We start from the raw sequence: 57,671 nt of genomic DNA, 5'->3' as shown, positions 1-57,671 counted from the left end.
CACGCGCGCCACACCATTCGGTCTGTTCGCCGGGGTCGCGGCCGCGAACAGAGGGGCCGGCCCCAAGCTGCGGGTGGGCAACGGGCACCAGGCAACGACCAGGCCCGAAGCGGCACGGATCACGGCTCTCATCGACCGGTTCGAGGGACACAGCACACTGCAGCCCCGCTTGAAGCTGCTCACCTCCGGCCTCGTTGCCGAACGTGATGGGCATGTGGTGATCGAGCACCGCCCATGCGCCGCCCGCGACGGCGCTTCCGAGCAGGTGCGGATCCGCTTGACCAGACCCGTCCGCGAAGCGCTGAAGGCCGCGCGGGCCCCGGTCCTGTGGAGCGACCTCAGCGCGAAGCTGACCGCGGGCTTCCCCACAGCGCCGCCCGCCGCGATCGAGAAACTCCTCTCGGGGCTGGTGAGACAGCGATTCCTGATCACCAGTCTCCGCCCGGCAATGACGGTCACCGACCCGCTCGTCTTCCTCAGAGATCACGCACGGCATCTCCCACGCGTTGAGGCAGCGGTGTTGCGTGAGATCCCCAAGCCGGGGTTCGACCTGAGGGTGGACTGGGACCTGGTGGTCCCGGAGACCGTGGTTCAGGAAACGGCAACGGCAGCCAAGGCGCTCACTCGTCTCGCGCCCCGTGCGGCTCTCAGCGGATGGACTGAATGGCACAGCCGCTTTCTTGAGCGGTACGGCCCCAGGGCGGTCGTCCCCGTCCTGGATGCCATCGACGTACTCGGGTACCCGTCCGGTTACCTCGGCTCCACCACCGTGCCGGCGCCCTCGCCGTTGACCGACCGCGACAGTCGCCTCATCAAGCTCGCCCACACAGCAGGGATACGGCGCTGCCTCGAAGTCGAGCTCGACGATGCCGCGATCGAGGAACTGGCCACCACGGATCCCGGCCGCCCGGTGCAACCGAGCACCGAAGTGACCGTCCGCATTCACGCTGCGAGCGTTCCAGCATTGGCGCGGGGCGAGTTCACCCTGCACGTAGTCGGAGTGGCACGCTCGGCCGGAGCGACCACCGGTCGCTTCCTGGACGTACTGCACGCCGAGGACCGCCGCCGCATGACCGAGGTGTACGCCTCACTGCCCGCCGTACACGAGAACGCGCTCGTCGCACAGATCAACTCCACCCCACTGTCCGCGCGCGCTGAGAACGTCGCACGCGCCCCGCAGGCAACGGAACTCGCGATCTCGCTCGGCGACTACCCGGCCCCGGACACGAGTCTGATCTCCGTGACGGACCTGGCGGTGACCGCCGACGCCCAACGATTGCACCTGGTCTCGCTCTCCCGTCGCCGCCCGGTGCACACGCTGCTGTTGAATGCGGTGGATCTGAGCCATCACACCCATCCGCTGGCACGCTTCCTGGCCGAGGCGCCAGTCGCGCTGGCGGTCCCCTGCACCGGGTTCGTGTGGGGCACCGCCGCCTCCAACCTGCCGTTTCTCCCCGCGCTGCGCTACGGACGCACGATCCTGTCCCCGGCTCGCTGGCTCCTGACCAGCACCGACCTGCCCGGCGCGCCGGCGTCGTGGCCGCAGTGGGACCAAGCCCTCGCCCGGTGGCGACGTGACGCTCATCTGCCCGAGCGGGTGTATCTGAGCGATGCCGACCAGCGCATGGCATTGGACTTGGCGGAGCCCTCACACCGGGCCCTGCTGCGCACGCACCTGGACCGCGACGGAGCGGTCACGCTGCACCCCGCGCCGCAGCACGGGGGTCTGGGATGGACCGGCGGCCGCGCTCACGAGATCGTCATTCCCCTGGCCGCCACAGACCAGGCCCTCGCCCCCGTCCCGGGGCCGGGCCACGTCGTCGGCCGTGAGCACGGCCATCTACCCGGCTGCGACAACCGCATCTTCCTCCAACTCCACGGGCACCGTGACCGGCAGGACCCTTTGCTGGTCCGGCACCTGCCGGCTCTTCTGGAAGAGCTGGGCGCACCCCAGTGGTGGTTCGTTCGCTACCGATCCCCTCAAGACCACCTCCGCGTCCGCCTGGCCTGCGCACCCGGAACACTCGGCTCGGCCATTGAGCACCTCGGGGGATGGACCCGCAGGCTTCGGAACAGCGGCCTGATCACCCACGCAAGCCTGGAGACGTACCTCCCAGAGACCGCGCGCTTCGGCGGCCCTGCGGCGATGGACGCGGCCGAGGAGTTCTTCGCCGCCGACAGCGCCGCTGCCCTGGCCCAACTCGTTGCTCAGAGCGAGAGGCAAGCGCCCAGTCCCGATGCGCTGACTGCGGCGAGCATGGTGGACATCGCCTCCGGTCTACTGGGGGACGCCGAGGCGATGCACTGGCTGATCAAGCACGCTCGCACGAACCCGCCCGCGCCACCCCGCGATGTCTACCGCCAGGCCGTCAACCTGGTGAGCGCCGATGCTCCGGGCCTGGACGCGAGCGTCAGAGCACGTTGGTCCGCACGCCGCAACGCGCTGGCCACCTACGGCCGTGTCATCACGGATGCTGGGACACGCCCACAGGATTTGCTCGCGGACCTGCTGCATCTGCACCACGTCCGGATGTGCGGGCCGGAGCCGGCACGAGAGCGCCTCCACCTGCACCTGGCCAGAGCCGCCGCCCTGAGCTGGAAGGCTCGGGCAAGGAGGACACCATGACCGCGACAGCCCTCACCTCCGCCGCGCTGTCGGCCGCCGACCAACTGGCCCACGCACTGACCGACCCCCACTTCGCGTGGCGCGGCAGCCGGCCGGACGGCGGCCGCGCCTGGCCGCAGTCTCTGGCCGGCGGAGCCTCGGGCATCGCCCTGCTGCACATCGAACGCGCCCGGACCGGCCGCGGGAGCTGGAACACCGCCCACACCTGGCTGACTGCGGCCGTGCACGGCGACGTGAGCGCGGCGGCCAACGCGAACCTGTTCTTCGGCGCTCCGGCCCTGGCCTTCATCACACACCGCGCGGCCAGCGCATCCAGCCGGTATCTGCGGCTCCTGGACCACCTGGATCGAGCGACCCTCACCCTCACGCGGACCCGCCTGGCCAAGGCACACCTGCGCATCGACCGCGCCGAGCGGCCCCCCATGGAAGAGTTCGACTTGATCCAGGGTCTGTCCGGGCTGGCTGCCTACCATCTGAGCCGCCACCCGCACCACGAGATCACCCGCGACGCCCTTGCCTATCTGGTCCGCCTGACCGAGCCCTTACCCGGTCAGGCCGGGCTGCCACCGTGGTGGACGACCGTGGCACCTACCGGAGCACCCAGCGCCGACTACCCGCACGGGCACGGGAACTTCGGGCTCGCCCACGGCATGGGAGCCGCTCTGTCCGTGCTCTCCCTGGCCCTGCTGCGCGGTCTGGCACTTCCTGGGATGGTCCGCGCCGTCGAACGGATCTGTGCCTGGACCGACCAGTGGCGCCAGGGTGAGAAGACCGGCTCCTGGTGGCCGGGCCTCATCACCCTGGAACAGGCGGCCGGCGGACGCGTCCATCCCGACCTGCACCCCCGGCCCTCCTGGTGCTACGGCGTCAGCGGCACGGCCCGCGCCCAGCAACTGGCCGGACTCGCTCTCCGCACCCCGGCGCGCGTACAGGCAGCCGAGAACGCGATCCTCGCGGCCCTGCGCGACCCCATCCAGCTGGACAGGCTCCCCGAGATCGGGCTGTGCCACGGCATGGCCGGTCTGCTGCACGCCGCATGGCGGATGGCCACCGAGACGGGCAACACCGAGATCACCGCGGAACTGCCCCATTTGGCCGACCGCTTGATCATTGCAATCCATCGAGGTGACCACGCCCCGGAACTGCTCGACGGAGCTGCCGGAGCGGCCCTTGCTCTGCACACCCTCGGCGTGGGCAGCGCCCCCACGCCGCACTGGGACACCTTCCTCGCCGTGGCATGAACGCCCTGGAGACCCCCATGGACTCACCCACCTGGCACCAGGCCAACATCGCATTTCCCGACTGGGAGCGCGCCGAGACGACCGCCCTGGCCCAGCTCGCCCCGCTCCTGCGCACCGCGGAGGACCAAGGCCCGGTGATCGCGTGGTTCCTCATCCGCAAACGCCCGTGCTGGCGCGTGCGCTACCTGTCTGCCACGGACGTACGACACCACATGGGCCGGTACTTGAACGCACTCGTCGCAGGCGGCTACGCCACAGGGTGGACGGAGGTCGTCTACGAACCCGAGGTACACGCCTTCGGCGGCGCCGAAGCCATGGCATCCGCCCACCGCCTCTTCCACCGCGACAGCCGCAGCCTGATCGTCCACCTCCGAGGCGACGCCGGCAGGCTCCGGCGCGAGACATCCCTCCTGCTGTGCAGCCTGCTGATGCGCTCCGCCGGACTGGACTGGTACGAGCAGGGCGACGTCTGGGCACGCGTCGGCACCCACCGAGCGCTGTCTCCCGGCACTGGGCGGGACGCCCGCTGCCAACTGCGCGCTGCCGTGTACCGGCTGATCTCCGTACACGGTGAGGACCTGATGCGCACGGGGGAATCACTGGCCCACGTTGCCGGATGGGCCCGCGCCTACACCGATGCCGGAAGGGAGTTCGCTCACCTCAGCAATTCCGGACAGCTTCACCGCGGCCTGCGTGATGTCCTGGCACACCACGTGCTGTTCGCCTGGAACCGGATGGGCCTGCCCTACACCACGCAGGCGGCACTCGCCGACGCCGCGAAAACCGCCGTCTTCGGCCCCGACCCCACCACGGAGAGGAGCACCGCGGGTGGTCTGGAAACCCCCTGACGTCGTGGCCCGGCGCTTCCCACTCATCGCTCGACCCCGCCCCGCCTGCCTCCCTCTGCACCGGCGTGTGCACGCGCTCGTCGAACTCGCCGATACCGCGGCGAAGCGGGGCGACCCGAGCGTGGCTTCCACCGTCATCAACCAAGCCGCGCTCATCGCCTCCGATGTCGGCCTTCCCGCCCTCGCACGCGAGATGTGCCGCCGGCACGCCGCTACCTACCTGCGCACCGCTCCCCTTACCGCCGGGTCCGCGATCCGCGCCCTCGAACCCGTGGTGAACCTCGCCCGCCTCCACCTGCGCGCCGGAAGAGCAGATGACGGCCGCCAACACCTCCTGACGCTGTTCGACGCCATCACCACTGGGCGCCCCGCCCGGGTCGAGGACGTTGCCGTACCCGCTGATCTGGTACAGCAGGCCGACGACCGCGAAGAGGTCCGTGTCTGGCTGTGGAGCATCCTCCTCGCCGACGGCACGCGCGCACTGGCCACAGCCGGCCGCTGGACCGAAGCCCTCGCCCATGTCCAGGCGCGCCGCGGCATAGGACAGCGCATGCTCGACGGCCGCCAAGTGGCCGTCCTCGCCGCCTTGGTCGCACTCGATCCGGCGCACGCCGGGGACCTTCTTGGCGACACCGCTCCGGGCGAACCATGGGAACAGGCCGTGACCGCGTGTCTGACCGCACTGTGTCATCGCTCTACCGGGCAGCTGGTCGACCGGTATGCCCATGGGTTGGCGGACATCTAGGTCGATCTGGAGCCCACACCAGACACTGCTGCCTTCGATGCCCGGTTGGGTCTGACGATCCTGGACATCATCGGGAGCGACAGCGAAGCCGTCGCGCGCCGCGTCGTCAAGGAACTGCACCGCCGTGCCACGAAACTGAACGACGGAAACGCCGCGCGGGAACACTTGGCCCACTCCTTGTTCACCGCGTTCGCGACGGGCGGGCAGCAGAAGAACTGCCAAGACATAGTGAACGCCTGCGCCCTCGGAGCCGGCAAGCTCCCTGACGGACTGCGCGGCCAACTCACCACGGCGCTCCGTACGAGCCACCGCACGATCCGGGATGCTCTGCCCGTACAGCATCACGCCTCGCGTCGAGACTGACCGCACCCTCACAGCACGGACGGCTCCCCTTCCGGTATGCCTCGGCCACGACAACCGTGTGCGCGAACCACTCCAGTACCGCGCAGATCTCCTCGCTGTGCTCGGCGAAGATCTCCAGAGGGAACGACGGGCGCAGGTCCAGCTTCGCCGCGGCCAGGTCGATCCCCTTGATCTCATTGAACCGGGTCAGCAGCGCCCGCCGCAGCGGTTCGTCGTCGAACGGCGGGCGTCGCTTCAGATCCTGGAAGACGACCTCGGCCGTGCCGGAGACCGGATAGACGGCGATCGGCCAGCGCGCAGCACCAAGCCCCGCGCTCCTCTCCTGCCGAAGGCTCGTTCAGCACCTCCGCGACCATCTGGACCGGGCGGAGCGTGGCTCCCGGTCGTCAAACGGCCACCACGTGTACATCCGTCGGCGCGAGGACCGTCAGGTAGGCCCGGATGTCCCCCGGGTCGGTGGTAAAGATCACCGCGCTGCCGTGCCGGGCGGCTGCCAGGGCCACCCAGGCGTCCACCGTGTCCGGCCGCTTCTTCGCCGGCAGGGCCGCCCTGCCCAGGGAGGTGCCGATGCGCCGCCAGTCCGCGAGATCCGGGCCCGTCGCACAGGCCAAGCACTCCGGACGGCCGGCCTTCGTCTCGCGCATGGGCGGCTCGGACGTGCGGGCCTGAGGAACCGTGCAGTCCTTCAGGACGCCGGACAGGGCGTGCACCAACGCCGGTTGGGGGCGCCACACCTGGGCGAGGACCGGGCCGAGCACCAGTGCCCGGTGCGGGACCGTGCGCAGCCCCTCGTGCAGGGCCACCGCCTTGGCTTTGCGGTCGGCGAGCGCGATGAGCATGCCGGTGTCGTAGACCGGCACCCGTGCGCTCACGCGGCATGTCCCGGACGGCGGCCCTTCCGGTCCTGGCCGCGGACGAGGCCCAGGGCCTCCTCGACTTCGAGGCGTTCCTGCTCCGTCAGTTCCGCGGCCGGTTCCCGGGCGGGTTCGGCGGGCAGTCCGTCCGCCGCTCGCTCCGCCCGGGAGATGACTGCGTCCACCTCGGCGAACTGTTCCTCTATGGCGTCGCTCTCGGCCATCTGGCGCGTGGCGGCATGCACCAGGTACGCCGAGACGTCGATGCCCGCCCGCTCCGCGTGCTGCCTGATGCGTTCGGCCTGGTCCTGGTCCAAGCTGATACTGATCCGCGTCTTTGCCACGAAGGCATCGTAATACGCGTATGACAGCGATGCGAGTGCTGTGGGACGGATTGATCCAGATCCCTCTCGCGAGAGAGGGGGCGGCACTTGATTACGGCGTCCGGAGCGTCAGAGCCCAAGCTCATGCCCGCACACCGAGCTGATTGCGAGGCGTGAGGCATCGGAAACGAAAAATTACCGGTCGAGTCACACGACTCGACCGGTAATTCCCACTGGTGTCCGAGGGGGGACTTGAACCCCCACGCCCGATAAAGGGCACTAGCACCTCAAGCTAGCGCGTCTGCCATTCCGCCACCCGGACAAGGTGAGCGCCTCGGTTTCCCGCGGCGACGAGACCAACGATACCAGGGGTTCCGGGTGTGTTTCACCTTCGTATGCCCAGCGGGCGGAGGGCCAGCGGAGGGCCCTCACGCCTGCGGTGACCTGTCGCTATGACGGGGAGTGACCGGTCCCGGACCTGCGGTCGGGGCCACTGGGCCGGCCGGTCGCGGTGTGCCCTGCCCGTCACTCTGTGCGAGGACCGGACGCTCTGGTGCGCGGTCGCGCGTCCCCCTTCGCCGTTGACGGGTCTCGGGGTGGGCGGCAGGTGCGCCGGTCGGCAACCCGGACCCTTGGCCGGCCGCCGGCCCGCAGTCGCGCGGCCTTGGCCCGGCCCGCCGCCGGGGGTTCCCCGAGGGGGCCGACGGGGGCCTCCTGGGGTGGATGTCCGGGGTGTCCCGGTGCCGGTGGGGAAGCCGGCCGTCGAGCATGAGGATCAGCCATCAGCCCCGTCTTCTGAACGGAGACGCCCATGTCCTCAACACCGCCTCGCCGCCGCATCCTCCGCACGGCCGCCGCGGCCGCCGTGGCCGGTCTGGCCGCGCCGCCGCTGCTCGGCGCCGCCGGGTCCGCCCGGGCCGACGCCGGCCCGGCCCTCGGCCTCGGCGTCGGCTCCGGTCCGAGCTCCGTACCCGGCCACGACGGCGGGGGCGCTCAGGTCATCCGGGAGCGGCGGACCGGGGAGCGGATCGTCGATCTGACCCTCCGCTCCCCCGCCCTGGGCGGCACCGCCGACGTGCGGCTGCTCGTCCCCGACGGCTGGGACGAGCGCGGCCCCCGGGACCGCTGGCCCGTGCTGTGGCTGCTGCCCGGCGGCAACGCGGAGCATCTGGCCTTCACCGACGAGTACGGCCTCCAGCACGAGCCCTCCGTGCGGAAGGTGCTGGTGGTGATGCCGTCGATGCCGTTCTACGGCTTCTACACGGACTGGTGGAACGGCGGCACCGGCGGCCCTCCGGCCGTGGAGTCCTTCCATCTGCGGGAGCTGCGGCCGCTGCTGGAGCGGGACTACGGGGCGGGTGTGCGCCGTGCCGTGGCCGGGGAGTCGCAGGGCGGGTACGGGGCGTTGAAGTACGCGGCGCGCCACCCGGGGGTGTTCCGCGCCGCGGCCAGTTGGAGCGGGTTTCTGCATCCGCTGATGTATCCGGACGCGGTCGTGTGCGGGTCGGAGTACCTGGGTGTCGAGTGGCGGCGGATCTGGGGCGACCCGGTGCGGCAGCGGCACATCTGGGAGGCCAACGACCCGTACTACCTGGCCCCGCGGCTCAGGGGCGTCCGGGTGCACATCGCCTCCGGTGACGGGACCCCGGGCCGTCTCGACCCGCCGGACGTCGAACCGGACGAGGATATCCCCGGATTCGAGGAGCTGGCGCGGCTCTTCCCCCGGGAGGTGATCTCCCTGACGGAGTCGATCATGGGCGACGAGTCCCGGGCGGTGGCGTACCGGCTCCAGCAGGAGGGGGTGCGGATCAGCACGCACTTCTTCCGCGGTACGCACGCCCCGGCCTACTGGGAGCGGGAGCTGTACGCCACGCTGCCGATGCTGCTCGGGGCGCTGCGGGACCGGTGAGCGCGAACCGCGCCCGGGCGGGGCTGCCTCCGTTTCCCAGCCCGGCGGCACCGCCCCGTCCGCCACCGGTTCCCGCCGCGTCCGGATCCCCCGCCCCGGTCCCCCCGCGTCCGGTGTTCCGCCACCCGTGTTCCGTCTCCGGTGGGGCGCTGGTCCGTGCTGCGACCGCTCCGCGGTCCGGTGCCCCGTGGCCGGGTCCGCCCCCGCCCCGTCACGGCCGGGCGCAAGCCGTGCCGCCCCGGCTCCGGGCTCCTGATCCGGCCGCGGTGGACGGCGGGGGCGGGGGCGGGGGCGGGGCGCCGCCGTCAGCAGTCCGGCTTCGCGCGCAGGGAGCGCAGGTGGGCCGCCGAGCGGCGGGCGAAGGAGAGGGAGTCGGCCGGGTTGTCGTGTTCGGCGATCCAGTGGTGCGAGCGGCTGCCGTGGCGGTGGCGGGCGAGGCGTTCCACGCCGCCGATGAAGCGCTGGTAGTCGATGTCGCCGTCGCCGACGTCCGTCATGCGGTAGCCGTCGCGGGTGGACGGGTCGTGTTCGCCGTCCTTGACGTGGAAGAGCGGGTAGCGGTGCGGCTGCTTCAGGACGTAGTCGATCGGGTCGAACGGCGCCGGCTTGCCGTCCGGGCGGACGCTGAAGCGGAACTGGGCGCAGTAGGCCCAGTAGATGTCCATTTCGAGGGAGACCAGGTGCGGGTCCGTCTCGGCGAGCAGCACATCGTAGAGGCGGACGTCGGGGCGGTCGCTCGCGAAGGAGAACTCCTCCGCGTGGTTGTGCTGGTAGAAGGTGATGCCGCGCTCCTTGGCCGCGGCGCCGTAGGTGTTGAAGTCCTCGGCGGCCCGCTTCCAGGCGTCGACCGTGTCGCCGTAGCGGAACGGCCCGCTGGCCGTGCCGATGTGCTTCAGGCCCAGCTCCGCGGCGTCGTCCAGGACTTGGCCGAGGCTGGTGGCGAAGGTGTAGGCGGTGGGGTCGTCGGAGTAGTAGCCGACGTGGCTGCCGACGGCCCGCAGGCCGCTGTCGCGGACCAGGCGGCGGAGCTCGGGGAGGGTGATCGGGCCGGCGGTGCCCTGGGTGTAGCCGGCGAATTCGATCTCGTCGTAGCCGTACTTCTCCAACTCCGCGAAGACTCGGGCGAATCCGGCCGTGGAGACCTGGTCGCGGAGGCTGTAGAGCTGCACGCCGAGCCGTCCGGGCGGGAGGAGCGGGCCGCCCCGTCCGGCGGGGGCGGAGGCTCGGCCGGGGTCGGCGGCCTCCGCGGCGCGGGCCGTCCCGGCGCCCGCCGTGCCGAGGAGGGCGGCGGCGGTGGTTCCCGCGGCGACGCCGAGGAATCCGCGGCGGCGGAGGCGCTGGGCGAGTTCGGAGTCGTTCTTCACGGTGACGCTCCTGTCGGGAAGGAGTGGGAGGGGGCAAAGGGCTGAGCGCGCAGGGCGGTTCGGCCGTCATGGTGGCCGGGCGGACACGGTGCGGCGGTGCGGTTGACGGGCTGCGTAAGTGGTGGGGTCGCGCGGGCGGTGCGGTGGGTGGGGTTACGCAGGTGGTGCGGGTGACGCGGTGATGCCGACGGCAGGGATGGTGCCGGTGGTGCCGTGGTCTCCGTGGTGCCGGGTGCGGTCGGTGCCGGTGGAGCGGTCGGGCGCCCGGATCAGCCCAGCCCGGCCAGGCGGAGGAGGAGGGACTTGACGGCCGTGGCCGGGACCGGGGCGCCGTCGGCGCGGAGCGCGCCCGGGCGGGAGCAGATCAGCAGCGGGCCGTCCTCCTCCCGGTCCGGCAGCCGGCCGTGGCTGCCGCGCACCGGTGTGGGGTCGAGGGGGACGACGGCCATCCGGTAGCGCATGCCGAGTTTCTTGCGGGCCAGTGCCGTCCCGGCGCGCAGCCGGACGTAGGGGTCCTCCGGGTCCATGAACAGCTCGGCCGGGTCGTAGCCGGGCTTGCGGTGGATCTCCACGAGCTGCGCGAAGTCGGGGGCGCGGTCGTCGTCCAGCCAGTAGTAGTACGTGAACCAGGCGTCGGGTTCGGCGACGGCGACCAGTTCGCCGGAGCGCGGATGGTCCAGACCGTGGGCCTTCTTGCCCTCGTCGTCGAGGAGTTCGGCGATGCCGGGGAGGCCGGCGAGGGCTTCGCGGACGGCGGTCGTCTCCGCCGGGTCGCCGGGGCGGCGGATGTAGACGTGGGCGAGCTGGTGGTCGGCGACGGCGAAGGCGCGGGAGGTCCAGGGGTCGAGGTACTCCATGCCGTCCTGGGTGTACACCTCCAGCAGGCCGGCGCGGCGCAGGGCGCGGTTGATGTCGACGGGGCGGCTGACGCGGGTGATGCCGTACTCCGAGAGGGCGACGACCGTCGCCCCGGCGGCCCGGGCCTCGTCCAGGAGCGGGACGAGGGCGGTGTCGAGGGCGGTGGCGGCGGCGTGGGAGCGGGGGTCGTCGGGGCCGTACCGCTGGAGGTCGTAGTCGAGGTGCGGGAGGTAGCAGAGGGTGAGGTCGGTGGGGCGGGTGCGCATGAGGTGGCGGGTGGCGTCGATGATCCACTGGGTGGAGGTGAGGCCGGCGCCGGGGCCCCAGAAGTGGAAGAGCGGGAACGTGCCGAGTTTCTCCGTGAGTTCGTCGCGGAGGCCGGTGGGGCGCGTGTAGCAGTCGGGTTCCTTGCGGCCGTCGGCGTAGTAGACGGGGCGCGGGGTGACGGTGATGTCGGTGTCGGCGCCCATCGCGTACCACCAGCAGACGTTGGTGACGGTGTAGCCGGGATGCGCGCGGCGGGCCGCGTCCCAGAGCTTGTCGCCGCCGACGAGACCGTTGTGCTGCCGCCACAGCAGCACCTCGCCCTGCTCGCGGAAGTACCAGCCGTTGCCGACGATGCCGTGCTCGGCGGGCAGGGCGCCGGTGAGGAACGTCGACTGGGCGGCGCAGGTGACCGCGGGGAGGACGGTCTCCAGGGGCGAGCGGTCGCCGGTCTCGGCCAGCTCGCGGAGGTTGGGCATGTGGGCGAGCAGGCGGGGGGTGAGACCGACGACGTCGAGGACCAGCAGCCTGCGGGGGGCGAGGGGGGCGTGGTCGTCCGGGATGCCCGGGTCTTCTGTGCGGGCCGTCCCGGTCGGGCCCGGGGTACCGGGGGGTGTCACGGCAGCTCCTTGAGGCCGAGGTCGGTCAACAGGTCTCGGACGAGGCACAGTTCGGCGGCGATGCCCTCGGCCAGCCGGGCCCGGGTGCGGGGGCGCAGCTCGGGCGGCAGGGTCTGCCAGGTGTAGGTCTCCACCTCCAGGTGGCGGGTGAGGGGCACCGGGCCGCCGACGAGCCGGGTGAGGGTGTCGCGGAGGACGGGGAGGGTGGAGGTCAGCGGGGGCGCGGGCTCGGCGTGCAGGGGGACGTGGAGGTGGACCCGCCAGGGGGCGGTCGTGGGGAGCGCCGTGCCCGCGCGGCTCGCACCACCGGCGGCCCGGGTGGACGGTTCCGTGGCGGGCAGGCCCAGGGCCTCGGGCAGGTCGTCGGTGCCGGCGACCTGCCCCTCCGGGGTGCGGGTGCGGGTCTGGTGGAGGAAGCGCGGTTCGGCGAAGGCGGCCAGGGCCGCCCGTACGTCCTCCCGTCCGGGCTGTTCGGCGTGCAGCGCCGCCGACAGCTGGGCCTTGACGACGGGGATGCCCGCCGCGCCGAGCGCGTCCAGGGCCGGGCCGGGCTCCTCGAACTCGGTCGCGAGGTGGCAGGTGTCCACGCAGACGCCGATGCGGTGGAGCGGCGGGCCGCCCCGGCCGCTGAGCGCGGCGACCGCGTCGGCGGTGGTGGCGACGGTGCAGCCGGGTTCCGGTTCGAGGCCGATCCGGATGGAGGTGCCGGTGAGGTCCTGCAGGGCGTCGAGCCGCTGAGCGAGCAGGGTGAGGGCCCGGCGGGCGGTGCGCTCCGAGGCGGCGTTGTACGGGGTGCGCCAGGCGAGGGGGAGGGTGGAGATGGTGCCCTCGGGCTCGTCGTCGGGGAGCAGTCCGGCGAGGAGGCGGGCGAGGTCGGTGGTGTGGCCGAGGCGTTCCGGTTCCGTCCAGTCGGGGCGGTAGACGCGGTACTTGACCCGTTCGGCGCCGAAGCCCGCGTACGGGAAGCCGTTGAGGGTGACGACCTCCAGGCCGCGCCGGTCGAGTTCGGCGCGGAGGGAGCGGAGCGCGGCCGGGTCGGCGACGAGCGCGCGGGCGGCGTCGCGGGCCAGCCAGAGGCCGATGCCGAGCCGGTCCCGGCCGAGGCGGCGGCGTACGGGTTCGCAGTGCTCGCGGAGTTGGCGGAGCACGCCGTCGAGGGTTTCCGCCGGGTGGACGTTGGTGCAGTACGCGAGGTGGACGGTCGAGCCGTCGGGATGCCGGAAGCGCACGGGTCAGGAGCCTCCCCGGAGTATGGAGTTGCCCTCGTGGGTAGCGGCGGCGGCCGGGGCGGGGGCGGCCGTGTCGAGCCGGCCGCTCTGCCCGTAGAAGGCCACGGGGTTGCGCCACAGGACCTGGTCGACCTCGTCGTCGGTGAACCCGGCGGCGAGCATCGCGTCGCCTGCCTGCCGGGTCGTCAGCGGGTCGCTGCGGCCCCAGTCGGCGGCGGAGTTGACGAGCATGCGCTCGGTGCCGTGGGAGCGGAGGAGGGCGACCATGCGGGCCGGGTCCATCTTGGTGTCGGGGTACAGGGAGAAGCCGAGCCAGCAGCCGCTGTCGCGTGCCTCGTCGACGGTCGTCTCGTTGAGGTGGTCGAGCAGGACGAGCCCGGGGTCGAGGTCGGACTCCCGCACGACGTCGAGGGTGCGGCGGAGGCCGGCGGCCTTGTCGCGGTGCGGGGTGTGGACCAGGGCGGGCAGCTCGTGGTCGGCGGCGAGCTGGAGCTGCGCGGCGAGGGCCTCGTCCTCGGCGGGGGTCATCGAGTCGTAGCCGATCTCCCCGACGGCGACGACCGAGTCCTTGACGAGATAGCGCGGCAGTTCGTCCAGGACGGGGACGCAGCGCGGGTCGTTCGCCTCCTTGGGGTTGAGGGCGATCGTGCAGTGGTGCGCGATGCCGTACTGGGCGGCGCGGAACGGCTCCCAGCCGAGGAGCGCGTCGAAGTAGTCGAAGAAGCTGGCCGGTGCGGTGCGGGGCTGGCCGAGCCAGAAGGACGGCTCGACGACGGCGCGGACGCCCGCCGCGTACATGGCCTCGTAGTCGTTGGTGGTGCGCGAGGTCATATGGATGTGCGGGTCGAAGATGCGCATGGGGTGGTCAGGGCTCCTCGGTCGCGGCGGGCTCCGTGGGGGACGGCTGGGCGGCGGGCGGCTCGGGCTCCGCGGTGGGTTGCGCGGGGGCGGACGGCTGGGGCGCGGGCGGCTCTGCGGCAGGCGGCCGTTTCTCCGTCAGGGTCAGGACGTGGTGGAGACCGGGCGGGACGGGGCGGCCGGCCGCGGTGCGCTCGCGGGCGTAGTCGCCGAGCATCCGGGCCAGTTCGGCGTCATCGCGGGCCCGGTCCGCGAGGCCCGCGACGGCCGTAACCGGCACCCCGGTGAACAGGCACTTGAGCACGGCGTGGCGCCAGGCGTGCGGGCCGAGGTGCCGCGCCGCGTACGGACCGACGGCGGCGGTGATCAGCCGGGTGTCGTTCGCCCGGAGCGCGTCCTCGACGAGGGGGACGGCCTCGGATCCGATGCCGGGAAGATACGGCAGGGCCAGCAGGACGGCGCGGCGCTCGGCGGCGGTGCCCTGGTGGTAGAGGCGGGCGAGGGTGCCGGGGGTGGCGCGTGCGGCGTGGAGTAGGAGGACCCGGGCGGTGTCGGCGGGGTCGGTGAGGCCGGTGGTGTCCGCCCGGCCGGTGGGCTCCGCCCGGCCGGTGGGCTCCGCCCGGCCGGTGGGCTCGGCGAGGGCGCCGGGGGCGTGTTCGCCGCCCGGGGCGGGACGGGTGACGGGGTCGGAGTGCGGGCCGGGACTGTGGACCGGGTCCGGTCCGGGGCGCGCGCGGGCCCCGGGGTCGCGGCCGATGTGGCGCCCCGCGGAGGCGAAACGGAGCTCCCAGGCCGGTGGACGGGTCCGGGCGGGCGGCACCTGCCCGGATCCGGCCGGGGAGGCCGGCGCGGGCCGTGAGGGCTCTGCTCCGGCGGCCTCCGCTTCCGTCGCCTCGGCTTCGGCGGCCGCGAGAGCCGCGTCCAGCCATTCCCGTGCCGGGGCGGACAGCCGCGCACGGAGACGCTCGTGCAACTCCACGAGGCCGGGGCGCCCGGGGGCGAGGGCTCCGGCACCGAGAGCGGGGTCGCCGGGCGGCATCAGCGTTCTCCTCCTGTCGCGGAGCCGGAGAGCCGGGAAGCGCCGGAGAGCGGGACGGGGCCCGCGCTCCGTCCGGGGACGCGCCCGGCCGGGTGCGGGGCGCGGCGGACGGCGCCGGCCGCCATGGGGCCGGTGCAGCGGGCGCGGGCCTCGGCGTCCGCCCGTACGAGGAAGTCGTGGGAGGCGCGGGCCAGTTCGGGGCCGCGGTGGGAGTCGCGGGGGAGCTCGACACCGACCAGGCCCCCGTACTCCATCGCGCGCAGCGCCGCGAGCACGGGCGGGAAGTCGATCTCGCCCTCCCCGAACGGCAGATGTTCGTGCACCCCGCGCCGCATGTCCTCGATCTGGACGTGCCGCAGCCACGGCGCCACCGCCCGTACGCAGTCGGCGGGCGGTTCGGGTTCGAGGCACTGGCAGTGGCCGATGTCCAGGGTGATGCCGAGGGCGTCCGGGGCGCCGAGTGCCGTGCGCAGCCGGTGGAAACCGGCGATGCCGGAGAGGAGGTGGCCCGGTTCGGGTTCGACGGCGAGCGGGGTTCCGGCGGCCGCGGCGGCGTCCACGACCGGGGCCATCGACTCGGCGAGGCGCTGCCACGCCGTGTCCTCGGACACTCCGGGCGGGACGGCGCCGCTGAAGCAGTGCACGGCGTGCGCGCCGAGGTCCGCGCCGACGCGGACGGCCTTGAGCAGCAGGGCGATCCTGGCCCCCCGGGCCTCCGGGTCCGGGTCGAGGAGGGTGGGATGGTGTTTGCGGCGCGGGTCGAGGACGTAGCGGGCGCCGGTCTCGACGGTGACGGACAGGCCGAGCCGGTCGAGGCGGCGGGCCACCCGGCGGGTGCGGGCGGCCAGATCGGGCGCGAGGGGGTCGAGGTGCATGTGGTCGAGCGTCAGCCCGACGCCCTGGTAGCCGAGGTCGGCGAGGAGGCCGAGGGCGTCGTCGAGGCGCAGATCGGTGAGGCCGTTGGTGCCGTAGGCGAAGCGCGGGGCACCGGGGTCCGCCGTGGCGTCCGCGCTCCGCGCGTCCTCTGCGGTCCCCACCGATCGGGCGCCGACAGCCACGGGAATTCCGGTAACCGCAGCGGCGGCTCGGCCGGTCCCGGGGCCTTGGACCGCTTCACGGGCCCGGCCGGCCCCGGAGTGGTTGGGGCTGCCGGCGGTCCCGGAGTGGTTGGCGTCGGCGGTCCCGGGCTTCCCGGGGGTCCCGGCGGTCCCGGTGTTTCCAGGGTTTCCGTAGCTCTCAGGGTTTCCGGCGGCTCCATCGGTCCGGCCGGCCCCGGCGGTCCCGTGATCTCCGGGCGATCCGCCGGGTCCGCCGGGTCCGCCGGGCCGGTCTGTTCCCGGGTGTGGCGCGGACGGGTCGGGCGTGGGGGTCACGTGGGGCTCACCTTCCGGGACAGCCGTCGGGCCAGGGGGACCAGTGCGAGCAGGGCGGTGGCGGTTCCGGTCCGTCCGGCGCGGGCCGCGAGGGACGCCTGGAGCGGGATCATGGCGCGGATGCCGCCGCCCACGGCCCGCTGGTAGAAGTGCGGGGACGGGTTGAGCGCGGCGTGCAGGAGCGGGCGCGCGGCCGTGGCGCCGTACAGGGCGGCGAACGCGGCGCCGGCAGCCCGCCCGGCATCGCCCCGTGCCGGACGGGCGGGCGCTGCCGGACGGGCCAGGGTCTGGCGGCGCGGGGACAGCGGGATCCGGCGGGTGCCGCGGGAGGCCCGGCCGTGAGGCCGCTCCGCCGCCCAATCGGACTCAGGCGAAGCGGAGTTGGGGCAGGCTGCGCGGGCGATGCCGGCCACGGCGGCCAGTGCGGCGAGCGGCAGTGCCGTCGAGCCGCCCGTCGTCTCGCGCCGGGAGACGAGGGTGACGGCGCAGGTGTGCGCGGCGAGCAGCGCGGCGGAGGGCAGCGCCCGGCGCGCTTCCCGCGCGGCGCCGTTCCCCGTTCCCCTCCCCGGCCCACCGGTCCGGGCGCGCGCGGGGAGCAGCCGTACACCGGACGGACGCGGGGCGGCGGCGTCGGCACGGTCGGCCGCCGTAGCCGTTGCCGCGGTGCCGAGGAGCAGGTCCAGACCCCGGGCCGCGGCCATGGCGGCCGGTCCCGCCGGGGTGTTCTTCAGCCACAGGTCGTAGGCCCACACGGTGCCCGCCAGGGTGGTGGCCGTGGCCAGGGCCGGGCGGCCCGCGGCCGCGGCGAGTCCCAGTCCGGCCGCCGTCAGTCCGGCCGCCGCGCCGAGGGCCGCACCGGGGGCGATCCGGCCGGACGGGATCGGGCGGTGCGGGCGTTCCCCGGCGTCCAGGGCGCGGTCGGCCCAGTCGTTGAGCGCCATGCCGGCCTCGTAGAGGCAGAGGGACGCGCAGACCGCGAGTGCGGTGCCCCGGTTCGCACGGTGCCCGGCGGCCGCCGCGCCCGCGAGGGCGTCCCCGGGCACGCTGAACACCGCCGGGACACGCAGCAGTTCGGCCCAGGCCCGGCCCCGGTCCGGGCTTGCACCGGGGTCTCCGGCCGGGCTGCGGCCCGGGCCGCCGTCGGGGTTCCCGCCCGGGCTCCTGTCCGGGCCCCCGGCGGTGGGCCCGTCCGGCCGGCCGGGCTCGTCCGTGGGTCTGCCCAGTTCCGTCATGTGCGGGGTGTGGCCCGCCGGGGCGCGGCCGTTGGCGCGCCCCGGGAAACGGCCCGGTGCGGTCATGCGCCCGCCCCCAGCCGCGCGGCGAGGGACAGCAGGTCCCGCCATTGTTCGGAGAGGCCGGACGGGCCGCCGTCCGGGTCCTTGAAGTAGAAGCCGAGGCCCGGCACCGGGCCGGACATCCCGGCCGCGTGCGCGGCGGCCGCCAGCCGGGCCAGGTCGAGGACGAGCGGGGCGGCCAGCGCCGAGTCGCAGCCCTGCCAAATGGTCTGGAGGATCATCCGGGAGCCGAGGAAGCCGTCGAAGGCGATGTGGTCCCAGGCGGTCTTCCAGTCGCCGAGCGCCGGTACGTCGTCGATGTGCACCTCGCCCTCGGGCACGGTGCCGAGGGTGTCGGCGAGGACCCGCTCCTTGCCCGCGTTCTTGGCGGCCGCGGCCGCGGGATCGGCGAGGGCCGCGCCGTCGCCGCCGCCGAGCAGATTGCTGCCGGACCAGGCCCGTACGGTCAGGGCACGCCGCAGGAACATCGGTGCCAGGACGGAGCGGAGCAGGGTCTGCCCCGTCTTGCCGTCCCGGCCCGCGTACGGCAGCCCGGACGCCTCCGCGAGCCCGGCCAGGGCGGGATGGTGCAAGCCCGTGGACGGCGTGAAGTTGACGTACGGACAGCCGGCGCGGAGCGCGGCGGCGGCGTAGAGGGAGCTGGGCGGCAGCCGGTCGCCGCCGGGGCCGGGCGCGGGTTCGGTGGAGGCGACGTTGACGACGACGGCGCGGGCGAGGCCGTGTTCCTGGGCGAACGCGCTGATGTCGGCGGCGAAGCCCGCGATCAGCTCCTCGTCGCTCCGGGTGTCCCCGGGCTGCGGTCCGCCGGGGCGGATCGCGGCGTCGGCGGCGGCGAGTTCGGCGCGGACGGCGGCGGGCAGGCCGTGCGGCAGCACACCGCCCTCGGCGAGCGCCTCGGCCCGTTTCGGCAGGGGGCAGGCGTGGGTGTCGTGCCCGCCGAAGACCAGGCTGTCGAGCGGGGGGAGGCCGCTGCCGGCGAAGGGCGGGGTCTCCGTGACCATGCCGGTCGGCGGATGCAGTCCGGCGGCGAGCGCGGCGGCGCCGGCGACGGTCGTGGTGGCGACGGACCCCCGCGCCCCGATCAGCCACACACCGGTACGGGGTTGGGCCGGTCCGCCGCCCGGGCGGAGCGGTGCGGTGGCGGTGTCCCGCGTCTCCGGAACCCCGGGGCCGGGGCCGGTGTGGTCGTCCGAGCCGGTGCCGGTGCCGGTGCCCCGGCGCGGTGCCCGCCACTCCCCCGGTAACCGGGCGGATTCGCCGTCGCCCGCCGCCGGGACGGCCGGGCCGTGCTCGGGGTGGCCGTCCCGGCTGCCCCCCTCGCCGTGGGAGGCGGGGCGGCCGCCGTGGCCGGAACCGGAGGGGGTCGGGCTGTTCGTCACTGGCTGCCTCCCGGGGGACGGACGCGGTGCGGCGTGCGGCATGCGCTGTGCTGCCGGCAGACCGGCACAAGTGCGGCGGTGCGGCGGTGCGGCGGTGCGGCGGTGCGGCGGTGCGGCGGTGCGGCGGTGCGGCGGTGCGGCGGTGCGGCGGTGCGGAACGTGCGGGGTGGGCTGATGGACTCGGTGAGCCGGGTGAACTCTTGAGCCGGTGTGCCGACGAACGGCGAGCCGGTGGATCGGTGGACCGGGGCCTGCCGGAGCGGTCTGTCGTGAGCGGAACGGATGAACCCGGGATCACCCACCTGGCCGGCCCCGTGCCCGGGCTCCGGGCCCGGAGCCAGGTCCGGAGTCCAGGGCCCGGTCCGGCGTCCAGGGCCCGGTCCGGAGTCCGGGACCCGAGGTCCGGGGCCCGGTCCGGAGCCCGTGAACCCGGACCCGGGTCCCGGCACCGTGAGGATTACTGCCCACCTCCGTCCGGGAGTTCGCTGATCCTGATGTCGCGGAACGACACCTCGTCGCCGTCCCCGTGGTTCTGGATGCCGATGTGGCCCTCGCCGAGGCTCCGCGCCGGGTCGGTGTTGGTGAAGTCGTTGACGAGGACGCCGTTCAGCCACACCCGCAGCCGTTCGCCCTCCACCCGGATCTCGAAGGCGTTCCACTCCCCCGGCGGGTTGAGCGCCGCGTCCCGGGCGGCGATGTCGGCGGACTGGACTCCGTAGACGGCCCCGGTGGTCCGGTCGGCCGCGTCGCTGGCGTCGATCTGGATCTCGTACCCCCGCTCCACGGCCGTCCAGGGGTCGTCGGAGGCCGGGAAGCCGACGAAGACGCCGGAGTTGTCGTCGCCGGACATGCGCCAGTCGAGCTTGAGCGAGTACGAGCGGAACGGGCGCTCCGCGTACCAGAGGAGGCCCATGCCGCCGGAGGAGGTGATCGTGGCGCCGCCGTCGGCCTCGTCGCGGGTGAAGGAGCCCGGGCCGGCCTGGCGCCAGGCGTCGAGGCCGCCGCCCGCGCGGTCGAGGAGCGGGGTGTAGCCGGTCTCGGGGCGGCAGTCGGCCCGCACGGCCCCGGTGGCGTAGCGGATGCCGCCCAGGAGGTGGGTGAGGAAGGCCGGTTCCGCGTAGGACTCCTTGGTGTGGCCGAGGCCGGTGTAGAAGGCGCGGCCGCCCTCGTACTCCTGGCACCAGGCGATGGGGTGGTCCCCGTCCATGGTGCCGCCGCGGTAGGAGGACTCGTCCAGGCTCGCCAGCACCCGGGCCGACTCCCGGGGATTCGTACGGTAGTTGTACCACTCGTCGGTGCGGTCCCAGGCGGGCCCGAGGTGGGCGGTGGCGGGGTGGGCGCGGTCCTCGACGAGGACGGTGGCGGGCTGGATCTCCGGGTGGCTCGCGAAGTAGGCGCCGGCCAGGCCGCCGTAGAAGGGCCAGTCGTATTCGGTGTCGGCGGCCGCGTGGATGCCCACGTAGCCGCCGCCGCTGCCGATGTAGCCCTCGAACGCCTGCTGCTGGTACGCGTCGAGGACGTCCCCGGTGGTGGAGAGGAAGACGACGGCGCCGTAGCGGTCGAGGTTCTCCGGGGTGAAGGCGGTGGCGTCCTCGGTGGCGTCGACGAGGAAGTCGTTCCGGGCGCCTAGGTCCTGCAGGGCGGCGATGCCGTCGGGGATGGAGTCGTGGCGGAAGCCGGCCGTCTTGGAGAAGACGAGGATCCGCGTGCTGTCGTCGTCGGCGGCGCGCTGCGGCGCCGCGCTGCCGGGAAGGGCCATGGCGCCGAGCATAAGCACGGCGGAGAGCGGAAGCGCGGCCCAGCGGCCGGGGGCGGCGCCGCGGCGGCGGGGCGGCGGTGCGGCGCGGTGCCGCTCGGCACCGGGGACGGCAGCGCGGCGCGGGGCATGGCCGGGGGCTGCTGCGACACGGCGCGGGGCGGCGCGCCGCAGGGCGGTGATGACGCGGCGGACGGTGGCGGGTACGCGGGCACGGGAGGGGCCGGGCTCACGGGCGGGGCCGGGCTCACGGGCGGGGCCGGGGGCGAGGGGGCGTGAGCGCCGGGTTCGGGGGGTGCGCATGGGGGTGCTCCTTCCTCCGGGCGGGGAGGGCGGTGGCCGGCGCGCGGTCCGGGGCGTTCCCGGGGCCGGTGGCCGGGCCGTCCTGCCGGGGCGCGGGGGCGGCCGGGGGTGCGGTCGGCGGCCCGCCGCCGGAGGGGCGGCGGGCCGGGTCGGGCCGGCGGTACGACGGTGCGGGCTGTGCGGTGGTGCGGGCTGTGCGGTGGTGCCGGGTGCCGGTGCCGTGATGCCGGGTGCGGGCCCCGGCGGGACCGGTTCTCATGGACGGTCCCGCCGGCACGTTGGGGGCCGCCCGGCCGGGCCCGGCCGGCCCGGGAGAGCCCGGGCCGGCCGCGTCGTTCAGCCGGTGCTGAAGGTGAAGTCGTCCACCTCGAACAGCGGTCCGTCACCGGAGCCGGAGCCGGAGTCCTTGGCGACCAGGTAGAGGGTCGTGGTCTCCGCCGGTGCTCCCGACAGTTCCGCGGTGACGTCCTCGAAGCTCTCCCAGCCGCCGGTGGCCGGGACCTCCGCCGAGCCGAGGAGCGTGCCGGCCGGTGAGCCGCTGCGGATCTCGAGCGTGCCGCCCGCGCCGCCGGAGGCGACCCGCGCGGTGAGACCGGTGGCGTCGGCGAGCAGATACGGCTCGAAGGAGATCCAGTCGCCGTCGTCCAGCGAGCCGGCGGTGCGGCCGCCGTGGGCTCCCTCGCGCTCGGTGGCCTCGGCGCCCTGCGTGTCGCCGTAGTGCTCGGCCTGGCGGTTCTTCGGCTGGACGACGCTGCTGTCGCTGCCGGTCAGCGCGGGCTGGCCGCCTCCGCCGTTGTCGGTGTACTCGGCGTTGAAGACCCCGAAGATGTTGGCGTTGGGGTCGTGTTCGCCGTCCGCCGTGGTCTTGAGGGTGCCGGAGCATCCGGTGGCCGAGGTGACGGGGTGTCCGTGGCTGTCGTGGCCGAGGACGTAGGTGACCTCGACCTTCGAGCAGTCGATCTCGCCGTCCTCGGGGTCGGTCACCGTCACCTTGAACGGGACCTCGTCACCGAAGGTGAACAGCTGCCCGTCCCCCGGGAGTTCGAGCTTCACGGTCGGGGCCGTGTTGCCGACGGTGAGGTGGACGCTCGCGGAGCCCGAGCGGCCGGAGGGGTCGGTCGCGGTGAGGGTGGCGGTGTAAGTGCCGTTCTCGCGGTAGGTGTGGGCGGGGTCGGCGTATTCCGAGGTGGATCCGTCGCCGAAGTCCCAGTGATAGGTCAGCTCGTCGCCGTCGGCGTCGGTGGTGCCCTCGGCGGAGAACTGCACCTTCAGCGGGGCCTGGCCGGAGGTGCGGTCGGCGGCGGCCTCGGCGACCGGTGAGCGGCCGTCGGTGGCGTTCTCGATGCGGTAGAGGGCGGAGTTCTCGTCGCCGCCGAACCAGGAGAGGCCGTAGTCGAGGACGTACAGGGCCCCGTCCGGGCCGAAGGCCATGTCCATGACCTGCGTTCCGGACCAGGGGAAGTCGTTGATCGACTGGACGGTGCCGTCCTCGCCGTGCTCGATCCGCTTGATCCACTGGCGGCCGAACTCCCCGGCGAAGAAGTCCCCGTCATAGGCTTCCGGGAACTTGACGGGCGAGTCGAGGTCCGGGTCGTAGCGGTAGACGGGGCCGCCCACCGGGGACTCGGAGCCGGTGCCGAACTCCGGCACGGAGCCGCCGTCATAAGGGATCCAGGCGGGCTGCGCGGCGGGCAGTTCGGTGAGGCCGGTGTTGTGCCGGGAGGTGTTGCGGGGCGCGGAGCAGTCGAAGGTCTCGCCGGGGGTGCGGGTGGCGAAGTCGTACTCCCGGTAGGGCTCGTTGTCGCCGGCGCAGTACGGCCAGCCGAAGTTGCCGGGGCCGGTGACGCGGGTGAACTCGACGCTGCCGGCCGGTCCGCGGTCGGGGTCGGCGGCGCCCGCGTCGGGGCCGTAGTCGCCGACGTAGATGGTGCCGGTGGGCTTGTCGACGCTCATCCGGAAGGGGTTGCGGAAGCCCATCGCGTAGATCTCGGGGCGGGTCTTCTCGGTGCCCGGGGCGAAGAGGTTGCCGTCCGGGATCGTGTACGAGCCGTCGTCCGCGACCTTGATCCGGAGGATCTTGCCGCGCAGGTCGTTGCTGTTGCCGGAGGTGCGGCGGGCGTCGTAGGCCGGGTTGCGGCGCTCGCGGTCGTCCAGGGGCGCGTAGCCGTCGGAGGCGAAGGGGTTGGAGTCGTCGCCGGTGGAGAGGTAGAGGTTCCCCTCGGCGTCGAAGTCGATGTCGCCGCCGACGTGGCAGCAGATGCCGCGGGTGGCGGCGACGTCGAGGATCTTCTTCTCGCTGCCGGTGTCCAGCGTGCCGTCCTCGTCGAGGACGAAGCGGGACAGGCGGTTGACGCCCTCGTACGGGGCGAAGTCCTCGGGGTCGCCGCTGTTGGGGGCGTCGCCGCCGGGGGTGTCGAGCTCGGGCGCGTAGTAGAGGTAGATCGCGCGGTTGTCGGCGAAGTCCGGGTCGACGCCGATGCCTTGGAGACCTTCCTCGTCGTGCGAGTACACGGGGAGCTTCCCGGAGACCTTGGTGTTCCCGGCGGCGTCGGTGATGCGTAAGGTGCCGTCGCGCGAGGTGTGCAGGACCGATCGGTCGGGCAGCACGGCGAGGGTCATGGGCTCACCGGTCTCGGCCGCGCCCTTGGCGAGGGTGACCTGCTGGAAGTCCTCGGCGGCGGGAGCCTGCGGGGCGCGTTCCCCGGAGGCGGCGGCCGGGGCGGGGGCGGCGCCCGAGGGGGGTGCCGTGAGAGCGAGGGTGGCTCCGGCGAGCAGCGAACTCGTCAGCAGTGCGAGGGACTTGCGGAGACTGAGCCGTTTCCTGTGCACGGATGTCCTCCGGAGGATGACGGTGTGTGACAGGCGCGCGCCGTCGCGCCGTGGGGGGCTGCGGTGCAGGTGCGGGCTGGTGCGGTGCGGTGCGGATGCGGTCGGGCATCGGCGGAGCGCCGGCCCGGCGGCCGCGTCGCACCACCGGGATCACCGTGACCGATACACCTCAAGGACCGTAGCTTCGTTCGTCCTATTCGGAAACCCCTTCGACACACATCAGCCACGTCTTCTTCCTGCCGCTGGACAAAGGGCAAGGAGGGGCGGACGGGGCCGGCGCACCATCAGAATGTTCGCGAGGCAGAGCATGGGCCGGCCCACGAGGAGTTCATCCGCGTCCTCGGGAACGGAGAGGTGGAGCAATGAGCCACAGCCGCTGGAAGACCCTGCGTGAGCGCAAGCTCGCCGAGGGCTTGACCGAGCCGGAGGACGTGGCCGAGGCCCGTCGCGAGATCCGGCTGTCCATGGCCCTGGCGCAAGCCGTATATGACCGGCGCACCGAGCTCGGGCTCACCCAGACCGAACTCGCCGACCGTGCGGGCCTCACCCAGGCGAAGATCTCCCGGATCGAGGGCTCCGACACCGTCCCCGCGCTGCCGCTCCTCGCCAAGCTCGCCAAGCTCGCCAAGGCCCTGAACGCCACCCTCAACATTGCCCTAGACAACGACGACACCCGGGTGAGCTTCACCGGGCACCGCACCGACGCGGCCTGAGCCGGCCAGGCATCCTCCCCTGCGTCATCCGCCGGCCATCGCTGGGGGTGGCGCCCGAAGACGGGGGATTTACGCCCGGACGTTACAGCATTCGGGGTGCGAGACTCCGGCGGATCACCGATCACCGTACGCAGCGAACACAGGGGGAGGCGACGGCATGTCGCCGAGAAGAGCGACGCACCGTACGGGCTCATCCTGGACGCTGAACCGCGGGGCCGGAGTTCTGTGCTGGTGTTCGGCGAGGGCTACGATCCGGAGCCGTACGCCTCCTCACTGGCCGAACTGCTGCTCTCCGTGGCGGACGCGCTCGAGGGCGGCAGCTCCGCGGCCCGGGGCACGACCGGCCCACGCCCGACCGTCTCGGATTCCCCGCTCGCCTGGACGCAGTGACGGCGGTAACGGTGGCGGGGCCCGGTGGCGAGATCGCTCACCGGGCCCCGCCACTTCCGGGTGGTTCAGGAGGGCTTGGGCGTCAAGCCGGTACGAGTCCCCGTCGATCCGATTCCGTTTCCGGAGCACCGGAAAGGGCTGCATGGACTCTTCACAACGGGGTCTGCTCGAAGGAGACGATCTCCGCAGTCGGGTCGTCCGGTGCCGGAGCCTCGTCCTTGTCGATGAGGAGCCCGGCCTCCCTGCCCGCGTCCCCGGGCAGCACATGCCGGAAGTCCCGCTTCATCAGCACCTCGAACCCGGCGGGGCCCGTCACGCGTACGGAGACGGAGAACGAGAAGGGCTGGTCCGACGGGTTGGGCACGTGGATGGCGGTGTAGACGCCCAAGTCGTTCGGCGTCAGCCGGATCTCGATGTCACCGAACGTGTAGACCTTGGTGTTTCCCGTTGTTGCCGGTGCCTCAGCGGGCCCCGTCGCCACAGCGGTGGGCGGCGTGTCGGCCGGCGTCTCCGAGGACTTCGGTGGCCCCGGTGACGTCTCTTCCGTAGGCGTCGCCTGCGGCGTGCCTTCGTCCCGGTCACCGGATCCGGACGTCGGATCCGCCGAGACGGACGGGGAGGCGGACGGGGAGGCGGTGCCGGTCTGCTGCGAGGTGCATCCGGAAACGGCCAGAGCCGCCGCCGCAAGGGCGGCGGCGGCTGCCGGCACACGAAGTGAGTAGTGGTGTTTCACGCTCAGTTGCAGCTTCCGACCGTGAAGGTGTTGTCGACCAGGTCCGTGCCGCTGGAGGACTTCATATAGGAGTACACCTTGCCGCAGTAGCCTCGCTTCTGGTAAACGGGGCCGGCGTAGGAGCGGTAGGCGCCGAAGTCTTCCTTGGGTGCGTCGGCCGTGTAGTTGGAACGCAGCCGCACGCCCATGTACTTGGTGTATCCGGTGTCGTTGAAGAACACCGCACAGATGGGCTTGTCGTAGTAGGAGGACCCCGTGCTCGTCCCGTTGGTCCAGGTGTACGTGGTGCCGTAGGTGCCGTAGCGCACCGCGCCGGTGGAGATCGAGTATCCGGACCCGCACACGTTGGCGGCTGCCGTGGCGGCACCCGTGTCGGCCTCGATGATCCGCTTGGTCTCGGCCGATGCCTGCTTGTCGACCTCGACTCCCCCGATGTCAACGGTCCGGACCGGCGCGGTGGGCCCCGGCTCGGGCTGCCCGGCCGCCGAAGCGACCGGAGCGACGGCTAAAGAGCCCAGTACAACGGCGGAAGTGACAGCCGCACGTATCTTCACTTACTTCCCCCTCCAAGTGACAGCCAGGCATCCCCTGGCCACTGACTGACACTATCGGGATCGAACAGATGAGCGCACAGTGTTTTATGAGGCGGATGAGCGCGGTCGGTGAGGGGAGCCACTCGGCCGGGCGGTCACACCGAGGCCGGCGGTCGCACGGAGTGGCGCTCCGCGCGGGACGCGGTGGCGGTGGCGGTGGCGGTGAGCAGCGCGCCCGCCCGGCGACCGTGGGGGAAGTCGCCGGGCGGCCGCGTCCGGCCGTCCCGTGGCGGGCGTGCGGAGTGCCGCCCGGGGGCCGGGGCCCGCTCAATGCCCCGTGCGGGGGCAGGGGTTGGGCCGGGCCGGTCGGCGGCGTGCGGGCGTGCGTGCGTGCGGACCGGACCCGGCGGGCGGACCGTTCAGTCGTCGCCGCCGCCGAACGCCGCGTCGAAGCTCGCGGCCGGCGGGTCGAAGTCGTAGGCCCTGAGCCGGCGCAGGGCCTCGGGGGCGCCGGTGAGGCGGTCCATGCCGGCGTCCTCCCACTCGACGGATATGGGGCCGTCGTAGCCGATGGAGCGGAGCATCCGGAAGACGTCCTCCCAGGGCACGTCGCCGTGGCCGGCGGAGACGAAGTCCCAGCCGCGGCGCGGGTCGCCCCAGGGGAGGTGGGAGCCGAGGCGGCCGTTGCGGCCGTCGAGGCGCTTGCGGGCCTCCTTGCAGTCGACGTGGTAGATCCGGTCGCGGAAGTCCCAGAGGAAGCCGACCGGGTCGAGGTCCTGCCAGACGAAGTGGCTGGGGTCGAAGTTGAGGCCGAAGGCGGGGCGGTGGTCCACGGCCTCCAGGGCGCGGTGGGTCGTCCAGTAGTCGTAGGCGATCTCGCCGGGGTGGACCTCGTGGGCGAAGCGGACGCCCTCCGCGTCGTAGACGTCGAGGACGGGGTTCCAGCGTTCCGCGAAGTCCTCGTAGCCGCGTTCGATCATCCGGGCCGGTGCGGGCGGGAACATCGCCACCAGGTGCCAGATGGCGGAGCCGGTGAAGCCGATCACGGTGCGGACGCCGAACGCGGCGGCGGCCCGGGCGGTGTCGGCCATCTCGGCCGCGGCCCGGCGCCGCACACCCTCCGGTTCGCCGTCGCCCCAGAGGCGGGCGGGGAGGATCGCGCGGTGGCGCTCGTCGATGATGGCGTCGCAGACGGCTTGGCCGACGAGGTGGTTGGAGATCGCGTGGCAGGTGAGTCCGTACTTCTCCAGCAGGGCGTGGCGGCCGGCGAGGTAATCCGGTTCCGACAGGGCCCGGTCGACCTCGAAGTGATCGCCCCAGCAGGCGAGTTCGAGGCCGTCGTAGCCGAAGTCGCGGGCGTGCCGGCAGACCTCCTCCAGGGGCAGGTCGGCCCACTGGCCGGTGAAGAGGGTGAACGGTCGGGGCATCGGGGCCTCCGGAAGTCGTTGGGCGGCCCGGGAGGGCCGGATGTGGCTGGTCGGGTCGTGCCCGCAGCGGCTCCTGAGGTGCGGCCGTCCGGCTCTCCGGGGCACTCCGGCCGCTGGTGGGGACTCCTCAGGCGAGGGCGGGGAGGACGGGGGCGGGTTCGACGGGGGTGTAGCGGCTGTCGTGCCCGGCGCTCTCCTCGACGGCGGCGAGGACCCGCTGCACCTGCAGCCCGTCGGCGAACGACGGCCGGGGGTCGGTGCCCGCGGCGATGGCGTGCACCAGGTCGCGGGCCTGGTGCACGAAGGTGTGCTCGTAGCCGAGGCCGTGGCCGGGCGGCCACCACGCCTCCAGGTAGGGGTGTTCGGGTTCGGTGACGAGGATGCGGCGGAAGCCGGAGACCGCGGCCTCCTCGGTGTGGTCGTGGAAGGAGAGCTCGTTGAGGCGTTCGAGGTCGAAGAAGAGCGAGCCCTGGGAGCCGTTGAGTTCGATGCGGAGGGAGTTCTTGCGGCCGGCGGCGACCCGGGTGACCTCGAAGGACGCCAGCGCCCCGGAGGCCAGCCGGCCGGTGAAGAGGGCCGCGTCGTCCACGGTGACGGGGCCGCGTCCCGCGCCGTCCGCCGCCGCGGACAGGCCGTGGGCGGCGCCCGGCAGCGGCCGTTCCTTCACGAAGGTCTCGGTGAGCGCGGAGACACCGGCCAGGTGCTCGCCCGCCAGGTGCTGCGCCAGGTCGACGATGTGCGCGCCGAGGTCGCCCAGCGCGCCGGAGCCCGCGCGCTCCTTCCGCAGCCGCCACACGAGGGGGAACTCCGGGTCGGTGATCCAGTCCTGGAGGTACGTGACGCGGACGTGCCGCAGGGTGCCGAGCCGGCCCGCGGCGACCAGCCGCCGGGCGAACGCCAGGGCCGGCACGCGCCGGTAGTTGAAGCCGACCATGGCGAGCTGCCCGCGCTCCCGGGCCCGGCGGGCCGCCTCCACCATGGCCTCGGCCTCGGCGACCGTGTTGGCGAGCGGCTTCTCGCACAGCACGTGCTTGCCGGCCTCCAGCGCGGCGATCGCGATCTCCGCGTGGCTGTCGCCGGGGGTGCAGATGTCGACGAGCTGCACGTCGTCGCGGGCGATCAGCGCGCGCCAGTCCGTCTCGGCGGCGGTCCAGCCGTGCCGGCGGGCCGCCGCCCGCACGGCGTCCGGATCGCGCCCGCAGACGGCGGCCATCACCGGCCGCAGCGGAAGGTCGAACACCCGGTCCGCCGTGCGCCATCCCTGGGAGTGGGCGGCGCCCATGAAGGCGTAGCCGACCATGCCCACCCCGAGGGGCGGCGGGGTGGCGGCGGGGTCCGGGGCGGTGGGTGCGGGGCCCGGGGCCGCACCCGGTGCGGGGGGCGCGGGTTGCGGGCCGGGGCGCGCCGCGGTGTGCGGGGCCGGGCCCGTGTGCGTCTCCGTGCCCGTGTGCGCGTTCGTGCCGGTGCCGGTCTCGCTCTCGTCCATCGATCGATCGCTCCTCGTCGTCGTCGCGCTGCTGGCGGGGCGCCCGCTCCCGGCGTGCGGGGCGGGGCGGCGGGGCGTCAGCTGAAGCCGGTCGGCAGGTACTCGTCGACGTTCTCCTTGGTCACGACGGCCGAGTACAGGGTGAGCGAGGCGGGGATCTCCTGTTCGGCGAGCCCGCCGACGCCCTTGCCCTGGCCGAGGGCGCGGGCGAGGTCGATGGCGGAGGCGGCCATGGTCGGCGGGTAGAGGACGGTGGCCTTGAGGACGGTGTCGTCCGCCTTGATGGCGTCCATGGCGTGCTTCGACCCGGCGCCGCCAACCATCAGGAACTCGTCGCGCCCGGCCTGCTTGATGGCGCGCTCGGCGCCCACGCCCTGGTCGTCGTCGTGGTTCCACAGCGCGTCGAAGGAGGACTGGGCCTGGAGCAGCTGCGCCATCTTGGCCTGCCCGGACTCGACGGTGAACTCGGCCGCCTGGCGGGCCACTTTGCGGATGTTGGGGTAGTTCTTGAGGGCGTCGTCGAAGCCCTTGGTGCGCTGCCGGGTGAGCTCCAGGTTGTCCATGCCGGCGAGTTCGACGACCTTGGCGTTCCGCTTGTCCTTGAGCTGCTCGCCGATGTAGCGGCCGGCGTTGAGGCCCATGCCGTAGTTGTCGCCGCCGATCCAGCAGCGGTACGCCTGCTGGGAGTCGAAGACCCGGTCGAGGTTGACGACGGGGATGCCGGCCCGCATCGCCTTCAGCCCGACCTGGGTGAGCGCCTTGCCGTCCGCCGGCAGGATCACCAGCACGTCGACCTTCTTGTTGATCAGGGTTTCGATCTGGCCGATCTGCTGGGCGGTGTCGTTGGAGCCCTCGGTCGTCTCCAGCGTCACGTCCTCGTACGCCTCCGCGCGGGACTTCGCCTGCTCGTTGATGGCGTTGAGCCAGCCGTGGTCGGCCTGCGGGCCGGCGAAACCGATGGTGACGGCCTTGCCGGGCTTGTCGTCGGTGCCGCCCGCGGGCTCCTGCGCGCCGCCCTTGTCGTTGCTCTCGTTGCTCGTGCAGGCGGTGAGGAACGCGCCGGCCGAGACGGCGGCGGTACCGAAGAGGAGACCTCTGCGGCTGGGGACCGGTGGTGTCATGACGGGCAAACCTCCACTGTGAACGGACGCCGGGTCGCGGCCGGTTGTGCGCGGATGGGGTGCGGTGGGTACGGGCGGGGCGGTACGGGCATACGGGGCAGGGGCGCGGGGCACGGCGGTGTAGGCGGAGCACGCGCGCGCACGTGCGTGCGGGCGTGCGGGCGTGCCGCGGCGCGCGCCCCGCTACGAACTCCCGCCGCGCGCCGAGCGGTGCTGGACCAGGACGGCGGCGACGATGATCGCGCCCTTGGCGATCTGCTGGACGTCGCTCTGCAGGTTGTTGAGCGCGAACAGATTGGTGATCGTGGTGAAGACGAGGACGCCGAGCACCGAGCCGGTGATGGTGCCCCGGCCGCCGCTGAGCAGGGTCCCGCCGATGATCGCGGCGGCGATGGCGTCGAGTTCGTAGAGGTTGCCGTTGGTGTTCTGGCCCGAGCCGGTGAGGACGATCAGCAGGAACGCGGCGATGCCGCAGCACAGCCCGGAGATGAGATAGAGCATCAGCCGCTGCCGCCGCACGTCGATGCCGGCCAGCCGGGCGGCCTCCGCGTTGCCGCCGACGGCCACGGTGCGGCGGCCGAACGTGGTGCGGTTCAGCACCAGCCAGCCGGCGACGGTGACGGCGGCGAACACCAGCACGAGCGGCGGGATGCCCAGCACATAGGCGTCGGGCAGGCCGAGTTCGAGCACCGGGTCGACGGTGACGACCTGCGTCTTGCCGTCGCTGATCAGCAGCGCCAGCCCGCGGGCGGAGGCGAGCATCGCCAGGGTGGCGATGAACGGCACCATGCCGCCGTAGGCGATCAGCGCCCCGTTGACCAGGCCGCAGCCCAGGCCCACCAGCACCGCGCAGAGCAGCATGCCGCCCAGCCCGTACTCCTGGGTGGCGAGGGTCGTCGCCCACACCGAGGCGAGCGCGACGATCGCCCCGACGGACAGGTCGATGCCGCCGCCGATGATGACGAGGGTGACGCCGACGGTCACGACCCCGATCACCGAGGCCTGGGTGAGGACGAGTTGGAGGTTGTCCCCGGAGAGGAACTGCTCGGGCCGGGTGACCGCGCCGACGACCACCAGTGCGGCGAGCACCCCCAGCAGGGACAGGTTGCGCAGATCGGCGAGGGCGGCCGGGACGGCCCGGCGCCCGGCGCCGCGGCGCGCTCCGGGGGGCGGGGACGGCTCCTTGCCCGGCGGCGGCCCCTGCGTCCCCGGCGCGGGAGCCGGCGGGGAGACGGCGGCGGACGGCGCCGGGGACGGCGGGGGCCCGGCGGGCCCGGGGGTGGCACCCGTGGTCATCGCGACGGGCTCCCTTCCATGACGAGGTCGAGGACGCGGTGCTCGTCCAGCTCCACGGCGGGCGCCGTGTGCACGACGCGGCCCTCGCGGAGGACGAGCACCCGGTCGGCGAGGCCCAGCACTTCGGGCACCTCGCTGGAGACCAGGAGGACGGCCACGCCGTCGTCGGCGAGCCGCCGGATCAGGGCGTACAGCTCGGCCCGCGCGCCGACGTCCACGCCGCGGGTCGGCTCGTCCAGCAGCAGCACCCGGCAGCCGCGCAGCAGCCAGCGGGCCAGGACGACCTTCTGCTGGTTGCCGCCGGAGAGGGTGCGGACGGGGACGGACGGGTCGTCCGGGCGCAGCGACAGCGCGCGGGTGGAGCGGTGGGCGGCGGCCCGCTCGCGGGCCCGGTCGAGCCAGCCGCCGCGCGAGAAGCGGGCGAGGGAGGAGACGGAGACGTTGCGCACGACGGACTCCAGCATCAGCAGCCCCTGCGCCTTGCGCTCCTCCGGGGCCAGCCCGATCCCGGCCCGCACGGCGGCGCGGACGCTGCCGGGCGGGAGCGGGCGGCCGCCGACCAGTACCCGGCCGGCGTCGGGCCGCCGCGCGCCGAAGACCGTCTCCAGGATCTCGGAGCGGCCGGAGCCCACCAGCCCGGCGAGGCCGACGATCTCGCCGGGGCGCAGTTCCAGGTCCACCGGCTCGAACTCGCCCTTCCGCGCCAGTCCTTCGACCGTCAGGACGGGGGCGGGGGCGGCCGACGCGGGCCCGGGCGGCCCGGACCCGGCGGACTCCGCCGTCGCGGTCGCGGTCCCGGCGGGCTCGGGCGACGCGGGCCGTTCGGGGAACACGTACTCGACGTCCCGTCCGGTCATCAGCGCCACGACCTCCCGGGTGGGGGTGGTGCGCGCCGGCAGGCCGCGGGCGGCGGCGCGGCCGTCCTTGAGGACGGTGACCCGGTCGCCGATGCGGCGGATCTCCTCCAGCCGGTGGGAGATGTAGACGACGGCGACCCCGGCGGCGGTGAGATCGCCGACGATGCGGAAGAGGTTGTCCACCTCGTCCGGGTCGAGGACGGCCGAGGGCTCGTCCATCACAATCAGCCGCACGTCGTGCGAGAGGGCGCGGGCCATGGAGACGATCTGCCGGCCGGCCGCGGAGAGATCGCGGACGAGGGTGTCCGGGTCGATCTCGGGATGGCCGAGCCGGGCGAGGAGCCCGGCCGTGGCGGCGCGGGCGGCGCGGGCGCGGACGAAGCCGGCGGTGGCCGGCTCATGCCCGAGATGGACGTTCTCGGTGACCGACAGGCCGTCCACCAGGTCGAGTTCCTGGTAGATGGTGGCGATGCCGAGATCCATGGCGGCGGTCGGCGAGGTGAGGTGGACGCGTTCGCCGCGCCAGCGGATCTCGCCCGCGTCGGGGCGGTGGGCGCCGGAGAGCACCTTGATGAGGGTGGACTTCCCGGCCCCGTTCTGCCCGAGGAGGCAGTGCACCTCGCCCGGCAGGACGTCGAGATCGACGCCGTCGAGGGCCCGGACCCCGGGGAAGGACTTGGTGATGCCGGTCATGGCGAGCAGCGGGCCGCCGCCCGGCGCGGGCCGGCCGTCCGGCGGGGCAGCGGACCCGTCCGGTGAGAGGGCCGGTGACGGATCCTTGTACGGCTCCGGTGACGGCGGCGGATGGTCGGGCACGGGTGCCATGGCAGGGCCTCCTCGGCGGGCGCGCCGGCGGGCGGGCAGGGCGGAACTGCGGTACGGCAGAACGGCGTTACGGCGGTACGGCGGTGCTGAGTTCGCGGCGGTACGGCTCGTTGGTACGGCGGCGGTGCGGCTCGGTCGTACGGCTCCGGCGGTGCCCGGGTCGGTACCGCGCGGGGCGTACCCGCCCCGGCCCCGGCCGGGGTCAGGCGGGTGAGAACAAGTGGTCGCTGATCAGGCGGGCCGCGCCGATCACGCCGGCGACGGCGCCGAGTTCGCCCAGGACGATCGGGAGGTTCCCGGTCGCCAGGGGCAGGGACTGGCGGTAGACCTGGGTGCGGATGGCGGCGAGCAGGGTGTGGCCGAGGCCGGTCACGCCGCCGCCGATCACGACCAGGCCCGGGTTGAAGAAGCTGACGAGGCCGGCGATGACCTGGCCGGTGCGTTCGCCGCCCTCGCGGATCAGGTCGAGCGCGGCCCCGTCGCCCGCGGCCGCCGCGGCGGCGACGTCGGCGCCGGTGAGCCGGCCCGCCGTCTCCAGCCGGGCGGCGAGCTCGGCGGAGCTGCCGTCGCGGGCGGCGGCCTCGGCGTCCCGCGCGAGCGCGGAGCCGCTGAAGTACGCCTCCAGACAGCCCCGGTTGCCGCAGGCGCAGGGGCGGCCGTCGGGCTCGACGCGGATGTGGCCGATGTCGCCCGCGCTGCCGGTCGTCCCCCGGTGGACCTCGCCTCCGGCGACGATGCCGCAGCCGATGCCCGTGCCGATCTTGACGCAGAGGAAGTCCTGCACGGAGTTGGCGACTCCGGCGTGCTGCTCCCCCATCGCCATCAGGTTGACGTCGTTGTCGACCATGACGGGGCAGCCGAGCTCCTGGCTCAGCACCTCGCGGACGGGGAAGCCGTCCCAGCCGGGCATGATCGGCGGCGCGACGGGAACGCCGTCGGGGAAGCGGACCGGTCCGGGGACGCCGACGCCCGCGCCGTCGAAGCCGTCCGGCGCGACGCCGGTGGCGCGCAGCTTGCCCGTCATGGCGAGGACCTGCTCGAAGACGGCCACCGGCCCGTCCCGTACGTCGAGCGGCTGGTTGAGGTGGCCGAGGATCTCCAGCTCGGCGTTGGTGACGGCCACGTCGACCGAGGTGGCGCCGATGTCCACGCCGAGGAAGCGGAGCGCGGGCGCGAGCCGGATGTTGTGCGAGCGGCGCCCGCCGCGCGAGGCGGCGAGCCCGTCGGCGACGATCAGACCGGTCTCCAGCAGCCGGTCGACCTCGACGGCGAGCTTGGACCGGGACAGGTCCACCCGGTCGCCGAGCTGCGCGCGGGAGCGGGGGCCGCCGTCGCGCAGCAGCCGGAGCAGCCGCGCCTGGTGCGCGTTCGCGGGTCGTGCCGTCATGCGCCTCACGCCACCCCAACCTCCCCTCGCCCACGGCATGGGAAGACACTGGAAGACACTGTCTTCGCCGGTCACCGGCCTCACCCGGCAATCCGTCTCCGGCTCGCCGGGCTTTAACGGGGAAGTTAGCAGCGGCCGCCTGGACTGGGAAGAAGTTCGGCAGGAATCATCGGTAACTTTCTCCTGACCGTGGACAAAGGATCGGCCCGGCGTCGTCCGACGCTCCGGCCGCCGGAGATTCTTCCGGCCGGGGCAGGCGACGCACCTGCCGTGCGGGCCGGCCGGCGTCGGCGACCAGAGCTGTCTTCAGCCGGACACCACCGCTGTCACGAAGCTGCAGCCCCCGTGCAGCAAGCTGACATCCATCCGTCTGTTCGAGCCCCCGAACGGCTGGCATCGTCTCTTCCACCGCAGAGATCAGCAGGAACGTCAGCGAGACACAGCTGAACAGCTCGTCCAAGGGGGAAGCCATGTGCAGGAATCGCCGTGAGAGAACGCCCGTCCGCCGGCGGAGGGCCGCCGCCGTGTTCGGGCTCGCCCTGGTGCTGTCGCTTCCGGCCGGAGTGGCCGCGGCCGCCACCCCCCAGAGCGCGCAGGACTCCCCGCGGAGCGGCGCCCCGGCCGCCGGGAGCGGCCAGGCGGCCCACGCGGCCGGCGCACCCGGCCTCGGCGGGCTGCCGGCCGTGGTCGTCGACACCGTCTGCGCCCAGTGGGACCGGATCGCCGCCGCGGTGCCCGTGCCATCGGAGCCCCCGGCGGTCTGCAAGCTGGTCAACGGCTGGGACTAGGCGGCCCGGTGCGGTTTCAGCTGCTCGGGCCGCTGAGTGTCACCGACGGCGCCGACGCCGTCGTCCTCCCTCCCTCCAAGCCGACGATCCTCCTGGCCGTGCTGCTGCTGCACGCCAACTCCGTGGTCTCCGTCGAGCACCTCCAGCGGGCCGTGTGGGGCGAGGCGCGCCCGGCCACCGCGAAGGCCGCGCTGCAGACCTGCGTGCTGCGGCTGCGGCGGCTGCTGCCCCGGCACGGGGTCACCGAGACGCCCATCGAGGCGGTTCCCGGCGGCTACCGGATCACCGCGGAGCCGCGGACCCTCGATCTGCTCGGTTTCCGGGCCGCCGTGCGCCACGCCGCCGCCTCCGCGCACGCCCCGGAAACCGAGCTCTCCACCCTCAAGGAGGGGCTGTCGCTGTGGCAGGGCCCGCTGCTGGCCAACGTACGGTCCGACACGCTGCACCGGGACGAGGTGCCGCGGCTGGCGGAGGAGCGGCTGCGCGCCGTCGAGCGGGCCTGCGACCTCGAACTGGCCCTGGGGCGCTGCGGGGAGGCGCTGGCCGAGCTGTGGGCGGTGACCCGCGCGCACCCGGGGCACGAGCGGTTCCACGAGCAGCTGATGGAGGCGCTGTACCGGACGGGACGGCAGGCGGAGGCGCTGGCCGAGTACCGGCGGGTGAAGCAGTACCTGCGGGAGGAGCTGGGCGTGGACCCGTCCCCGACGCTCCGGCGGCTGGAGCTGGCCATCCTGCGCGGTGAGGAGCTGGCGCCGGCGCCGCCGGCCGGGACGGGAGGACGGGGGCGCCCGCCGGCCGGGCCAATGATCCGCGTGCACCGGGAGGCCGCGGGAAGGGGAGCCGCGGGAGGCGAGCCCTCTGAGGGAAACGCGACCGCGACAAGAAGCCCTGCCGCGCCGGCGGCCGCCCTGGCCGCCGCCCCTCCCCCACCGGCCGCGCTCACCGCGCGGCCCGCAGACCGGCGGCCCGCCCCGGCCGCCGCGACCTCGGAGCCGCCCGGCACCCCCGCCGTGCCGTCGTTCACGGGCCGGGCGGCCGAGGTCGGAACCATGGTGGAGCGCCTGGCCCGTTACGCGGAGCACGGCGGCGAACCCCCGCTGATCCTGCTGTGCGGCGCCCCCGGGATCGGCAAATCGGCCCTGGCCCGGCACGTCGCGCAGCTCGTACGGGCCGGCTACCCCGGCGGGCCGCTGCTGCTGCCGATGACGGACCCGGACGGCGCCCCGCGCGAACCGGCCGACGCCGCCGCCGCGTTGGCGGCCGGCCTGCGGGAGCGCGGGGAGCGGGCGGCCCGCGAGCGGACGCTGCTGATCCTCGACGACGTGGCGGACGCCGCCCAGGTGCGCCCGCTGCTGCCGGCCGGGGCGGGCGGCGCGGCGGTCGTCACCAGCCGGATGGGGCTCGCGGGCCTCGTCGCGACGCACGGCGGGCGGGTGCACCGGCTCTCCGTGTTCGACGAGGACGAGTCGTACCGGCTGCTGTGCGCGGTGCTGGGCGCCGAGCGGGTGGAGGCCGAACCGGAGGCGGCCGGCCGGCTGGCGGACGTCTGCGGTCACCATCCGCTCGCTCTGCGGATCATGACGGCCCGTCTGCTGACCCGGCCCGGGCTGCGGCTGGCCGACGCCGCCGAATGGCTGGCCGGGGACCCGCTCGGCCGGCTCTCGCTGGCCGACTCCCCCGGCATGTCCGTCCCGGAGGTGTTCGGCGGCGCCCTCGGCCGGCTCGACCCCCGGCTCGCCGAGGCCTTCCTGCGGCTCGGGTCACTGCCCGGGGCGGCCTTCCGGGCCGCGGACGGCGCCCCGGCGCTCGGCATGACCGGCGCCGAGGCGGAGGCCGTCCTGGAGCGGCTGGCCGACGCCGGGCTGCTGGAGGAGGGGCCGCCGGGCCCGTACCGGATGCATCCGCTGCTTCATCGCTACGCGCGCGCAGCCGCGACCCGAACCCGACCCACAGAGAAGGTGTGACCCGATGGCAGCAGACGTGACCGGCACCGCGCCCGCGAACGCGCCCACCACCGCGACCACGGCCGGGACCACGACCGCGACCGGCAGCGCGACCGGCACCTTCGAGGCGCTCGCCGGCACCCGGCCGCGGGTGCGGCGGGACGTGCTCTTCACCGAGACCCCGGGCGGGGTGCTCTTCCACAACGCCGACGGCGGGTTCCACCTCACCGGCCGCGCCGCCTACCGCTTCGCCGCGCTGATGGTGCCGCACCTGGCCGGGCGGAACCGCCTCGGCGAGATCTGCGAGGGCTTCGGGCCGGCCCAGCGCGCCATGGCCGCCGAGCTGGTCATGACGCTGTACGAGCGCGGCTTCGCCCGCGACGTGCCGGACGCCGACGCCGACGGCCCGGAACCGGGCGACGTCTCCCGCCGCTTCGCCGCCCAGATCGCCTACGTCGACCACTACACCGACGGCGCGCCCCGCCGCTTCGCCCGCTTCCGCGCCACCCGCGTCGCCGTGCTGGGCGAGGACGAGACGGCCCGCTGGTGCGCGCTGAGCCTGGTCCGCAACGGCTGCGGCCACATCGCGACCACGGCCGCCTTCCCCGAGGTGGCCGCCGAGGCGGGCGAGGCGGCGGCCGACGGCTGCCCGGTGCGCACCGACCGCCTGGACCCGGGCGGCGTGGCGGGCGGCGCCGCGGGCTGGGCCGCGCTGGACGGCTACGACGTCGTGGTCGTCACCGGCCCCGGAGCCGAGGCCCGGACCCACCGGCTGCTGTGCGAGGGCGTGCCCGAGGGCCGCACCCTCATCCCCGCCTGGACCTTCGGCGGCCGCGCCGTCACCGGCCCGCTGTCCACCGCCACGTCCACCGGCTGCCTGCACTGCGCCCTGCTGCGGCTCGGGGGCAGCACGGACGCCGCCGCGGCGGCCGAGATCTGGAGCGGCCTGGCGGGCGGTTCCGCCGCCCCGGCGCCGGGTGCCGGCGGACCGCTCACCGGCCCCGTCGCCGCGATGGCCGGCAATCTGCTGGGCTACGAGATCTTCCGGCTGCGCACCGGGGCACTGCCCGCCGAGACCGCCGGCCAAGTGCTCATCCAGGACCTGGAGTCGCTGGACGTCATGGCCGAGCCCCTGCACCCCCATCCGCGCTGCCGCCGCTGTGCCGCGCCGCCGGCCGGGACGGCGTCCGGCACGCCGGGGCCGTCCCGGGTGCGGGAGGTGCCGGAGCGGCTGGTGCTGCCCGTCACCCCGACCGTGGAGACCGCCCGGGAGGCGGAGGACCTGGTCGAGGAGCTCAACCGGATCAGCGGCGCGCTCGTCCGCCCGTACACCGGGGTCTTCCGCCGGTACGACGACGAGGAGCTGACCCAGACCCCCCTGAAGATCAGCCGGGTGGAGGTGGCCCTCGGCCACGGCGCGCGGCGCGCGATCGCCGCGTTCGACGTGCACCATCTGGCGGGCGCGCGGATGCGGGCGCTGTACGCGGCGGCCGAGGCGTACGTCGAGCACGTGGTCCCCGCCGTTCCGGCCTCCCCCGACCCGGCCGGGGGCGGGCCCGGGGCCGCGCCGGTGCGGGCGCTCGCCCCGGACGCGCTGACGACGGGCGGCGGCACGGGCCGGGGCGCGGAGGAGGTCACCGCGTGGGTGACGGCCGTGTCGCTGCTCACCCGGGAGCCGGTCCGGGTGCCCGCGGCTGCGGTGCGGCCCTTCGGCCCGTACAACCGCGACCGGCTGCACCAGGCGAGCAGCGCGGGAGCCGGGGCGGGCGGCGGGGCCGGGGAGGCCGCCGGGCGCGGGCTGCTGTCGGCCCTGGCGCACGACGCGCTGCTGCGGGCGGTGCGCGGCACGACGGAGGTCACCCCGCTCGGGGCCGCGGACGATCCGGAGCTGGTCTTCCTGCTGAAGTCGGCGGGCAACCTGGACTTGGCGGTGGAGCTGCTCGACCTCGGGGAGGACGCCCGCTCCTCGGCGCGGGTGGTGCTGGCGCGGGAACCGGAGGGCCGCTGGGCGGTCGCCGCCGGCCTGTCGCGCTCCGCGGCGGCCTGCGCGGCGCTGCGGGACCTGCTCGGGCAGGCCCAACTCGCCGCCGAGGAGCCGGAGAAGACCGTCGACCGGGGTGACCCGCTGCTCGTCGACCTGGCTCCCGCGGCCATCGCGGTGACGGCCGGCGGCGCGGCGGACGGCCGCAACACGGGGGCCGGTGACGGCACCGGCACGGGCGGCGGTACCGGGACCGGGTCTGGGACCGGGACCGGGACCGGGACGAAGTTGCCGGACGCGGAGGCCACGACCTTCGAGACGGTGCTGGACCGGCTCCGCGCGGCCGGGCGGGACGTCCTGTACCTCGACACCACCCCGGCCGACCTGCTCGCGGGGGGCATCAGCACCGCCCGGGTGCTGCTCACCACCGGCAGTTCCGGCTCCTCCGGCGCGGACTCCGCGACGGGCACCGGAACCGGATCCGGCACCGCTGCCCGTTCCGGCTCGGACGGTGGCACGGATGACCACTGAGACCCCCACCGGAACCACGGGCCGGACCACCACCGGGGCCGAGGCCGCCGGGGCCGCCGTGGCCGGGACCGCCATGGCCGAGACCGCTGAGGCCGAGACCGCCATGGCCGAGGCCACCGTGGCCGGGACCGCTGGGGCGGGGAGCACCGGACGGACGGCCCCTGGAGCGGAAGCGCCGACCGGCTTGGGTGCCGCCCCGGGGGCCACGGGCGGAGCCTCCCCGACCACCGGCTCAGGAACCGCCGCACCGGCCCAGGGTGCGCAGCCCTCCGCCGCACGGCCCCCGGGCACCTCCCCCCGCGCGGCGGCCACCGGGCCCGGAGCGCCCTGGGAACGGGCCTGCCGCGAGCTGGCCGCGCTGCTGCACCGCGGCCTCGCCGCGCACGGCACCCCTGCGCCGCTGGACGTCGCCGCGCTGGGGGTCACCGACGCCTTCACCGCCCCGGAGCCCCGGGCGTCCGGTGAGTCCGGGGAGTCCAGTGAGCCCGGGGAGCCCGGGGAGTCCGGCCCGGCCCGGGCCTCCGGCTCCGCCAACCCGCGCCGCACTGCGGCCGGTTCCGGGACGGCCGGCGCCACCACCGCACACGGCCCGGCCGGCACCGCCGGACCGGCCGCCCCCGTGATGCCGGCCCCTGTGCCCAGCACACCCGGCACCGGCACGGCCCTCGCGGCCGGCGACGCCCAGGCCGCCCCGGAGGCCGCGCCTCGCGTCCCCAGCCCCGCGCCACCTCCCGCGCCGTCCATACCCGGTGGGGCCCCCGCCGGGCCCGTCCCCGTACGGTTCTACGGGCACCTCGCAGTCGTCGGCCCCCTCCCCCCGGGGGCCGGCGGCTCCCCCCGCGCGGCCGGGGCGGCGGGCCCCTGCGCCCGCTGCCTCGACCGCCGGTGGCAGGCCGTGCGGTCCGTCGCGCTGCGCGAGGCGCTGGAGCTGGGCTCCGGCACCCGCGCCGCCGGGGCCTGGCCGTATCTCACCCCGTTCACGGCGGACGCGCTGGCCGCTCTGACGGCTGCCCGGCTCGGCGGGGCGGGGCCGCGCGGCGGCGCGTTCCCCGCCGTCCATCTGGTCGATCTGCGCACCCTGTCGGTCCGGCACTACCCGCTGGTGCCGGACCCGGAGTGCCCGCGCTGCGGGCGCGCCGAGGAGGACACGCCCGAGGCGGCCGTGCTCACCCTGCGCCCCGCGCCCAAACACCGGCCCGGATCCTTCCGCGTCCGCGACATCCGCGACTACGAGCTGCCGGCCGAGCCGTACGCCAACCCGGTGTGCGGGTCGCTGGGCCCGTCCGTGGTGCACGACATCGCGTCCCCCTCCACCTCCGCGGCCATCGGCTGTTTCTCCATGCGCTCCGGGGAGTACCTCCGCGAGACCTTCTGGGGCGGCCACGCCGACAGTTACGCGCGGAGTGTGCGGATCGGCGTCCTGGAGGGCCTGGAGCGGTACGCCGGGATGCGTTCGCGCGCCAAGCCGGCACAGCTGCGGGACTCCCTCGACGGGCTGCGGGCGCGCGGCGTCCGCGCGCTCGACCCGCGCACCTGCGGCCTGTACTCCGAGGAGTTCCACCGGGCCAATCCGCGGGTCACGCCGTTCTCCCCCGGCCGGGAGATCCCCTGGGTGTGGGGGTACTCGCTGCGCGACGGCGACCCCGTCCTCGTCCCCGAGGTGCTGACGTACTATCACGCGCCGGGCCTGGAGAACCGGTTCGTACAGGAGAGCTCCAACGGCTGCGCCTCCGGCGGCTGTCTGGAGGAGGCCGTCTACTGCGGACTGATGGAGGTCGTCGAGCGCGACGCCTTCCTGCTCACCTGGTACGGGCGGGCCGCCCTCCCGGAGATCGACCCGCGCACCAGCGCCCGCGCCGAAACCCGGCAGATGGTGGACCGGCTGGAGATGTACGGCTACGAGGCCCGCTTCTTCGACACCCGGATCAGCTTCCCCATCCCCGTGGTGACCGGGGTCGCCGTCCGCCCCGACGGCGGGATCGGGCGGATGTGCTTCGGCGCGGGCGCCGGTCTCGACCCGGAGGCGGCGCTGGCCGGCGCCCTCTGCGAGATCGCCACCGACGCGGTCAACCTCCAGGGGCGCACCGAGCGCGACTGGGAGCGGCTGAGCGCCATGGCGCGCGACTTCGCCAAGGTCGAGGCGCTGCACGACCATCCGCTGGCCTACGGCGTCCCGGAGATGGGCGACCACGCCCGCTTCCTCCTCGGCGAACCCGGCGCGCCCCGGCCGCCGATGCGTTCGCTGACGGACCTTCAGCGGGAGGTGCCGCCGGTCTCCGCTGATCTCCTCGACGATCTGCGGACCTGCGTGGACGCGGTGACGGGCGCGGGGTTCGACGTGATCGTGGTCGACCAGACCATGCCGGAGCAGCGGGGCCTGGGGCTGACGACGGTCTCCGTCCTCGTGCCGGGGCTGCTGCCGATCGACTTCGGCTGGACCCGGCAGCGGGCCCTCGGAATGCCGCGGCTGCGCACCGCCCTGCGGGAGGCGGGGCTGTGCGACCGCGATCTCGTACCGGCCGACTTCAACCCGGCACCGCACCCGTTCCCCTGACCGCGCCCCTCCGCCGACCCCCCATCGACCCCCACGCGCGGCGCACCACCGCGCGCCACGGCGCCACCACGGCACACCACGACCGGCAGCCGGCCGGGCCCGACAGCTTCGAAGGCAGCAGGAAAGGCAGGGCACACCATGGGATACGCCCATGAGTACGCCACCGCGATCATGCACCGCGGGCGGGTCCCGATGGATCCCGCGGACTTCGTCCCCAACTGGGCGGACGGCCCGCGCAAGGCCAAGTTCTACCCCGGCGTGGACAGCCTGCCGCTGCCGGCTTCGGGCTATCCGGCGGAGGCCCGCCTGGACCGGGCCCTCGCCGCTCTCGGCGGCGCGTTCCCGGCGTGCGGGGAGCGGGGGGACGCGGCGGCTCCGGACGGCGCGTACGGCGCGGCCGGTGCGGACGGCGCGGCCGGCGCGGACGGCGCGGACGGCGCGGACGGCGCGGACGGCGCGGCGGCCGAGCGGCCGTTCGACCTCGCGGCCCTGTCCGGCATGCTGCGCGACTCCTACGGTCTCACCGGCCGTCGCCTGGGTGTGCAGGCGAACACGGACCTCGGCGCCCTGCCGTACTACCCGCTCGCCAACTGGTCGCGCGGCTCGGCCTCCGGCGGCGGCCTCTACCCGGTCAGCGTCTACTGGGTGTCCGGGCGGAGCGGCCCGGTGACTCCCGGGGTGCACTACTACTCCACCCGCCACCACGCCCTGCAGCGGCTGCTCACCGGTGACGTGTCCGGCGAGGTGCGGGCCGCGCTGGGCGGCGGCGCGCCGGGGCCGGAGACCGACCAGTACCTCGTCCTCGGGATCAAGTACTGGCAGAACGCCTTCAAATACAACAGCTTCTCCTTCCACGCCGTGTCCATGGACCTGGGTGCCGCCCTGCAGACCTGGCGGCTGTGGGCCGGGGCGCGCGGACTCGCCGTCGAGCCCGCGTTCTGGTTCGACGAGGAGCGGCTGGCCCGGCTGCTCGGGGTGCGGACGGAGGAGGAGGGGATCTTCGCCGTCGTCCCGCTGCGCTGGGAGGACACCGCGCTCCCGGGCCCGGCGGCGGGCCGGGCCCCGGCCCCGGCCGCCTCCGTCTCCGTGCGCCACCGGGACGTCGAGCGGTCCCGCACCGTGCTCACCTTCGACGCCCTGCTGAGGATGCAGGCCGCCACCGCCGAGCACGCCGCCGACCGTCCCGCGCCGGGCGCGCTCGCCCCGGCCGCCGCCCCGCCCCCGGACCCGGACCGGCCCGTCCGCCCGCTGCCCGCGCCCCGGCCGCTCGACGGCGACGTACGCGCGGCGCTCCGTGCCCGGCGCAGCAGCTTCGGCCGCTTCGACGCACAGCGGCCCGTGGCGGCGGACCAGTTCGCCGCCTGCCTGGCCGCCGCATCCGCCGGAGCCGTGCTCGGCGGGGACACCGGCACCGCGGAGACCCCGCTCACCAGGCTCTACGCGTTCGTCAACCATGTGGAGGGCCTGGAACCGGGGGCGTACGAGTACGACCCGGCCGGGCGGTCGCTGCGGCTGGTCGGGGCCGGCCGGCCCGGGGAGTTCCTGCAGCGGAACTACTTCCTGGCGAACTACAACCTGGAGCAGTCCGGGGCGGTGCTGGTGCCCGCGATCCGCACCGCGGCCGTGCTCGACGCGGTCGGCGACCGCGGCTACCGCGTGGTCAACGCCGTCATCGGGGCGGTCGCGCAGACGCTCTACACCGCCTGCGCCGCGCTCGGCCTCGGCTGCGGTGTGGCGCTGGGCTTCGACAACATCTCGTACATCGAGGAACTCGGCCTGGCGGAGACGGGCGAGTCCCCGCTGCTGATCATGATGATCGGTCATGAGCGGCCCGCCCCGGCCGACTTCCGGTACGAGATCGCCTGAGCCCTCGCATGAGCACCCGAGAGAACACCGCGAAGGGCACCGCCGGCATGCCGGACCCCGCACCGGCCACCGGTCAACACGCCGAGCCCGCCGAAGCCTTCGAAGCCGGAGCCGCCGAACCCGGCGCCGTCGGCGGTCCGTTCGTCCTGCGGATCGCGGGACTGCCCGTGGAGGCCCTGCGGGAGCTGCGCTGCCCCGGCAGCCGCCGCTGGGCGGACACCGTGCTGCGGGAGACCGAGCGGCTGCGCGCCGCCGGCGAGGCCGTCGGGGACCGGCTGCACGACCTCGTCGGCGGACACCCGGCCGCGGCGGACGACACCGTGCGCCGCGGGCTGCTGAGGCTGCGCCGCGAGGTCTACAACAACCGGCTGCCCCGGGACGGCGACGCCGCCCTCGCCCTGGTGCGCGGGGTGGACGAGGCCACCGGCGACGCCCTCGCCCGCTGGCTGCGCGACCGGCGCGGGCTGGCGGAGGAGCACACCCGGGGCGCGGCGCTGTTCGCGGAGGAGACCGCGCGCGGCCGGGCCGCGCTGCGCCGGCTCGCGGAGGAGGAGCGGCTGCGCAAGGGTCTGCTGCTGGCCTCCCCCGCCCTGGACGCGCAGCTCGACGGCCATCTGCGGGCGTCGGCCGCCGGCTCCCCGGCCGGCTCCCCCGGCGCTTCCCAGGGCGGTCCGCCCGGCAAGAAGCAGCGGAAGATCGAGCGGTCGCTGCTGTCGTACCTCTACCGGACGGTCTGCAAGACGAGCCCGTTCTCGACCTTCACCGGGATCGCCCTCGGCGAACTGGCCGACGGGGACGGGAGCACCGGCGCGGCCGGCGGCCCGCTCACCGTGTGCGCCGACGCCCCCTGGACGGGCCACGCCCGTCTCAACGTCGTCGCCCTGGGCCGCCTCGCCGAGACCGTGCTCGCCGACCCCGCCCGCCGCGCCGATCTGCCCGTCTCCCCAGCCTCCGGCTGGGGCCGGGAGGAGGACCGGGTGCGCTATGTGCGCCGCTGGGTGACCGAGGGCGACGAGGACACGGCCGTCACCTTCGACGCCGTCAAGGACCGGCTGTTCTTCCTGCGCCGCACCGGCACCCTGGAGCGGCTGCTCGGCCTCTTCGAGGAGCGCGGCACCGTCCGCTACGGCGAGCTGTCGGCCTGGCTGGCCGCCGACCGGGGCGCCCCGGCGGAGGAGTGCGACCGGTATCTGGAGGCGCTGCTGCACCTCGGCATGGTGCAGGTGCCGTGCCTGCGCACGGAGGTGCACGACACCGACCCGCTGCGGGCGTTCCAGCGGTCCCTGCGGGGCCTGGACCGCCTGTGGGCGGCGCGGCTGGCGGACCGGCTCGACGGGCCCGTCTCCCTCGTCGACCGCTTCGCCGCCGCCGGACCCGCCGCGCGCCGGGCCCTCCTCACCGAGCTGCACCGTGAACTGACAGAGATACAGCAGGAGTTGGGGGCCGAGCGGGCCAAGGTGCCGCAGACGGTGCTCTACGAGGACGCGGCGGCGGACCGCACCACCACCCTGGACGCGGCCGCCTGGACGGAGCTGGCCGCCGGGCCGCTGGGCGCGGTGGAGAGGATCCTGCCCGCGTTCGACCTCACCCTGCCGCAGCGGATCACCTTCAAGGGCTTCTTCCTCGCCCGCTTCGGGCAGGGCGGCCGCTGCGACGACCTGCTGAAGCTGGTCCACGACTTCCACGAGGACTTCTTCGACCAGTACATGACCTTCACCGCCGGCCACACCTCCTACGACGCGGACGGCCGCTACGTACCGGAGGTCAACTGGCTGGGGCTGCCGCAGCTGGGGGCCCTGGACACGGCCCGGCAGACCTTCGCCGAGCGGATGCGGGCCCTGTGGGCGGCACGGGACGGGGACGGCGCGGCGGCCGCCGCCGGTGAGATCGTCCTCGACGACGCCCTCATCGACGAGATCGCCTCCGAACTGTCCACAGTGGCACCGGACTTCGCGCCGATGAGCCACCACGTCCAGATCGCCGACCGCCCGGCGGACGCCGGGGGCCCGCTCCTCGTCCTCAACCGCTCCTACGGCGGGCTGTCCTTCCCGTTCAGCCGCTTCACCCACTGCTTCGACGGGCTGGAGCAGCGGCTGCTGCGCGCCGCCGGGGAGATCTGCCCGGAGGGAGCGGTGTTCGCGGAGGTCACCGGCGGCCCGGTGACCAGCAATCTCAATCTGCACGGGCGGCTCACCGAGTACGAGATCGTCTGCCCCGGCGAGACCGGCACCCTGCCGGAGGAGTTCCGGCTCGGCCTGGACGACCTGTCCGTCGAGCACGACGAGGGCGCCGACCGGCTCGTGCTGCGCTCGGCGCGCCTCGGCCGCGAGGTGATCCCGGTCTACCTCGGCTATCTGGTGCCGCTCGCGCTGCCCGAACTGCCGCGCACCCTACTGCTGTTGTCGCCGACGTCCATGGCCCCGCTCAACGTCTGGGGCGGCGTCCCGGAGAGCGAGCCGGTGGCCGGCGTGACCGCCCGGCCCCGGGTGCGGCACGGCCGCGTCGTGCTCAGCCGGCGCAGCTGGAGCGCCCCCGCCTCCGCCCTGCCGGAGCGCCCGCCGGGGCAGCCGGAGGCGGACCGGTTCCTGGACTGGCACCGCTTCCGCCGCGCGCACGGGCTGCCGGACCGGGTGTTCGCCACCGTCTCCGACAGCGGGGCGCGCGGCGCGACCGGCGCCAAGCCGCAGTACCTGGACTTCGACAGCCCGCTGTCCCTGGCGGCCTTCGAGGCGCTGGTGAAGTCCCCGGAGGCGCGGGTGGTGTTCCGGGAGGCGCTGCCCGGCGAGGACGAGCTGCACACCGTCTCCGGGCGGGGCCGCCACGTCGCCGAACTGGCCGTGGAGACGGCCGTCGCCCCCGCCCGAACCCGACCGAGGAGCAGCACCCGATGACGGCCACGACACCCACCACGACGGGGCCCGCCGCCTCCGCTGCCGGTGCCTCCGGGCCCGGCGCCTGGCAGGCGACGCACATCTTCTACGCGGCCAACCCGCGCCCCCTGCTGCTCCAGTGCGTCCGCCCGCTGATGGACGCGCTGGCGGCGGACGGGCTGCTGGCGAACTGGTTCTTCATCAACTACTGGCTGGAGGGCCCGCACGTCCGCCTCCGCGTCAAGCCGTCCTCGCCGGACGCGGCGGAGGAGGTGCGGCGGCGCACCGAGGCGGCCGTCGACACCTTCCTCGCCGAGCGGCCCGCGCTCTACGAGGTGGACTCCGGTTTCCTCAACGACTTCTACAACACCCTCTTCGAGATCGAGTTCCCCGGCGGGGAGCGCGCCCCGTACCTCGACGGCGAGGGCCGGATGCGGCTGCGGCCCAACAACTCCCGGCACGCGGAACCGTATGAGCCGGAGTACGGCAAGTACGGCGGCCCGGCCGGGATCGAGCTGGCCGAGTGGCACTTCCGGCACTCCAGCGAGCTGGTCACCGACGCCTTCCGCACCAAGAACCTGCATCTGCGGACCGTGCTGCTCGGTACCTCGGCGCAGCTGATGATGGTGATGTCCGGCTGCTTCCTCCCCGGCGACCGGGAGCTGGCCGACTACCTCGACAGCTACTACGAGTTCTGGCACCGGGCCTTCCCCGGCACGGGCTTCATCGGCACCGAGGAGTACGACCGCAACTACGCGGCGACGGCGCCCGCCCTGGCCGCGCAGTTCGCGCGGATCCGCGCCGTCGTCACCGGGGGCGGGGCGGGGGCCGCAGCGGCCGGGGCGTCCCCGGCGGGGGACGGCACTCCGCGGCTGCCCGCCTTCCTCGCCGGCTGGGCCGCGCACTGCGCGGAACTCCGCGACCGCGCGATGCGGCTGGCCGCGGACGGCGACCTGGTGTTCCGCTCCTGGGACGGCGAGCGGGACGAACAGGTGACCGACCCGGCCGTGGCGCTGCCGCTGCTGCTCTCCCCGTATATGCACATGACCAATAACCGCCTCCATGTGACGATCCGGGACGAGGCGTACCTCTCGCACGTGCTGGGCCGCTGCCTGCGCGAGTCCCTGCCCGGAACGGCGGAGGCGGGTACGGCCGGGCCGGCCGGGGCGGAAGCGGCCGCTCCGGCGGGTGCCGGGACACCGTCGGGAGCCGGGACGTGACCGCCCCCGCGGCCGTCCCCCGGCGGTACCGGCCCGAGCTGCGGGCCGGGGTGCTGGTCGGCGGCGCCCTGCTGCACGGGCCGGCCACCGTCCATCTGATCAAGAACACCGAGAGCGGCCTGTCCTTCAAGGTCGGGGAGAAGGAGCACTTCCTGATCTCCCGGATGGACGGCTCGCGCAGCCTGGAGGAGCTGGGCGCGGAGTACGCGGCCCGGTACGGGCGGCGGCTGGCCGACGCCAACTGGCGGCAGCTGCTGGGCATGCTGGGCGCCCGGGGCCTGCTGGCCGGGGCGCCCGCAGGGGGCCCCGGTTCCGGGGCGCGGCCGGGCCCGCCCGGCGCGGAGCCCCGCCCGGAGGCCGCCCCGGAGACGCACCCGGAGAGCCCGGAGAGCCGGGCGGCGGCCGGCCCGCAGGCGCCCCCGGGGCGGAAGCTGCTGAGCGGCAGCATCCGGCTCGTCGCCGACGCGGACGCCACCACCGGCCGCCTGCACCGCTCCGTGGGCTTCCTGCTGCGGCCGCTGTGGATGGTGCCGCTGCTGTGCCTGGCCGTCGCCATGGAGGCCGATCTCGCCACCCGTCTCGGCGAACTGGTGCTCGGCGCCAAGGCGTTGTTCCTCAACCCGGTGCTGCTGACAGCCGCCGGCACCCTGCTGTGGCTGAGCACCGCCCTCCACGAGCTGGCCCACGGCGTGGTCGCACGCCACTACGGCAGCCGGGTCTCCGAGATCGGACTGCGCTGGCGGCTCCCCGTGGTGATCATGTACTGCACGGTGGACGACTTCCTCCACCTGGGCGGCGGCCGGGGGCCCCGGATCGCCACCGCCGCCGCCGGCGCGGTGATGAACCTGCTGTTCCTGCTGCCGTTCTGGGCGGTGTGGACGCTGGCCCCGGTGGACGACGCCACCGGGGACGCGCTCGCGGGGCTGCTGTTCCTCGGCAGCGTCCAGGCCCTGGCCATGCTGATCCCCTTCCCGCCCCTCGACGGCTACAAGATCGTCAGCCAGGTGCTGGGCGCCACCGGCCTGGCCGCCTCCAGCAAGGAGTATCTGCGGCTGGCCGTGCGCCGCGACCCGGCCGCGGCGGCCTATCCGCGCCGGGCCAGGGCCGCTTATCTTCTCTACGGTCTGGGCGCCCCGCTCATCCTCGCGGCACTCGCCGCGGCACTCGCCGTTCTCGTCCACTTCCTGCTGACGGCACCGTGAACGCCCCGCCGGGCCGCAGCCGTCCCCCGACCCCCGCGCGGTCCGCCGCCGATCTCGCGGCCTCCGCGCCGGCACCACCCGCGACCCACGCGACCATCGTCACCAAGGAGCACCCCATGTCCCCCAACCCCTCCCCGGACGGCCCGGCCGTCGTCCTCGACGAGGTGCGCAAGACGTACGGCGCCACCCGGGCCGTCGACGGCATCTCGCTCACCGTGGCGCGCGGGGAGTTCTTCGGACTGCTCGGCCCCAACGGCGCGGGCAAGACCACCCTCATCGAGATCATGGAGGGGCAGCGGCGGGCGGACTCCGGCACCGTCACCGTCCTCGGCGAACACCCCTGGCCGCGCAACACGGCACTGCTGCCCAAACTGGGTGTGCAGACGCAGAGTTCGGCGTTCTTCGTCCGGCTGACGGCCCGTGAGCACCTGGAGACGATGGCCGCCCTGTACGGCGTCGGCCGGGATGCCGCCGAACGGGCCCTGGCCGTCGTCGGGCTGACCGACGACGGCGGCACGCGCGTCGACGACCTGTCCGGCGGCCGGCGGCAGCGGCTGGCCATCGCCTCCGCCCTCGTCCACGACCCCGAACTGATCTTCCTGGACGAGCCGACCGCCGCCCTCGACCCGCAGGCGCGCCGCGACCTGTGGCAGGTGCTGCGCGACCTCAAGAGCGCCGGGCGCACCATCGTCTACACCACCCATCACCTCGACGAGGCCGAGGCGCTGTGCGACCGGGTGGCGATCGTCGTCAAGGGGCGGATCAGCGCCCTGGACTCCCCCGGCCGCCTCATCGCCGCGGGCAGCCCCGTCACCCGGCTGGTCGTCCCGGCGGGCCGGCTGACCCCGGAGGCGGCGCGGGCCATCCCCGGCGTCGACCGGGTCGGCGAGGAGGGGGACGCCCTGGTGCTGGAGACGCTGGACTCCGGTCCGGTGCTGGCCGCGATCGCCGAACTCGCCGGGCTCCAGGGGGTGCAGACGCGCACCGCCAGCCTGGAGGACGTCTACCTCGAACTGACCGGCACCGGTACCGGCACCGGCACCCCGCGGCCGTGAACACGCGGCCGTGACACCGCCCCGCCCGCCCGGCACCGCACCGACCGCACCGCCTGGCACCGCACCGGATACGGAGAACACCACCCACATGAGCGCCTACGCCGCCCTGAGCACAGCGGGCTACCGGGCCTACGTCCGCGACAAGACCACCCTCTTCTTCACCTTCGCCTTCCCGCTGCTCTTCCTCGTCGTCTTCGGGCTGATCTTCCACGGCAAGACCGTGGAGGAGAGCGGCAAGCCGTACATCAACTACATCGCCCCCGGCGTGCTGTCCTGGGGCGTCGCCAACGCCGCCGTGTTCGGGGTCGGCTTCGTGCTGATGCAGTGGCGCCGCGACGACATCCTGCGGCTGATCCGGATGACGCCGGCCCGGCTGCCGGCCGTGCTGGGCTCGCGCTATGTGCTGGCCATCGGCATCGGGATCGTGCAGTCGGTGCTGTTCGTCGCGGTGGCGCTGCTGCCGTCCTTCGGGCTGAGCCTGGCGGGCGGCTGGCCGCTCGCGCTGCCCGTACTGGTGCTCGGCATCACGGCGTTCCTGGCGATCGGCGTGATCGTCGGCTCGTACGCCCGGACGCCGGAGGCGGTCGCCGCCGTCGCCAACTGCCTGATGATTCCCATGGCGTTCCTCTCCGGGTCCTTCTTCCCGCTGGACGCCATGCCGGACTGGATGCGCTCGCTGTCGCTGGTACTGCCGCTGCGCTACCTCAACGACGGGGTGTCCGCCGCGCTCACCGGCTCCGGGCCGGCCGGGGACATCGCCACGGCCTGCGCCGTGCTCGCCGGCTTCGCCCTCGTCTTCGGCGCGGTGGCCCTGAAGACCTTCCGCTGGAGCGACCGGACATGACGACGACAGCGCCCCCGGCGCCGGGCGCCCCGGCCGAGCCCCTGGCGACGGGCCGGGACCTGCTGCAGCGGGCCCTCACCGAGCGGTACGAGCGTGACGAGCGCGCGGCACGTGAGGCGCGTGAGGCTCATGGGACCGGGGCACCCGCGGGAGCCCCCGGGCCCGGGCGCCCGCTGCCCGCGCCGCTGGTGGTGCCGCTCGGCGCCGCCGACACCCTCGGCTTCGGCCGGCCGGACCCGTACGGCCTGCTGCGCCCCCGCGCCACCGTGCAGCTCACCGCGCGGGCCGCGCTGATCGGCCCCTGGGGCGGCGGGGAGGGGACGGCCGCCTGCGGGCAGTGCCTGGCCATGCGCTGGCAGCGGCTGCGCAGCCGTTCCGAGCGCGAGGCGCTCGAACTGGGCCACGCGCCGCGCGGCGCCACCGGCTGGCCCGTCCTCACCGGCTACGCCCTCGACGCGGTCTGGTCCGTCTACCGGGCCGTCATGCCAGGCCAGCGCGCCGCCCCGTCGGCGGTGCCGGCCGACCGCGTGCTGCCGCAGGTCACCCGGGTCGATCTGGGCACGCTGGCCACCGCGACGTTCCCGCTGCTGCCGGAACCGCTCTGCCCGGCCTGCGTGCCGCTGCGGCCCGACACGGCGGAGGAAGCCCGGATGGTCCTCGGCCCGGTGCCCAAGCCGGATCCGGACGGCTACCGCTCGCGGTCCCTGGACTCGTATCCGCTGCCGACGTCCGCGCTCGCCAACCCGGTCTGCGGGGCGCTGGGTTCGGACACCTGGATCAATCCGGTCTCCACCACCACCTCACCGGTGGCCGGCACCCACTTCGTGCGCGGCTACGCCGGGCTCAACGACGTCACGTGGAGCGGGCAGGCCGACGCCTACGGCACCAGCCGCCGGCTGGCGTTCCTGGAGGGCCTGGAGCGGTACGCGGGGACGCACCGGCGGCGCGGCACCTCGCCCGTCACCGCCTCGTACCACCGGCTCCTCACCCGCGGCGAGCCGGTCCTGGACCCGGCCGCGTGCGGCTTCTACGCGCCGGAGACCTATGAACGGGACCATCTCGTCAGCCCGTTCGACCCCGACCGGGACATCCCCTGGGTGTGGGGCCACTCGCTGCGCGACGACCGGCCCGTCCTCGTGCCGGCCCGGCTCGCCCACTACAGCGCGGGCGTCGACGCCGACAACTTTGTCTTCGAGTGCTCCAACGGCTGTGCCACCGGCGGCACTCTGGAGGAGGCGATCCTCTACGGGCTGCTGGAGCTCGTCGAACGGGACGCGTTCCTGCTCGCCTGGTACGGGCGGGCCCGGCTGACGGAGATCGACCTCGGCTCCTGCCGGGGCGGCGCCACCCGCACGATGCTCGACCGGGCTGCGCTGCACGGCTACGACGTGCGGGCGTTCGACACCCGGATGGACACCGCGGTGCCCGTGGTGACCGCCCTGGCGGTGCGCCGCGACGGCGGCCTCGGCACGCTCTCCTTCAGCGCCGCCGCGGGCTTCGACCCGGAGGGGACCGTCGACGCGGCGCTGTCGGAGGTGCTGACGTACATCCCGCACCTGCCGTACCAGGTCGCCGAGCGGCGGGCCGAACTGGAGGCGATGGCGCGGGACTACGGCAAGGTGCTGCACCTGAAGGACCACGCCCAGCTCTACGGGCTGCCCGGGATGGCCGCGCACGCCCGGGAGTACCTGGAGCCGGAGGCCGTCGTCCCGCTCGGCGAGGCGTTCCCCGGCTGGCGTGACCTGCGGCCGCGCACCGGCGATCTGCTGGACGATCTGCTGCTGCTCCGCGACGAGCTGGTGCGCGCCGGGCACGACGTCATCGCCGTGGACCAGACGACGCCGGAGCAGCGCGCCATGGGCCTGCACACGGTCGGCACCACCGTCCCCGGGCTGCTGCCGCTGGACTTCGGCTGGACCCGGCAGCGGGCACTGCTGATGCCGAGGCTGCGGAGCGGCTTGCGGGCGGCGGGGCGGCGGGACACCGACCTGGGCGAGGCGGAGATCAAGGCCGTGCCGCACCCGTTCCCGTGAGCGCCGCCCCATGAGGCCCCCCGCCCTCGACCGCGCCCGCGCCGGCACGGCGCACGACGGTATGAAGCAGCCCCCTCCGGTACGGGAGATCCCGCTCCGCAGGGGGCTGCCGGGCCCGTGGCGCCGTGGATCAGGCGCTGCAGGAGGTGGTGGAGGTGGTGGAGGAGCAGGTGGACGTCGAGGAGGAGGACGTCGAACCCGCGAGCACGACCTCGACGGCGTCGGAGTAGTCGGAGATCTCGAAGGTCTCCGACTCCAGCTCCAGGATGTCGTTGGCGAGGGTGGCGAGCTCGTTCTTGGCGTCCATGGTGGTCTCCCTTGGCCTGCCGGGGCCCGCCGGCCGATCCGGCGGCGCTCCCGTGCGCTGGTCCCATTGGAGCGGGGGCCGCTGTCGGATCGGCCCGGCTTCCGCTGTCAGATCGCTGACACCCGGTGAGAGCGGGGGGTGGCACACGTGACGCGACGGGGCCGCACACTGGCCGGACACCGACCGGCGACGGTGGGCCGCCCGGCGGCCGGACGTCCGGCGGCCGGACGTCCGGCTCCCGGCTCGGCACGCGGTTCGGTTCGCGGCTCGGCCGGACGGATGACAGGTACCGCGCGGGGACCCGGGATCGGGCGGCCGTGGCGCCGAGGGCACCGGGGCAACCGGGCCGTCGGAGGCCACCCGGACCGTCCCAGGGCGTCCGGGACGCATCAGCGCCGGAGCACGCGGAGCGCACAGGGGGAACGCGTGGGGGAACGACGCCGTCCGGGGTCACGGTGACGTCCGGGGCGCGCCGTCCGCTGGATGCACAGACGGCACTCCTCCGGAGCGGAGCGTCCGAGCACACCGGGGGACGGACCGGGTACGCGCCCGGTACCGGCATCGTCGCGGCCGCCCGGCCGGCGGCCGCCGGAGGAAGCGGAACGCGGGCGGCGACGGGGGCGAGGGGAGAGAGGTGATCCATTGACCGGGACAGCGCGGGCCGTGCCGGAGAACGGGCCACAAGCCGGGCCGCAACTCGGGCCGCAGGCCGGCCCGCAGGGCGCGTCGCACACCGATCCGCACACCGATCCGCAAGCCGTGCCCGAGGCCGGGCCGCACGCCGCGCAGCGGGAGGCACCGCTCGCCGCGCAGCCGGAGGTGCCGCTCGCCGCACAGCCGGAGGTGCCGCGCGGCATCCTGCGTCCCGCCGTCGAGCTGTACGTCGACCTGCACGCCCACCCCGAGCTCTCCGGCGCCGAGGCCCGCACCGCCGAGCGGTTCGCCGCCGCGCTGGAGCGGCACGGCGCCGAGGTGACGCGCGGTGTCGGCGGGCACGGTGTCGTCGGGGTGCTGGCGAACGGCCCGGGCCCGGTGGTCCTGCTGCGCGCCGAACTCGACGCCCTCCCGGTCACCGAGCGCACCGGTCTGCCGTACGCCAGCACCACCGCGGGCGTGATGCACGCGTGCGGGCACGACCTCCATCTGGCCGCCGCGGCCGGGGCGCTGGCGCTGCTGGCGGGGGCCGGGGACACCTGGCGCGGCACGGTCCTCGTCGTCGGCCAGCCCGCCGAGGAGACCCTGGACGGGGCGCGGGCGATGCTGGCGGACGGCCTGTACGAGCGCTTCGGCACCCCGGACGCGGTCCTCGCCCAGCACACGGCCCCGCTGCCGGCCGGCACCGTCGCCCACGGCCGGGGCGGCCCGCTGATGGCCGGCAGCGCGGCGCTGGACGTGGTGATCCACGGGCGGGGCGGTCACGCGGGCGCGCCCCAGCTCACCGTCGACCCGGTGCTGACGGCCGCCGCCACGGTGCTGCGGCTGCAGTCCGTGGTCGCGCGCGAGACCGCCCCCGCGGAGCAGGTCGTGCTGACGGTTGGTTCGCTGCACGCGGGCGAACGCGGCAACGTCATCCCGGACCGGGCCGAACTGAGCCTGTCGGTACGGGCGTTCGGCGATGCCGCGCTGGACCGGGTGACGGCCGCCGTCGAGCGGATCGTGCGGGCCGAGTGCGCGGCCTCCGGCTGCCCGGAGGAGCCGGAGTTCACCGTCACCTCGCGGTCGCCGGCGCTGCTGCCCGATCCGGGGACCGCGGCCGCCGTGCGCCGGGTCCACGAGGGGCTGTTCGGGCCGCACCGGGTGACGGACTGGCCGCCCGCCACCGCCACCGAGGACTTCCCGCTCTACGGCGCCGCCGGCACCGGGATCCGCACGGCGTACTGGATGCTGGGGGTGACCGGCGCCCGGCAGTGGCGGGCCGCGCGCGAGCGCGCCGTGCCGCCCCCGGCCAACCACGCGCCGGACTTCGCCCCGGATGTGCGGACCGCCCTGCCGGCCGGCATCACGGCGATGGCCGGCGCCGCCCTGCACGTCCTGCGGTCCGCCGAGGAGGAAGCGCGATGACGGACGACGACGCCCCCGGCCGGGACCATCTGCTCGTCACCGTCCGCCGGAACGGCCGGGGAGCCGCGGCGGCGACGACGGTGGTGCGGCTGCTGGGCCTGCTCCCGTCGGACCGGGTCTGCACGGCCGAGCTGGCGCGCGGCGCGATCCGGCTCCGGCTGGAGCTGGACGGCACGGCCGCCGACCGCGCCGCGGCGCACGGCGCCGTCCGGCGGGTCCTCGCCGACCGGGCGCTGGACGGCTGGGCGGCGGAGAGCTGAGCTCCGGTCAGATCCAGCCGCGCTCGCGGGCCAGCAGCGCGGCCTGGGCCCGGCTGGCCGCGCCGAGCGTTTGCAGCAGATCGGCGACGTACCGCCGGTAGGTGCGGACCGAGACGCCCAGTTCCCGCGCCCCCGCCTCGTCCTTCCCGACGGAGCACATCGACACCAGGACCCGCCGCTCGATGTCGGAGAGCGCGGCCCCGTCCTCCTCACCGCCCTCCTCCCCCGGGCCGGTGAACTCCTCGGCCTGCTGCCAGATCTTCTCGAAGAGGGCGACGATGTTGGCGACAAGGCCGCTCTTGCGGGCGAGCAGCGCCCCGCGCGCGGTGTCGGCCGGATCCAGGGGCACCAGGGCGGCCCGCCGGTCGTAGACGAGCATGCGTTCGGTGATGTCGCAGGCCACCCGGATCCTGGCCCCGTGGGCGACCAGCTCCCGCAGATAGTCCGCCGTCGGGGTGTCGTCCAGGGCCCGGCGCAGCACCACGCTGCGGATCGCGACGCCGCGGCGCAGGCAGCGGTGGTCGAGCGGCCGGGAACGGGCGATGTTCTCCGGCGACAGCCGGGTGTACGGTTCCACCGACAAGATCTCGTCGCGGGCGAAGAAGGCCAGGTCGTCGATCCGGTCCCGGATCTGCTCCAGCCCCTCCAGCTGCTCGATGCCCGTACCGGCCTGGGCCCGGGGGCCCTGCTCCGCGCGTAGACCGTCGATGACATGGCGTGACTGCGTGACCTGGCGCAGCTCCTGGTGGAGCGCCCGCAGCCGGATGTCCGTCAGCCGGGCCAGAGCGATCTCCGGGTCCGCAGGGCCGATCAGCCTCTCGCCGCCCATGGGGTGGAGCAGCCCCAGCCCGCGCAGCCGGTCGAGGGAGCGCCGGACGAGTTCGCGCTCGGTGTGGAGCAGGAGGTGGATGTCGTCGGGGGATGTCCCCGGGTTCCGCAGGAAGTGCCGGTAGATCTCCTCCTCCAGAGGAGACACCCCGAACACGGACATCTCGTTTCCAGCCAACTGCGCCCCCATGCCGCCGGTCCACCACCGGCCGTCGCCCACGGCGGGTCGAGCCCATGGCTGCCGGAGTGGTTCGGCACACAGTAAACGGCGGAAGTGACGTCCGTGGAAAGGGATGTGAGCGACCACCGGGCGGAATGCGGGAGCTTGTGGTATTAAGCCCCGGTCATTGACATGGGGTCAATAAGCTTACGGCCCTTCAACACCTCGCACACGCCGCTCGGTTGAGGAAACGGCGGATCCCCCACCGCTTCCCGGCGGGACCACCACACCCCGGCCACACCCCCGCCACACCCTGCCCCACCC

The 57,671-nt window shown here is 74.5% G+C and carries 41 protein-coding genes, 1 tRNA gene and 1 pseudogene (1 of these 43 running past the window's edge); 20 read left to right on the top strand and 23 right to left on the bottom strand.

Annotated features, from left to right (window positions below):
- The 4 genes and pseudogenes from IF83_RS0121725 to IF83_RS30530 all read left to right on the top strand — a co-directional run.
- A protein-coding gene (locus tag IF83_RS0121725; protein ID WP_030546674.1) for a lantibiotic dehydratase crosses the window boundary here: on the top strand, positions 1 to 2,626 show its 3' portion. It extends 278 nt beyond the left edge of the window; 2,626 of the gene's 2,904 nt are visible here — the last part of the coding sequence; its start codon lies beyond the left edge, outside the window; it ends in the stop codon at positions 2,624 to 2,626.
- Positions 2,623 to 3,867, top strand: coding sequence for a lanthionine synthetase C family protein (locus IF83_RS0121720; protein WP_030546672.1), 1,245 nt, complete (start codon positions 2,623 to 2,625; stop codon positions 3,865 to 3,867). The genes IF83_RS0121725 and IF83_RS0121720 overlap by 4 nt, the downstream gene beginning before the upstream one ends.
- A gap of 17 nt (positions 3,868 to 3,884) precedes the next feature.
- Positions 3,885 to 4,715: a thiopeptide-type bacteriocin biosynthesis protein gene (locus IF83_RS0121715; protein ID WP_030546670.1), complete on the top strand. Its 831-nt coding sequence runs from the start codon at positions 3,885 to 3,887 to the stop codon at positions 4,713 to 4,715.
- Between the two features lie 67 nt (positions 4,716 to 4,782).
- A pseudogene (locus IF83_RS30530) lies at positions 4,783 to 5,823 on the top strand (hypothetical protein).
- 386 nt (positions 5,824 to 6,209) lie between these two features.
- On the opposite strand, the gene IF83_RS0121705 reads toward IF83_RS30530, so the two are convergent.
- The 3 genes from IF83_RS0121705 to IF83_RS0121695 all read right to left on the bottom strand — a co-directional run bounded on the left by IF83_RS0121705 (position 6,210) and on the right by IF83_RS0121695 (position 7,322).
- On the bottom strand, positions 6,210 to 6,695 hold the full coding sequence (locus tag IF83_RS0121705) for a PIN domain-containing protein (RefSeq protein ID WP_030546668.1): 486 nt from the start codon (positions 6,693 to 6,695) through the stop codon (positions 6,210 to 6,212).
- Positions 6,692 to 7,021 carry a plasmid mobilization protein gene (locus IF83_RS0121700; protein WP_244177160.1) on the bottom strand — a complete coding sequence of 110 codons (330 nt, stop codon included), beginning with the start codon at positions 7,019 to 7,021 and terminating at the stop codon, positions 6,692 to 6,694. The genes IF83_RS0121705 and IF83_RS0121700 overlap by 4 nt, the downstream gene beginning before the upstream one ends.
- Before the next feature lie 213 nt (positions 7,022 to 7,234).
- A tRNA-Leu gene (locus IF83_RS0121695) sits at positions 7,235 to 7,322 on the bottom strand.
- Positions 7,323 to 7,811: 489 nt separating this feature from the next.
- Between IF83_RS0121695 and IF83_RS0121690 the strand changes: the two genes are divergently transcribed.
- Entirely contained in the window at positions 7,812 to 8,909 is a 1,098-nt protein-coding gene (locus IF83_RS0121690; RefSeq protein ID WP_030546664.1) for an alpha/beta hydrolase, read from the top strand.
- A gap of 305 nt (positions 8,910 to 9,214) precedes the next feature.
- On the opposite strand, the gene IF83_RS0121685 is transcribed toward IF83_RS0121690, so the two are convergent.
- The 10 genes from IF83_RS0121685 to IF83_RS0121630 all read right to left on the bottom strand — a co-directional run bounded on the left by IF83_RS0121685 (position 9,215) and on the right by IF83_RS0121630 (position 24,076).
- Positions 9,215 to 10,273 carry a sugar phosphate isomerase/epimerase family protein gene (locus IF83_RS0121685; RefSeq protein ID WP_030546662.1) on the bottom strand — a complete coding sequence of 353 codons (1,059 nt, stop codon included), beginning with the start codon at positions 10,271 to 10,273 and terminating at the stop codon, positions 9,215 to 9,217.
- A gap of 269 nt (positions 10,274 to 10,542) precedes the next feature.
- Entirely contained in the window at positions 10,543 to 11,958 is a 1,416-nt protein-coding gene (locus IF83_RS0121680; RefSeq protein WP_051723104.1) for an alkaline phosphatase family protein, read from the bottom strand.
- Between the two features lie 53 nt (positions 11,959 to 12,011).
- The gene (eboE, locus tag IF83_RS0121675; RefSeq protein WP_030546658.1) at positions 12,012 to 13,244 is read right to left on the bottom strand and encodes a metabolite traffic protein EboE; all 1,233 of its coding nucleotides are present in this window, start codon (positions 13,242 to 13,244) and stop codon (positions 12,012 to 12,014) included.
- A 3-nt stretch (positions 13,245 to 13,247) separates the two neighbouring features.
- Positions 13,248 to 14,102, bottom strand: coding sequence for a TatD family hydrolase (locus IF83_RS0121670; RefSeq protein WP_030546656.1), 855 nt, complete (start codon positions 14,100 to 14,102; stop codon positions 13,248 to 13,250).
- 7 nt (positions 14,103 to 14,109) lie between these two features.
- Positions 14,110 to 15,141 carry an EboA domain-containing protein gene (locus IF83_RS35675; RefSeq protein WP_208605923.1) on the bottom strand — a complete coding sequence of 344 codons (1,032 nt, stop codon included), beginning with the start codon at positions 15,139 to 15,141 and terminating at the stop codon, positions 14,110 to 14,112.
- A complete protein-coding gene (locus tag IF83_RS0121660; protein WP_078843719.1) occupies positions 15,141 to 16,178 on the bottom strand; it encodes a sugar phosphate isomerase/epimerase family protein in 1,038 nt (345 codons plus the stop codon). Before IF83_RS0121660 ends, IF83_RS35675 begins: the two co-directional genes overlap by 1 nt.
- 332 nt (positions 16,179 to 16,510) lie before the next feature.
- Positions 16,511 to 17,812, bottom strand: coding sequence for an SCO3242 family prenyltransferase (locus tag IF83_RS0121655; RefSeq protein ID WP_051723088.1), 1,302 nt, complete (start codon positions 17,810 to 17,812; stop codon positions 16,511 to 16,513).
- Positions 17,809 to 18,900: an inositol-3-phosphate synthase gene (locus IF83_RS0121650; RefSeq protein ID WP_030546649.1), complete on the bottom strand. Its 1,092-nt coding sequence runs from the start codon at positions 18,898 to 18,900 to the stop codon at positions 17,809 to 17,811. The genes IF83_RS0121655 and IF83_RS0121650 overlap by 4 nt, the downstream gene beginning before the upstream one ends.
- A 745-nt stretch (positions 18,901 to 19,645) precedes the next feature.
- Entirely contained in the window at positions 19,646 to 20,947 is a 1,302-nt protein-coding gene (locus IF83_RS0121640; protein WP_244177162.1) for a ThuA domain-containing protein, read from the bottom strand.
- Positions 20,948 to 21,583: 636 nt separating this feature from the next.
- The gene (locus IF83_RS0121630; protein WP_030546643.1) at positions 21,584 to 24,076 is read right to left on the bottom strand and encodes a PQQ-dependent sugar dehydrogenase; all 2,493 of its coding nucleotides are present in this window, start codon (positions 24,074 to 24,076) and stop codon (positions 21,584 to 21,586) included.
- A 362-nt stretch (positions 24,077 to 24,438) separates the two neighbouring features.
- Here IF83_RS0121630 and IF83_RS0121625 point away from each other — a divergent pair, with 362 nt between their 5' ends.
- Together IF83_RS0121625 and IF83_RS33845 are read left to right on the top strand one after the other, a co-directional pair.
- On the top strand, positions 24,439 to 24,789 hold the full coding sequence (locus tag IF83_RS0121625) for a helix-turn-helix domain-containing protein (RefSeq protein ID WP_030546641.1): 351 nt from the start codon (positions 24,439 to 24,441) through the stop codon (positions 24,787 to 24,789).
- A 225-nt stretch (positions 24,790 to 25,014) separates the two neighbouring features.
- Positions 25,015 to 25,179, top strand: a complete 165-nt coding sequence (locus IF83_RS33845; RefSeq protein ID WP_158711091.1) for a hypothetical protein — start codon at positions 25,015 to 25,017, stop codon at positions 25,177 to 25,179.
- A 151-nt stretch (positions 25,180 to 25,330) separates the two neighbouring features.
- Here the strand turns inward: IF83_RS33845 and IF83_RS33840 are convergent, their stop codons facing one another.
- From IF83_RS33840 to IF83_RS0121580, 8 genes are all read right to left on the bottom strand, one after another.
- Positions 25,331 to 25,660, bottom strand: coding sequence for a hypothetical protein (locus IF83_RS33840; protein ID WP_158711090.1), 330 nt, complete (start codon positions 25,658 to 25,660; stop codon positions 25,331 to 25,333).
- A 254-nt stretch (positions 25,661 to 25,914) separates the two neighbouring features.
- Positions 25,915 to 26,466, bottom strand: coding sequence for a hypothetical protein (locus tag IF83_RS30515; RefSeq protein ID WP_030546638.1), 552 nt, complete (start codon positions 26,464 to 26,466; stop codon positions 25,915 to 25,917).
- A gap of 398 nt (positions 26,467 to 26,864) precedes the next feature.
- Positions 26,865 to 27,872 carry a sugar phosphate isomerase/epimerase family protein gene (locus tag IF83_RS0121605; RefSeq protein ID WP_030546636.1) on the bottom strand — a complete coding sequence of 336 codons (1,008 nt, stop codon included), beginning with the start codon at positions 27,870 to 27,872 and terminating at the stop codon, positions 26,865 to 26,867.
- A 127-nt stretch (positions 27,873 to 27,999) separates the two neighbouring features.
- Complete coding sequence (locus IF83_RS0121600) at positions 28,000 to 29,172, bottom strand: Gfo/Idh/MocA family protein (protein WP_051723099.1); 1,173 nt, start codon at positions 29,170 to 29,172, stop codon at positions 28,000 to 28,002.
- A 263-nt stretch (positions 29,173 to 29,435) separates the two neighbouring features.
- Positions 29,436 to 30,479 carry a substrate-binding domain-containing protein gene (locus IF83_RS0121595; RefSeq protein WP_030546631.1) on the bottom strand — a complete coding sequence of 348 codons (1,044 nt, stop codon included), beginning with the start codon at positions 30,477 to 30,479 and terminating at the stop codon, positions 29,436 to 29,438.
- Between the two features lie 183 nt (positions 30,480 to 30,662).
- Positions 30,663 to 31,775 (bottom strand): ABC transporter permease, encoded by a 1,113-nt coding sequence (locus IF83_RS0121590; RefSeq protein WP_030546629.1) that lies wholly within the window; start codon positions 31,773 to 31,775, stop codon positions 30,663 to 30,665.
- Complete coding sequence (locus tag IF83_RS0121585; RefSeq protein WP_030546627.1) at positions 31,772 to 33,325, bottom strand: sugar ABC transporter ATP-binding protein; 1,554 nt, start codon at positions 33,323 to 33,325, stop codon at positions 31,772 to 31,774. Before IF83_RS0121585 ends, IF83_RS0121590 begins: the two co-directional genes overlap by 4 nt.
- 334 nt (positions 33,326 to 33,659) lie before the next feature.
- Positions 33,660 to 34,844 carry an ROK family transcriptional regulator gene (locus IF83_RS0121580; RefSeq protein ID WP_030546625.1) on the bottom strand — a complete coding sequence of 395 codons (1,185 nt, stop codon included), beginning with the start codon at positions 34,842 to 34,844 and terminating at the stop codon, positions 33,660 to 33,662.
- Positions 34,845 to 35,368: 524 nt separating this feature from the next.
- On the opposite strand from IF83_RS0121580, the gene IF83_RS0121575 reads away from it, so the two are divergent.
- From IF83_RS0121575 to IF83_RS0121525, 11 genes are all read left to right on the top strand, one after another.
- On the top strand, positions 35,369 to 35,632 hold the full coding sequence (locus IF83_RS0121575; protein WP_030546623.1) for a hypothetical protein: 264 nt from the start codon (positions 35,369 to 35,371) through the stop codon (positions 35,630 to 35,632).
- 8 nt (positions 35,633 to 35,640) lie between these two features.
- Positions 35,641 to 37,596, top strand: a complete 1,956-nt coding sequence (locus tag IF83_RS0121570; protein WP_030546621.1) for an AfsR/SARP family transcriptional regulator — start codon at positions 35,641 to 35,643, stop codon at positions 37,594 to 37,596.
- 4 nt (positions 37,597 to 37,600) lie between these two features.
- Complete coding sequence (locus IF83_RS0121565; protein WP_078843713.1) at positions 37,601 to 40,087, top strand: TOMM precursor leader peptide-binding protein; 2,487 nt, start codon at positions 37,601 to 37,603, stop codon at positions 40,085 to 40,087.
- A gap of 622 nt (positions 40,088 to 40,709) precedes the next feature.
- Positions 40,710 to 42,641: a TOMM precursor leader peptide-binding protein gene (locus IF83_RS30510; RefSeq protein ID WP_078843725.1), complete on the top strand. Its 1,932-nt coding sequence runs from the start codon at positions 40,710 to 40,712 to the stop codon at positions 42,639 to 42,641.
- 138 nt (positions 42,642 to 42,779) lie between these two features.
- The gene (locus tag IF83_RS0121555) at positions 42,780 to 44,507 is read left to right on the top strand and encodes a SagB family peptide dehydrogenase (protein WP_030546614.1); all 1,728 of its coding nucleotides are present in this window, start codon (positions 42,780 to 42,782) and stop codon (positions 44,505 to 44,507) included.
- A 47-nt stretch (positions 44,508 to 44,554) separates the two neighbouring features.
- Positions 44,555 to 47,398 (top strand): lantibiotic dehydratase, encoded by a 2,844-nt coding sequence (locus IF83_RS0121550; RefSeq protein ID WP_078843724.1) that lies wholly within the window; start codon positions 44,555 to 44,557, stop codon positions 47,396 to 47,398.
- On the top strand, positions 47,395 to 48,597 hold the full coding sequence (locus IF83_RS0121545; protein WP_078843712.1) for a lantibiotic dehydratase C-terminal domain-containing protein: 1,203 nt from the start codon (positions 47,395 to 47,397) through the stop codon (positions 48,595 to 48,597). Before IF83_RS0121550 ends, IF83_RS0121545 begins: the two co-directional genes overlap by 4 nt.
- Complete coding sequence (locus IF83_RS0121540) at positions 48,594 to 49,799, top strand: metalloprotease (protein WP_030546608.1); 1,206 nt, start codon at positions 48,594 to 48,596, stop codon at positions 49,797 to 49,799. The genes IF83_RS0121545 and IF83_RS0121540 overlap by 4 nt, the downstream gene beginning before the upstream one ends.
- A gap of 116 nt (positions 49,800 to 49,915) precedes the next feature.
- A complete protein-coding gene (locus IF83_RS0121535) occupies positions 49,916 to 50,854 on the top strand; it encodes an ABC transporter ATP-binding protein (protein ID WP_030546606.1) in 939 nt (312 codons plus the stop codon).
- An 88-nt stretch (positions 50,855 to 50,942) separates the two neighbouring features.
- Positions 50,943 to 51,698, top strand: coding sequence for an ABC transporter permease (locus IF83_RS0121530; protein ID WP_030546604.1), 756 nt, complete (start codon positions 50,943 to 50,945; stop codon positions 51,696 to 51,698).
- Entirely contained in the window at positions 51,695 to 53,731 is a 2,037-nt protein-coding gene (locus IF83_RS0121525; protein WP_030546601.1) for a TOMM precursor leader peptide-binding protein, read from the top strand. Before IF83_RS0121530 ends, IF83_RS0121525 begins: the two co-directional genes overlap by 4 nt.
- Before the next feature lie 130 nt (positions 53,732 to 53,861).
- On the opposite strand, the gene IF83_RS0121520 is transcribed toward IF83_RS0121525, so the two are convergent.
- Positions 53,862 to 54,038 (bottom strand): thiazolylpeptide-type bacteriocin, encoded by a 177-nt coding sequence (locus IF83_RS0121520; RefSeq protein WP_030546599.1) that lies wholly within the window; start codon positions 54,036 to 54,038, stop codon positions 53,862 to 53,864.
- Between the two features lie 819 nt (positions 54,039 to 54,857).
- On the opposite strand from IF83_RS0121520, the gene IF83_RS0121515 reads away from it, so the two are divergent.
- Both IF83_RS0121515 and IF83_RS0121510 read left to right on the top strand, forming a co-directional pair.
- A complete protein-coding gene (locus IF83_RS0121515) occupies positions 54,858 to 56,099 on the top strand; it encodes an amidohydrolase (RefSeq protein ID WP_030546597.1) in 1,242 nt (413 codons plus the stop codon).
- Positions 56,096 to 56,359 carry a hypothetical protein gene (locus IF83_RS0121510; RefSeq protein WP_030546595.1) on the top strand — a complete coding sequence of 88 codons (264 nt, stop codon included), beginning with the start codon at positions 56,096 to 56,098 and terminating at the stop codon, positions 56,357 to 56,359. Before IF83_RS0121515 ends, IF83_RS0121510 begins: the two co-directional genes overlap by 4 nt.
- A gap of 7 nt (positions 56,360 to 56,366) precedes the next feature.
- Here the strand turns inward: IF83_RS0121510 and IF83_RS0121505 are convergent, their stop codons facing one another.
- Positions 56,367 to 57,365, bottom strand: coding sequence for a helix-turn-helix domain-containing protein (locus tag IF83_RS0121505; protein ID WP_244177158.1), 999 nt, complete (start codon positions 57,363 to 57,365; stop codon positions 56,367 to 56,369).
- Positions 57,366 to 57,671 lie beyond the last annotated feature (306 nt).

The organism is Streptomyces albus subsp. albus (assembly GCF_000719865.1).
In the GTDB taxonomy this organism is placed as follows: Bacteria; Actinomycetota; Actinomycetes; order Streptomycetales; family Streptomycetaceae; genus Streptomyces; species Streptomyces albus_E.
This window is presented reverse-complemented; position numbering and strand designations above follow the sequence as displayed.

Coding starts and splice junctions, on each gene's coding strand:
- IF83_RS0121555 (WP_030546614.1), top strand. CDS start 42,780: ATGGGATACGCCCATGAGTACGCCACCGCGATCATGCACCGCGGGCGG.
- IF83_RS0121595 (WP_030546631.1), bottom strand. CDS start 30,479: ATGACACCACCGGTCCCCAGCCGCAGAGGTCTCCTCTTCGGTACCGCC.
- IF83_RS0121655 (WP_051723088.1), bottom strand. CDS start 17,812: ATGACCGCACCGGGCCGTTTCCCGGGGCGCGCCAACGGCCGCGCCCCG.
- IF83_RS0121600 (WP_051723099.1), bottom strand. CDS start 29,172: ATGGTCGGCTACGCCTTCATGGGCGCCGCCCACTCCCAGGGATGGCGC.
- IF83_RS0121545 (WP_078843712.1), top strand. CDS start 47,395: ATGACGGCCACGACACCCACCACGACGGGGCCCGCCGCCTCCGCTGCC.
- IF83_RS0121520 (WP_030546599.1), bottom strand. CDS start 54,038: ATGGACGCCAAGAACGAGCTCGCCACCCTCGCCAACGACATCCTGGAG.
- IF83_RS0121535 (WP_030546606.1), top strand. CDS start 49,916: ATGTCCCCCAACCCCTCCCCGGACGGCCCGGCCGTCGTCCTCGACGAG.
- IF83_RS0121525 (WP_030546601.1), top strand. CDS start 51,695: ATGACGACGACAGCGCCCCCGGCGCCGGGCGCCCCGGCCGAGCCCCTG.
- IF83_RS0121670 (WP_030546656.1), bottom strand. CDS start 14,102: ATGCGCATCTTCGACCCGCACATCCATATGACCTCGCGCACCACCAAC.
- IF83_RS0121625 (WP_030546641.1), top strand. CDS start 24,439: ATGAGCCACAGCCGCTGGAAGACCCTGCGTGAGCGCAAGCTCGCCGAG.
- IF83_RS0121550 (WP_078843724.1), top strand. CDS start 44,555: ATGCCGGACCCCGCACCGGCCACCGGTCAACACGCCGAGCCCGCCGAA.
- IF83_RS0121565 (WP_078843713.1), top strand. CDS start 37,601: ATGGCAGCAGACGTGACCGGCACCGCGCCCGCGAACGCGCCCACCACC.
- IF83_RS35675 (WP_208605923.1), bottom strand. CDS start 15,141: ATGCCGCCCGGCGACCCCGCTCTCGGTGCCGGAGCCCTCGCCCCCGGG.
- IF83_RS0121605 (WP_030546636.1), bottom strand. CDS start 27,872: ATGCCCCGACCGTTCACCCTCTTCACCGGCCAGTGGGCCGACCTGCCC.
- IF83_RS0121720 (WP_030546672.1), top strand. CDS start 2,623: ATGACCGCGACAGCCCTCACCTCCGCCGCGCTGTCGGCCGCCGACCAA.
- IF83_RS0121585 (WP_030546627.1), bottom strand. CDS start 33,325: ATGACCGGCATCACCAAGTCCTTCCCCGGGGTCCGGGCCCTCGACGGC.
- IF83_RS0121640 (WP_244177162.1), bottom strand. CDS start 20,947: ATGGCCCTTCCCGGCAGCGCGGCGCCGCAGCGCGCCGCCGACGACGAC.
- IF83_RS0121510 (WP_030546595.1), top strand. CDS start 56,096: ATGACGGACGACGACGCCCCCGGCCGGGACCATCTGCTCGTCACCGTC.
- IF83_RS0121590 (WP_030546629.1), bottom strand. CDS start 31,775: ATGACCACGGGTGCCACCCCCGGGCCCGCCGGGCCCCCGCCGTCCCCG.
- IF83_RS30510 (WP_078843725.1), top strand. CDS start 40,710: ATGCCGGCCCCTGTGCCCAGCACACCCGGCACCGGCACGGCCCTCGCG.
- IF83_RS0121715 (WP_030546670.1), top strand. CDS start 3,885: ATGGACTCACCCACCTGGCACCAGGCCAACATCGCATTTCCCGACTGG.
- IF83_RS0121690 (WP_030546664.1), top strand. CDS start 7,812: ATGTCCTCAACACCGCCTCGCCGCCGCATCCTCCGCACGGCCGCCGCG.
- IF83_RS0121530 (WP_030546604.1), top strand. CDS start 50,943: ATGAGCGCCTACGCCGCCCTGAGCACAGCGGGCTACCGGGCCTACGTC.
- IF83_RS0121580 (WP_030546625.1), bottom strand. CDS start 34,844: ATGACGGCACGACCCGCGAACGCGCACCAGGCGCGGCTGCTCCGGCTG.